The 57671-nt window shown below is 72.2% G+C and carries 46 protein-coding genes and 1 pseudogene (2 of these 47 cut by a window edge); 12 read left to right on the forward strand and 35 right to left on the reverse strand.

Annotated elements, in window-relative coordinates:
* The 3 genes in view from RCO28_RS31795 to RCO28_RS31805 are tightly spaced (each overlapping or abutting the next) and all read left to right on the forward strand, a layout consistent with a single transcriptional unit that may run on beyond the window.
* A protein-coding gene (locus RCO28_RS31795; protein ID WP_308944788.1) for an ABC transporter permease crosses the window boundary here: on the forward strand, positions 1-120 show its end. Its footprint begins 813 nt before the window's first position; the window shows 120 of its 933 coding nt (coding positions 814-933); the start codon falls outside the window, past its left edge; its stop codon occupies positions 118-120.
* Positions 117-1103, forward strand: a complete 987-nt coding sequence (locus RCO28_RS31800; RefSeq protein WP_308944789.1) for an ABC transporter ATP-binding protein — start codon at positions 117-119, stop codon at positions 1101-1103. The genes RCO28_RS31795 and RCO28_RS31800 overlap by 4 nt, the downstream gene beginning before the upstream one ends.
* Positions 1100-2110: an ABC transporter ATP-binding protein gene (locus tag RCO28_RS31805; RefSeq protein WP_308944790.1), complete on the forward strand. Its 1011-nt coding sequence runs from the start codon at positions 1100-1102 to the stop codon at positions 2108-2110. The genes RCO28_RS31800 and RCO28_RS31805 overlap by 4 nt, the downstream gene beginning before the upstream one ends.
* On the opposite strand, the gene RCO28_RS31810 is transcribed toward RCO28_RS31805, so the two are convergent.
* The 11 genes from RCO28_RS31810 to rimP form a co-directional block, all read right to left on the reverse strand.
* Entirely contained in the window at positions 2073-3692 is a 1620-nt protein-coding gene (locus tag RCO28_RS31810; protein ID WP_308944791.1) for an ABC transporter substrate-binding protein, read from the reverse strand. The genes RCO28_RS31805 and RCO28_RS31810 overlap by 38 nt on opposite strands.
* Complete coding sequence (locus RCO28_RS31815) at positions 3689-5743, reverse strand: hypothetical protein (protein ID WP_308944792.1); 2055 nt, start codon at positions 5741-5743, stop codon at positions 3689-3691. The genes RCO28_RS31810 and RCO28_RS31815 overlap by 4 nt, the downstream gene beginning before the upstream one ends.
* A gap of 149 nt (positions 5744-5892) precedes the next feature.
* Entirely contained in the window at positions 5893-6837 is a 945-nt protein-coding gene (locus RCO28_RS31820) for a bifunctional riboflavin kinase/FAD synthetase (protein WP_308944793.1), read from the reverse strand.
* Between the two features lie 211 nt (positions 6838-7048).
* Positions 7049-10363, reverse strand: coding sequence for a serine protease (locus tag RCO28_RS31825; protein WP_308944794.1), 3315 nt, complete (start codon positions 10361-10363; stop codon positions 7049-7051).
* A 211-nt stretch (positions 10364-10574) separates the two neighbouring features.
* On the reverse strand, positions 10575-11486 hold the full coding sequence (gene truB / locus RCO28_RS31830) for a tRNA pseudouridine(55) synthase TruB (RefSeq protein WP_308944795.1): 912 nt from the start codon (positions 11484-11486) through the stop codon (positions 10575-10577).
* Positions 11483-11941, reverse strand: coding sequence for a 30S ribosome-binding factor RbfA (gene rbfA, locus RCO28_RS31835; protein WP_308944796.1), 459 nt, complete (start codon positions 11939-11941; stop codon positions 11483-11485). The genes truB and rbfA overlap by 4 nt, the downstream gene beginning before the upstream one ends.
* Before the next feature lie 53 nt (positions 11942-11994).
* Entirely contained in the window at positions 11995-12288 is a 294-nt protein-coding gene (locus RCO28_RS31840) for a DUF503 domain-containing protein (RefSeq protein WP_282514792.1), read from the reverse strand.
* Between the two features lie 135 nt (positions 12289-12423).
* On the reverse strand, positions 12424-15495 hold the full coding sequence (infB, locus tag RCO28_RS31845; RefSeq protein ID WP_308944797.1) for a translation initiation factor IF-2: 3072 nt from the start codon (positions 15493-15495) through the stop codon (positions 12424-12426).
* 149 nt (positions 15496-15644) lie between these two features.
* The gene (locus RCO28_RS31850; RefSeq protein WP_308944798.1) at positions 15645-15953 is read right to left on the reverse strand and encodes a YlxR family protein; all 309 of its coding nucleotides are present in this window, start codon (positions 15951-15953) and stop codon (positions 15645-15647) included.
* A gap of 130 nt (positions 15954-16083) precedes the next feature.
* Complete coding sequence (gene nusA, locus RCO28_RS31855) at positions 16084-17079, reverse strand: transcription termination factor NusA (protein WP_308944799.1); 996 nt, start codon at positions 17077-17079, stop codon at positions 16084-16086.
* A 2-nt stretch (positions 17080-17081) separates the two neighbouring features.
* A complete protein-coding gene (gene rimP, locus RCO28_RS31860; RefSeq protein WP_308944800.1) occupies positions 17082-17588 on the reverse strand; it encodes a ribosome maturation factor RimP in 507 nt (168 codons plus the stop codon).
* A gap of 189 nt (positions 17589-17777) precedes the next feature.
* On the opposite strand from rimP, the gene RCO28_RS31865 reads away from it, so the two are divergent.
* The 3 genes from RCO28_RS31865 to RCO28_RS31875 are packed head-to-tail and all read left to right on the forward strand — an operon-like array spanning position 17778 to position 19740.
* Entirely contained in the window at positions 17778-18314 is a 537-nt protein-coding gene (locus RCO28_RS31865; protein ID WP_308944801.1) for a hypothetical protein, read from the forward strand.
* Complete coding sequence (locus tag RCO28_RS31870; protein WP_308944802.1) at positions 18311-18778, forward strand: ferritin-like domain-containing protein; 468 nt, start codon at positions 18311-18313, stop codon at positions 18776-18778. Before RCO28_RS31865 ends, RCO28_RS31870 begins: the two co-directional genes overlap by 4 nt.
* Positions 18779-18834: 56 nt before the next feature.
* Entirely contained in the window at positions 18835-19740 is a 906-nt protein-coding gene (locus tag RCO28_RS31875) for an aminoglycoside phosphotransferase family protein (protein ID WP_308944848.1), read from the forward strand.
* A gap of 193 nt (positions 19741-19933) precedes the next feature.
* Here the strand turns inward: RCO28_RS31875 and RCO28_RS31880 are convergent, their stop codons facing one another.
* The 13 genes from RCO28_RS31880 to RCO28_RS31940 form a co-directional block, all read right to left on the reverse strand.
* Positions 19934-21631 carry a proline--tRNA ligase gene (locus tag RCO28_RS31880; protein WP_308944803.1) on the reverse strand — a complete coding sequence of 566 codons (1698 nt, stop codon included), beginning with the start codon at positions 21629-21631 and terminating at the stop codon, positions 19934-19936.
* Between the two features lie 99 nt (positions 21632-21730).
* Entirely contained in the window at positions 21731-22270 is a 540-nt protein-coding gene (locus RCO28_RS31885) for a GNAT family N-acetyltransferase (RefSeq protein WP_308944804.1), read from the reverse strand.
* Between the two features lie 49 nt (positions 22271-22319).
* Positions 22320-23171 (reverse strand): GNAT family N-acetyltransferase, encoded by an 852-nt coding sequence (locus tag RCO28_RS31890; RefSeq protein WP_308944805.1) that lies wholly within the window; start codon positions 23169-23171, stop codon positions 22320-22322.
* 115 nt (positions 23172-23286) lie between these two features.
* A complete protein-coding gene (gene ispG / locus RCO28_RS31895) occupies positions 23287-24444 on the reverse strand; it encodes a flavodoxin-dependent (E)-4-hydroxy-3-methylbut-2-enyl-diphosphate synthase (RefSeq protein WP_308944806.1) in 1158 nt (385 codons plus the stop codon).
* 184 nt (positions 24445-24628) lie between these two features.
* Positions 24629-25930 (reverse strand): site-2 protease family protein, encoded by a 1302-nt coding sequence (locus tag RCO28_RS31900; RefSeq protein WP_308944807.1) that lies wholly within the window; start codon positions 25928-25930, stop codon positions 24629-24631.
* Positions 25927-27186, reverse strand: a complete 1260-nt coding sequence (gene dxr, locus RCO28_RS31905; protein ID WP_308944808.1) for a 1-deoxy-D-xylulose-5-phosphate reductoisomerase — start codon at positions 27184-27186, stop codon at positions 25927-25929. The genes RCO28_RS31900 and dxr overlap by 4 nt, the downstream gene beginning before the upstream one ends.
* 161 nt (positions 27187-27347) lie before the next feature.
* Positions 27348-29420: an iron ABC transporter permease gene (locus tag RCO28_RS31910; RefSeq protein WP_308944809.1), complete on the reverse strand. Its 2073-nt coding sequence runs from the start codon at positions 29418-29420 to the stop codon at positions 27348-27350.
* A 38-nt stretch (positions 29421-29458) separates the two neighbouring features.
* Positions 29459-30442: an iron-siderophore ABC transporter substrate-binding protein gene (locus RCO28_RS31915; protein WP_308944810.1), complete on the reverse strand. Its 984-nt coding sequence runs from the start codon at positions 30440-30442 to the stop codon at positions 29459-29461.
* On the reverse strand, positions 30439-31293 hold the full coding sequence (locus tag RCO28_RS31920; RefSeq protein ID WP_308944811.1) for an ABC transporter ATP-binding protein: 855 nt from the start codon (positions 31291-31293) through the stop codon (positions 30439-30441). Before RCO28_RS31920 ends, RCO28_RS31915 begins: the two co-directional genes overlap by 4 nt.
* Positions 31294-31523: 230 nt before the next feature.
* On the reverse strand, positions 31524-33464 hold the full coding sequence (locus RCO28_RS31925) for an acyl-CoA dehydrogenase family protein (protein WP_308944812.1): 1941 nt from the start codon (positions 33462-33464) through the stop codon (positions 31524-31526).
* Positions 33465-33666: 202 nt separating this feature from the next.
* Positions 33667-35112, reverse strand: a complete 1446-nt coding sequence (locus RCO28_RS31930) for an aldehyde dehydrogenase family protein (protein ID WP_308944813.1) — start codon at positions 35110-35112, stop codon at positions 33667-33669.
* Between the two features lie 260 nt (positions 35113-35372).
* Entirely contained in the window at positions 35373-36983 is a 1611-nt protein-coding gene (locus RCO28_RS31935; protein ID WP_308944814.1) for a PucR family transcriptional regulator, read from the reverse strand.
* Positions 36984-37191: 208 nt separating this feature from the next.
* Positions 37192-39576, reverse strand: coding sequence for an ATP/GTP-binding protein (locus tag RCO28_RS31940; RefSeq protein ID WP_308944815.1), 2385 nt, complete (start codon positions 39574-39576; stop codon positions 37192-37194).
* Between the two features lie 307 nt (positions 39577-39883).
* Between RCO28_RS31940 and gabT the strand changes: the two genes are divergently transcribed.
* Positions 39884-41218 carry a 4-aminobutyrate--2-oxoglutarate transaminase gene (gene gabT, locus RCO28_RS31945; protein WP_308944816.1) on the forward strand — a complete coding sequence of 445 codons (1335 nt, stop codon included), beginning with the start codon at positions 39884-39886 and terminating at the stop codon, positions 41216-41218.
* A gap of 360 nt (positions 41219-41578) precedes the next feature.
* The gene (locus tag RCO28_RS31950) at positions 41579-42211 is read left to right on the forward strand and encodes a phosphatase PAP2 family protein (RefSeq protein ID WP_308944817.1); all 633 of its coding nucleotides are present in this window, start codon (positions 41579-41581) and stop codon (positions 42209-42211) included.
* Here RCO28_RS31950 and RCO28_RS31955 read toward each other — a convergent pair.
* The 8 genes and pseudogenes from RCO28_RS31955 to RCO28_RS31990 form a co-directional block, all read right to left on the reverse strand.
* Positions 42199-43212: pseudogene (locus tag RCO28_RS31955) on the reverse strand (chitinase); the annotation flags it as partial. The gene RCO28_RS31950 and the pseudogene RCO28_RS31955 sit on opposite strands and share 13 nt — an antisense overlap.
* Positions 43213-43431: 219 nt before the next feature.
* On the reverse strand, positions 43432-43905 hold the full coding sequence (locus RCO28_RS31960; RefSeq protein WP_308944818.1) for a hypothetical protein: 474 nt from the start codon (positions 43903-43905) through the stop codon (positions 43432-43434).
* A 161-nt stretch (positions 43906-44066) separates the two neighbouring features.
* On the reverse strand, positions 44067-45491 hold the full coding sequence (locus RCO28_RS31965) for an FAD-dependent oxidoreductase (protein ID WP_308944819.1): 1425 nt from the start codon (positions 45489-45491) through the stop codon (positions 44067-44069).
* Between the two features lie 30 nt (positions 45492-45521).
* A complete protein-coding gene (locus RCO28_RS31970; RefSeq protein ID WP_308944820.1) occupies positions 45522-46322 on the reverse strand; it encodes an ABC transporter permease in 801 nt (266 codons plus the stop codon).
* Entirely contained in the window at positions 46322-47245 is a 924-nt protein-coding gene (locus RCO28_RS31975; protein ID WP_308944821.1) for an ABC transporter permease, read from the reverse strand. Before RCO28_RS31975 ends, RCO28_RS31970 begins: the two co-directional genes overlap by 1 nt.
* On the reverse strand, positions 47242-48396 hold the full coding sequence (locus tag RCO28_RS31980; protein WP_308944822.1) for an ABC transporter ATP-binding protein: 1155 nt from the start codon (positions 48394-48396) through the stop codon (positions 47242-47244). The genes RCO28_RS31975 and RCO28_RS31980 overlap by 4 nt, the downstream gene beginning before the upstream one ends.
* Positions 48397-48441: 45 nt before the next feature.
* Positions 48442-49692 (reverse strand): spermidine/putrescine ABC transporter substrate-binding protein, encoded by a 1251-nt coding sequence (locus RCO28_RS31985; RefSeq protein ID WP_308944823.1) that lies wholly within the window; start codon positions 49690-49692, stop codon positions 48442-48444.
* A gap of 87 nt (positions 49693-49779) precedes the next feature.
* Positions 49780-51351: a gamma-aminobutyraldehyde dehydrogenase gene (locus RCO28_RS31990; RefSeq protein WP_308944824.1), complete on the reverse strand. Its 1572-nt coding sequence runs from the start codon at positions 51349-51351 to the stop codon at positions 49780-49782.
* Positions 51352-51529: 178 nt separating this feature from the next.
* Here RCO28_RS31990 and RCO28_RS31995 point away from each other — a divergent pair, with 178 nt between their 5' ends.
* Entirely contained in the window at positions 51530-52129 is a 600-nt protein-coding gene (locus tag RCO28_RS31995) for an NADAR family protein (protein WP_308944825.1), read from the forward strand.
* Between the two features lie 159 nt (positions 52130-52288).
* On the opposite strand, the gene RCO28_RS32000 is transcribed toward RCO28_RS31995, so the two are convergent.
* Positions 52289-53122 carry a DUF4190 domain-containing protein gene (locus RCO28_RS32000; RefSeq protein ID WP_308944826.1) on the reverse strand — a complete coding sequence of 278 codons (834 nt, stop codon included), beginning with the start codon at positions 53120-53122 and terminating at the stop codon, positions 52289-52291.
* Between the two features lie 140 nt (positions 53123-53262).
* Between RCO28_RS32000 and RCO28_RS32005 the strand changes: the two genes are divergently transcribed.
* The 3 genes from RCO28_RS32005 to RCO28_RS32015 all read left to right on the forward strand — a co-directional run bounded on the left by RCO28_RS32005 (position 53263) and on the right by RCO28_RS32015 (position 56156).
* Positions 53263-54294 (forward strand): adenosine deaminase, encoded by a 1032-nt coding sequence (locus RCO28_RS32005; protein ID WP_308944827.1) that lies wholly within the window; start codon positions 53263-53265, stop codon positions 54292-54294.
* A 64-nt stretch (positions 54295-54358) separates the two neighbouring features.
* Positions 54359-55048 carry a glycerophosphodiester phosphodiesterase gene (locus RCO28_RS32010; protein ID WP_308944828.1) on the forward strand — a complete coding sequence of 230 codons (690 nt, stop codon included), beginning with the start codon at positions 54359-54361 and terminating at the stop codon, positions 55046-55048.
* Between the two features lie 208 nt (positions 55049-55256).
* Positions 55257-56156, forward strand: coding sequence for an ADP-ribosylglycohydrolase family protein (locus RCO28_RS32015; protein WP_308944829.1), 900 nt, complete (start codon positions 55257-55259; stop codon positions 56154-56156).
* Between the two features lie 7 nt (positions 56157-56163).
* Here the strand turns inward: RCO28_RS32015 and RCO28_RS32020 are convergent, their stop codons facing one another.
* A complete protein-coding gene (locus RCO28_RS32020; RefSeq protein ID WP_308944830.1) occupies positions 56164-57336 on the reverse strand; it encodes a spermidine/putrescine ABC transporter substrate-binding protein in 1173 nt (390 codons plus the stop codon).
* Positions 57337-57426: 90 nt separating this feature from the next.
* On the reverse strand, positions 57427-57671 hold the 3' portion of the coding sequence (locus RCO28_RS32025; protein ID WP_308944831.1) for a gamma-aminobutyraldehyde dehydrogenase. Its footprint extends 1192 nt past the window's final position; only the last 245 of its 1437 coding nucleotides appear in the window; the start codon falls outside the window, past its right edge — the gene reads right to left on this strand; it ends in the stop codon at positions 57427-57429.

A 57671-nucleotide genomic window follows, 5' to 3' on the forward strand; every position in this document is an offset into this window, starting at 1 on the left:
ACGAAGTGGTGGTACGTGATGCCGCCCGGTATCGCCATCGCCCTGGTGGCCCTGTCCTTCACGCTCTGCGGCCGCGCCGTCGAGTCCGTGCTCAACCCGAGGCTGGGGGCGTCCCGTTGACCACCGCACCACTGCTCGACATCAAGGACCTCACGGTCACGTACGGCACGGGCGCCGCCGCCGTGCGCGGTGTGGACCTCACATTGGAGGCCGGCCAGAAGCTCGGCATCGCGGGCGAGTCCGGCTGCGGCAAGTCGACGCTCGCCCTGGCACTGCTGCGGCTGCTGCCCACGGGCGCGAAGCTCACCGGGGAGGTGCTGCTCGACGGCGAGAACGTCCTCGCCATGAAGTGGGGCCGCCTTCGCGCGGTGCGCTGGGCGGGCGCCTCCATCGTGTTCCAGGGCGCGATGCACTCCCTGAACGCGGTGCACCGCGTCGGCGACCAGATCGCCGAGCCCATGCTGATCCATGCCACGGTGCCTGCTTCGGGCGTACGGAAGAAGGTCGCCGGGCTCCTGGAGCACGTGGGCCTGCCCGCGTCCCGCGCGGACGCGTACCCGCATGAGCTCTCCGGCGGGCAGCGGCAGCGCGTGATGATCGCGATGGCCCTGGCCTGCGACCCGAAGCTGATCGTCGCGGACGAGCCGACGACCGCGCTCGACGTGATGATCCAGGCCCAGATCCTGCGCCTGATCGAGCAGTTGGTGGCCGAGCAGGACGTCGGCCTGATCATGATCAGCCATGACCTCGCGGTCCTCGCCGACACCTGCGACCGGCTCGCGGTGATGTACGCGGGCCGCGTCGTGGAGCAGGGCCCGGCCTCCGAGGTCTACTCCGCCGCCCGCCACCCGTACGCGAAGGCGCTCTCGGCGGCGTTCCCCCGCATCGGCGACCCCTCCTCCCGGCACGCCCCCCGCGGCCTGCCCGGCGACCCCCCGGACCCCACGGACCTCCCACCGGGCTGCACGTTCCACCCCCGCTGCCCGGTGGCGATCGACGCTTGCTCGGTGGAGGACCAGGTACTGCGGGGCGAGCGGGACTGGCAGGCCGCTTGCGTTCACACCGCTGTGGGCGGCGCCGGGCAACTGAAAGGCCGACGATGACCGAGTCAACCTTGCTCGACGCAGCCGACGTGCACGTCACCTTCCCCGGTCGACGCGGCAGCGGCAGCGCCCGAGCCGTGGACGGCGTACACCTAACCCTCGGCAAGGGCGAAATCGTAGCCCTGGTAGGCGAATCCGGCTGCGGAAAGACGACCCTGGCCCGCACCCTCCTGGGCCTGGAGAAGCCGACCGCAGGTCACGTCACCTTCGACGGCGCCCCCTTGTCGTACGACAGCCGCTCCCTGAAGGCGTACCGCAACCGCGTCCAGCTGGTCCTCCAGGACCCCAGCGGCTCCCTCAACCCGAGGCACACGGTGTACGAGGCCGTCGCCGAGGGCCTGCGCGTGCACGGGTACGCGGGCGACGAGCAGGCGAAGGTCGCCGAGGCCCTGGCTCGGGCCGGGCTGCGTCCCCCGGAGCGGTTCTTCCAGCGCTACCCGCACGAGCTGTCCGGTGGCCAGCGCCAGCGCGTGGTGATCGCCGGGGCTCTCGTCCTGGACCCCGAACTGATCGTCGCGGACGAGCCGGTGGCGTCCCTGGACGCGTCGGTGCGCGGCGAGATCCTCGCGCTGCTGCTCGCGCTGCGCGAGGAGCTCGGCCTGTCGGCGCTGGTCGTGACGCACGACCTGGGCCTCGCCTGGAACATCGCGGACCGGGTGGCGGTGATGTATCTGGGCCGGGTGGTGGAGACGGGCACCGTCGAGGAGGTGCTCACCTCTCCTCAACACCCGTACACCCAGGCCCTGTTGTCGGTGCTGCCGGAGGCGCCCGGGGAGCCGGTCGTGCTGACCGGCGAGCCGCCGGACCCGACGCGCATCCCCGGCGGCTGCCGCTTCCACGCGCGCTGCCAGGTCCTCGCCTCGGGCGAGGCGGAGCGCGCGGGCGTCGCGGACGCCTGCCGTACGAAGGACCTGCCGGTGCTCTCGGCCGAGCACCGGACGCAGGCCGCGTGTCACTGGGCGGCGCGTCTCACCCCGCAGGGCCCAGGGGCTTCTCCAGCTTGTTGAAGCGGAACTCCCCGGACGGAAGGAGGTCCACGAGCGGCAGTTCCTTGCCCACCGGGTTGCCGTCCTCCCCGAACTGGATGAGCCCGCTCAGGCCGGCCACCTCCCCGCCCTTCTTGATCTGCAGCAGCATCTGGCGAACGGCGGGCGCGGGCGGCTCCTTCGGCGGCCACGGCAGGTCCGCGCCCGAGCCGCCCTTGCCCTTGGACGTGTCGTCGGACGGCTCCTGCGTCCACACCTCCCGGACGCCCCTCCCTACGACGAGCATCGCGTCGTACACGGCGATGACCTGCCCGTCGTCGAGTCTGTCCGGGTTGCGTCCGGTCAGCTTCCGGTAGCGATCGGAGAAGGCGGGGAACGGGTCGTCGCCCTGCGGATAGCCCTTGTCCTCGCCGGTCCACATGTCGGGGTGGGCGAGCGCGGTGAAGCTGACCTTGACCTTGCTCGCCTTCCACTCGTCCGTGAACGCGGCCAGCTCCTCCTGGCTCTCCATCCCGTCGGCGTAGATGCTCACCGCGTCGTCGCCGGTGAACACGGTGACGCCGCACTGCCGGCCCAAGGCGCTCATCGCGGTGATGAACCGGCGGAGTTCCCGGCCGCGCCCCGCGAAGTACAGGGCGTCCGGCCGGTGTTGGCAGACCCGTTCGGCGATCGAGCCGAACGCGTTGGCCAGGGCCGGGGCCCCCGCCTCGTAGGACAGACCGAGCGGTTCGAGGCGCAGGCCCTGCCGCTTCGCCTGCTCCTCGAAGCCCTCGCTGAGGGACCTGCTGTACGCCTCGCCGGTGTTCCGGTCCTTGACCATCGCCACCCGGTACCCGCCCGGCTTCGCCTTCTGCTGCTCGTCCTTGAGGTGCCGGACGACCGCGGAGGCCTGTTGTTCGTTGGGGTTGTTCACGCGGAAGAAGCCCGGCTTCTTCGAGGCGAGGTCGTCGGCCGTCGATGTCGCGGCGACCATCGGCAGCCCCGCCTCCCGCAGCGCGTCGACCAGCTGCCGCGTGGCCCCGTACGAAGGACCGAAGCCGGTGACCGCGACCAGCGGGTGCTCACGGTCCTCCTTCAGTTCCCTGAGCCGCTCCTCGACCGGCTTCCACTGCTTGCCGTCCGCGCCCGTGTTGGCGACGAGGAGCTTGATGCGGGGCACGATGCCCTGCCGGTTGTTGAGCTCGTCCTGCGCGGCGTAGGCGCCCTCCAGCTCCTGCAGCGCCGCGTTGTCGTCCTTCTCGTCACTGGCGCCGATGGTGAGCGGGTGGACGTACACCACGGACACCCAGCGCTTGCCGGACTTCTCGACGTCCTGGTTGGCCTTGCGGATGTCCGCGGTGATGTGGTCGAGGGAGTCGTCGAACGAGAACGTCCCGTCGGTCACCCCCACGCACTCGTCGTCGGGCCCCTCCTCCCACACGCCGTCGGCGCACCGGTCGAAGGCGTACGCGCGCGTGCCCCAGGTGTCACCGACGAAGAAGTACACGCCGTACGCGAGCAACGCCGCGGCGAGCAGGGCCCATTTGACGTACCAGCTCCTTGGCCGGGCGGCGCTTGGCGGCGTCCAGGGCGGCATCGGCGGGGAGGCCTGCGGATCGGTCACCACGGCTCCTTTCGGTAGAGGCGCATCCGGTCGTCGAGCGTCTGCCACTGCCGGAAGGCCCTCAACTGCCCGCGCAGCCGCTCCAGTTGCTCCACGATCACGCCGTGCAGCTCGGCCAGCGGATCGCCGAGCGGGTCGGACCACAGCTCTGCGTACGGGTCGGCCGTGGGGTGCAGGGTGAGCTGTCCGGCGATGAGGAGGCGGGCGACGGGGTGCTGCTCCTCGGGCAGTCCGGGCTCGACCTCGGCGCAGCGCCGCTCGTACTCGGAACCGGCGTCGGCGGCGGTGTGCAGGCCGCGGCGCGGGGCGCGCTGCACCCACGACAGGGCGCGGCACCAGTCCTCGGCCTCGCGGGTGCCGGCCCGCACCTCCTGGAACGCGTCGTGCAGGAGCCGGGTCGCGCCGGGCACGTCGTCCTCGGCGAGGCGGCAGTACGCGAGGTCGCGGAGCGCGCCCGTGCCCTCGGGCCCGGCGGCGGCCAGGCGCAGGGCCTGGTAGGTCCAGGGCCAGGTGCGGGTGCGTTCGTCGCCCTCCTCGCGGGCGAGTTCGTGCAGGAGGAGGCGGCGGACGACGCGGGGCAGGACAGCGACGTGCTCGCCGTCGACGAGGGCGGTCTCGGTGCGCAGGTCGTCCCGGGCCGCCTCGGCCACCCGCTCGCGCAGGTTGGTGCTGCTGCCCCACAGGACGTCGGCGGCGACGGCCTGGCCCGGGGACACGGAGGCGGCGGCGCGCGGCAGGGCACGCCGGTCGGCGGCGGAGGGCTCGCCGAGGAGTTGGCCGAGCACCGGTCCCGCGACGGTGTGCCGCCCGTCGGCGGCGAAGACCTGCCGGATGCGGTGGAGCACCGGCTCGTCGGGCTCGAAGGTGGTGGCGAGCGACGTCAACGCGGTGGCTGTGGCGAGGGGTTGACCGCCCGTCAGCTCGTACAGGACACGGCCGAGCCAGGCGCCGGGCCGGGAGATGCCGTGCACGGCGACCCGGGGCAGCGTCTTCACGACCCGCTGCGCGAACTCGCCGACCTCGTCCCGGTCGAGCGGCCGCAGCTGCGCGACGTCGAGCCGCCCGCCGATCCGCCGGGGCACGAACACGGCCCCCTCGGGGTCGTCGGCGCCGCGCCAGCACTCCAGGTAGGCGCCGTGCGGGACGAGGCCGGGCTCGCGGTTCTCCAGGACCTGCGGCCGGGACCGCGCGGCGGCGACGACGACCAGCGGGTCCGGGGTGCGGCGGGCCTGCCGGGCGGCGTCGAGGGCTTCGAGGAAGGTGTCGCCGAGGGTGTTGTCCGCGTCGTCGAGCAGGACGAGGCAGCGCAGGGTCCGCTCGCCGCCGTCCCCGTCTGCGTACGCCCGCTCCAGGTCGGCGAGGAAGGCCCGCATCATCACGTCCTCGGCCTCGGCGCGCTGGGCCGAAGTGCCGTGCCGGAAGCCGTGGTTGAGGCTGACGAGGAACTCCTCGGGGGAGGCGGGCGGGGCGCCGAGCCGGTTGATGGCGCGCCGCAGCCGCTGCTTGGCGCGCGTCATGCCCCACACCTTGCGCCCGCCGCGCACCAGGTGAAGCCCGGCCAGGGCGAGCGGGGGCAGCCCGGCCATGGACGCGGCCGTCTCCAGGAGCGTGGTCAGCAGCGCTCCGGACTCCTCCTCCTCGGCCCGCCCCTCGTCGAGCGCGGTACGGATCTGCTGCACGGCGCGCGCCCGGTTGCCCGGGTCGGTCTCGACGGCCAGGGCGAGCGCGAGCACTCCGGACGCGGGCAGCCGAAGGCCCGGAAAGCTGGGCGTCGCGGCGCTGAGCTGGAAGGCGACCTCGGTGAGGACGTCGGCGGTGCCGCGCTGCCCGTCGTCGAGCTGCGCCAGGTCGAGGTGCGCGGTGTGGGTGTGCTGGCCGAGCCACTTCAGGTGGGCGAGCAGAGTGCTCTTGCCGGAGCCGCGACCGCCGAGCAGCAGCAGCGGATGCCGGGCCCCGGGTGCGTCGAGGTCCTGCGCGGCGAGCCGCTCCTGCACCCACCGGGCCACCAGGACGTCCCGCTGCGACGTCCCCGCCCACGCATCCTGCGCCACAGCTCCCCCTCCCCCGCCGCTGTGCGCTTAGGATTCCTCAATTCCCGTACGGGGAAACGCAGTTCGGCCATTGCGTTCGAACCGTTCGAGCGGTTCTGCGGCAGCGCTTGCGGAGGGGGCGGGAGGGGCGGGGAGGGGCCCGTGGGGCGTCAGGAGCGCCCGAGGATCTCCTGGCAGCGCTTCACGTCGTCGGCGATGGCCACGAGCAGCCCGTCGATGGAGTCGAAGGTCTGCTGACCGCGCACGAACGCCTGGAAGTCGACGGCGACATGCTGCCCGTACAGGTCGAGGCCGACGCGGTCGATCGCGTACGCCTCGACGGTGCGGGTCGTGCCGTCGAACTGCGGGTTGGTGCCGACCGAGATCGCGGCGGGCATCTGCTCGCCGTCGGCGTGCAGCCAGCCCGCGTACACCCCGTCGGCGGGGATCGCGGTGTGCGGCAGCGTCTCCACGTTCGCCGTGGGGAAGCCCAGCTCGCGGCCGCGCTGCGCGCCGCGCACGACGACGCCCTCGACGCGGTGCGGCCGGCCCAGGATCTCCGCGGCCCCGGCGACATCGCCCTCGGCGACCAGGCGGCGGGTCAGCGTGGAGGAGAACGGCGCGCCGCCCCCGGCCTCGCCGCTGACGAACAGGTCGACGAGCTCGACCTCGTAGTCGTACGGGCCGCCGAGCTCGGCGAGGAGCGTCACATCGCCCGCGGCCTTGTGCCCGAAGCGGAAGTTGGGGCCTTCGACGACCACGCGCGCGTGCAGCTTGTCCACGAGCACCTTCACCACGAAGTCGGCGGGCGCGAGCCGGGAGAACTCGGCGGTGAACGGCAGGATGAGCAGCGCGTCCACGCCCAGCTCGGCCATCAGCTCGGCCCGGCGGTGGTGCGGGGCGAGCAGCGGCGGGTGGCTGCCGGGGCGCACGACCTCGCTGGGGTGCGGGTCGAAGGTCACGACGACGGCGGGCACGCCGAGCTCCCGGGCCCGCTCCACGGCACGCCCGATGATCAGCTGGTGACCACGGTGCACCCCGTCGTAGGAACCGATGGTGACGACGCTGCGCCCCCAGTCCTCGGGGATGTCCTCCAAGCCTCGCCAGCGCTGCACGGTGTTTGCTCCTCGCCGAACCCGATTACGTCCTGTTGATTGCGCAGGTCTAAGAGTGCCATGCCGTGCCGCGGGGGCTCGCATCGGCTGCCGTTCAGGCACGCGGCCCGGTTTTCTCCCCGCCCCGCCCCTTCCCGAAGTCCTCGCCGGACGGGCCTCCTCAAACGCCGGAGGGGCTGAATTTCAGCCCCTCCGGCGTTTGAGGAAAGGCTCAGCTGGGCGCGCCCAGCCGACGGTGCGGAACGTACTCCGGAAGCGCCGCCCGCACCTCATCCACCCCCTCCGGCCGCACCTCCAGAAACTCCCGCACAAGCTCGGCGATCCGCCCCGAGAGCCCGAGATCCGGCATCTCGGCCAGCGCCCTCAGTACATCCACGGCCACCGGCCCCGGCTCCCGCAGCCGCTCCCGGAACGCGCCGAGCACGGCCTCCGGATGCGTACCGACCGCGACGGCCAGCGCGCTCGCCGACAGCTGCGGATCCCCCGCCGCGAACCGGCGCAGCGCGAGCGGCAGATGCCGGTCGCGGGTCTCCGGGTCGCGGACCAGCAGCGCGAGAGCCGCGCCGTGCAGCGCGCAGTCGGCAGGCCGGGCGAGCAGGGCGAGGGCCGCGTACCGCAGCAGGGCGCGGTCGGCCTCGGCCCGTACGTGCGGCGCGGTCCGCAGCGCGCACGCGGCCGCCGCGACCCGCCGGTCCGCACGCGCGTCCTGCGCCCAGCGGTCCACGGCCCGGCAGACCGCCGACGGCTCCTCCTCGGCGAGCGCGGCCAGCAATTCGTCGCCGCGCCGGTGCGAGCAGTCGGCGAGGGCCTCGGTGAGCCCGTCGAGGGAGCGGTGCCGGTGGGTGTGCAGGAGCGCCTGCGCGGCGCGCGCGACGGTGGCGTCCGGCGCGGCGTGCAGCGCCCGCTCGTCCGTGAACCACCGTGTGAGCAGCGGCTGTACGGTGCCGGGCGCGTCCCGCAGCCACGCCCCGACGGCGTCCAGGAAGCGTTCGCCGCCGCCCTCGGTGCCGGACTCCGGGTCGGCTACGACGAGGCGGCGCAGCAGGTCCATCCGGTCCGCGTCGGGCAGCGCGAGCCGCCGCCAGAACGCGGGCGCGAACACCTCGAACCCGTCGCACAGCGCCTCACCCGTGGTGCCGCGCCGCGCGATCCGCTCGGCGAGCAGCCGCAGCACACCGAGGTACGGCCGGGCGTCCGGCACCCGCAGCAGTACGTCGGACAGCAGGTGCACGGCCCACCAGCCGGCGTCGGTCCGCTGCCGGCTCGTGGCCCGCGCGCCGCCCCGTCCCCCGGCCGGTGCCCGCGCCGCCGTACGGTCCGTGACCTCGTCGAGCGCCTCCGCCAACTCGACCAGACGGGCGCCGAGTTGGGCACTGCTCTGCTGGCGCCCGAGCAGCAGCAGCGCCTCCACGACGGGCCCGATCCGGTGCCGGGGCACGGGCAGCGGCCGCCCGTCCCCGCCGCCCCCTGCGCCCCGCCACCGGTGCACGAGCGAGTGCAGCGCGCCGTCGAGGTCGAGGTGCGCGCCCTGGATCCAGTCGGCCAGCTCCTCGTGCGCGAACCGGTAGCCGCCCCCGGCCGGCACGAGCAGCCCTTCGGTGAGCACGGCCGAGGCGAACCCGCTGGACCACGGGAAGACCGCCTCGAACGACGCCCGGTCCAGCTCCCCCTGCCCCGGCCCGAGACACCGCCGTGCCGCGTCGTGCACCCGCCCGGCGACCTGCGCGGCGAGCCGCCGTACGGCCGTCCCGCGTACGCGGTGGGGGGCGGCCACCCGCACGGCGACCCGGAGACACAGCAGATCGAGATACGCGCCGAGGATCTCCTCCCGTCCCGGCCGCCCCTCCGGCTCCCCCGCCACGGCCGCCCGCACCTCGGCAAGCAGCCGCAGCGCCAGCGGATGCCCGGCGTCCCCCTCCGACACGGCCCCGTCCGGAAGCCCGTACCCCTCCCGAGCCCGCGCGGCCTGCGCGGCATCGAGCGGCCCGAGCGGCACACAGGGCGGCAGCCCCGTCGCCCCCTCGCCACGGCGGGTACGCCCCTCCACCGACCCCGCGGCCCGCGCCGCCCCCGACGGGTCCACCCACACCGCCCGCTCCGCGAACGCCGACCGGCCCGAAGCCCCGGCGTGCCCCTCGGGCCCGGGCCCCGCCGCCCCCGCCCCCAACTCCCCGACCACACCCCGCCCGACAGCCGCGCCGCCCGACCCGGCCCCGTACAGCTCCCCCTCCGGAAACAGCCACCCCGCCTGCTCCCAGTACTCGCTGCGGCAGGCCACGACCAGGCGGGTGCCCGTGCTGCGCAGCCAGTCCGCGCTGCCGGTCGTCCACTCGGCGAGCCGGTGGGCGAGGACGGGCGGCATCTCCTCCGGGGAGTCGAGCAGGACGAGCAGGGGCCGTCCCGCGTCCCGTACGAGCCGGGTCACCCGGTCCGCCGAGATGTCCCCGAGCGCCCGCCCCTGCCCGGACCTGCCGCCGCCCCGCACGCCCTCCCCGGAAGCCGCCACGATCCGTCCCGCGTCCTTGAGGGCCCGCGCCACCGCGTCCGCCACCGACGCGTCGTCCGCCCACAGGCCCGCGCCGCGCAGCCACAGCGTGGGGGCGGGTTCGGCGCCCCGCGCGCGCCGCCGGGCGAGGGCGGCGAGCTCCGTCGTACGCCCGCTGCCCGGCGCCCCGACCAGCGCGAGCACGGACGGCCCCGGGCCCGCCAGGAAACGCGTGAACTCCGCCTCCGCATCGGGCCGTTCGACGATCCGCTCCTCCTCGCGCGGCCCGTCGGACCCGACCGAGGTGGCCGTCAGCTGCAGCACCCCGGCGAGATTGAGATCCGCCCCGTACGCGGGCACCGTCGCCGCGTTGCGCACGAGCAGCTCGGCGAGCGGACCGCCCGGATCCGCGGCCGCCGCCCGCCGCAGCGGCACCGCGAACCCGGGCGCCCGGAGCATCACGGCATCCCCCGTGCCCCCGAAGCCGTACTCCCCGAAGCCGTACGCCTCCGGGAGCAGCGCCGTGCCGAGCACCGCGAGCACGGCTCCCGTCTCCGCGTCGACGACGGGCCCACCGGCCGCTCCCCCGCCGGCCCGCAGCGCATCGCTGCCGTCCGTGCCGACCGCCAACTCCAGCGCGCCGGGCAGCAGATGGCGCCGGTCCCGCGTCGTGTACGTCACCCGCGCCCCGCTGCCGAGCACCCGCGCCTGCCGCCAGCCGCGCGCCGCGATCGTCACGTACGCCCCGGTCGCGACCGTCTCCCGCACGGTCACCGGCAGCGGCCGTACGTCGAGCCCCTGCGTGCGGACGAGCGCGAGACCCGCCTCGGGCAGCGGTACGACCTGCCCGGCGTCGACGACGCGGCTGTGGCCGTCGGGCGCGTAGAGGACAAGCTGGTCCTGGCCGTCGACCGCCTCGTGGCTGGTGATCACCGTCCCCAGCTCGTCCGCCGCGAACCCCGCCCCCCTGGGCCGCCCGGCCAGGTCGCAGATCCGGACCAGCCCTTGCTCACAGCCGGACCGGGAGTCCTGTGCCGCCATTGCCTCGAACCTCCCCAGAGCCGCGTTCCGACCGTAGGTCGAGCGTGATCAGCGGCGCAGGCGATCAACCGGATGCGCCCCTCACGCACCCCGTATTCACCCCGCGCGCCTACTCGTTGGAGTGATCCCCCAGGGACAACGACGGGCACAACGAAGGGCACGACGAAGGGCGGGCCCGGAAACCGGACCCGCCCCACCTGATCGCTCAGCCTCAGCCGAACACGGCCAGACTCTTCGCCTTCCCGCCCTGCCCCTCGACGAGCGCGACGAACCGCCCGTCCGGATCGAACACGGCGACCGGCGCTTGCGAGCCGTACTCGTCGGGCAGTTCGAGCCGCACCCCGTTCAGGAGCAGCCGCGCCCGCTTGGCGTCGACGTCCCAGCGCGGGAACGCGGCCGCCGCGGCCTCGGCGACCGGCATCACCGTCAACTCCTCCTGGAGCTGGTCGATGGTGCGCGCCGCCTCCAGCTTGTACGGGCCGACCCGCGTGCGCCGCAGCGCCGTCAGGTGACCGCCGACGCCCAGCTCGGCGCCGATGTCACGGGCCAGCGCGCGGATGTACGTACCCGAGGAGCACACCACGGAGACGACCAGGTCGAGCACCGCCGTACCGTCCTCGGCGACCGCGTCCCGCACGTCGTACACCGCGAACGACGAGACCTTCACCGGACGTGCCGGGATCTCGAAGTCCTCGCCCTCGCGGGCCCGCTTGTAGGACCGCTTGCCGTCGATCTTGATGGCGCTGACCTTCGACGGGACCTGCATGATGTCGCCGGTCTGCTGGGCGATCGCGGCGTCGATGGCGTCCCGCTTCACCTGGGACGCGTCGGTGGACGAGATGATCTCGCCCTCGGCGTCGTCGGTGACGGTGTTCTGGCCGAGCCGGATCGTGCCCAGGTACTCCTTCTCGGTCAGCGCGAGGTGGCCGAGGAGCTTCGTGGCCCGCTGCACGCCGAGCACGAGAACGCCCGTCGCCATCGGGTCCAGCGTGCCGGCGTGCCCGACCCGGCGGGTCCTGGCGATGCCGCGCATCTTGGCGACGACGTCGTGCGAGGTGAAACCGGACGGCTTGTCGACGACGATCAGGCCGTCCGGCGTGGTTCCGCTGTTCTGCTTGCTCATGCGGAGGCGTCGCCCGCCTCGTCCTCGTCGTCCTCGCCCGGCTTGCGGTACGGATCCGCCTCACCGGCGTACGCGGCGCCCGAGGACGCGTCACGCACCGCCTGGTCGGAGGCGCGTGCCTTGTCGAGGAGGTCCTCGATGGTCTTCGCGTTCTCCGGCAGCGCGTCCGCGACGAACGTCAGGGTCGGGGTGAACTTCACCCCGGCCGCCGCGCCCACCGCGCTGCGCAGCACGCCCTTGGCGCTGTCCAGGCCGCGGGCCGCGTTCTCCCGCTCCTCGTCGTCGCCGTAGACCGTGTAGAAGACGGTCGCCTCCCGCAGGTCACCGGTGACCCGGGTGTCGGTGATCGTCACATGCGAACCGAGGCGCGGGTCCTTGATTCCGCGCTGCAGCTTCTCGGCGACCACCTCTCGGATGAGGTCCGCCAGCTTCTTCGCCCGCGCGTTGTCGGCCACTGGTCCGTCTCCCTTTTTCCTTGCTTTTCCTACGTGCCAACGGTGCGTCTGCGTCAGTCGTCGTCGCCGTGCAGCCGCCGACGCACCGACAGCAGCTCCACTTCGGGCCGGGCGGCCATCAACCGCTCGCACCGGTCCAGTACGTCCGACAGATGCCCCGTGTCCCCCGACACCATCGCCACTCCGATCTCGGCCCTGCGGTAGAGATCCTGCTCGCCGACCTCCGCCACACTCACAGCGAATTTCCGGTGCAGCTCGGCGACGATGGGGCGGACCACGGAACGCTTCTCCTTCAGGGACCGTACGTCGCCGAGGAGCAGATCGAAGGACAGAGTCCCCACATACATGTGTTGTCCGGATGACCCGCCGGTACGGGATGGAGGGCCCTGCAACTCTTGGCAGGGACATCCAAACCGTACACGGAACGGCCGGGGCCGATCGACGGAAATTCTCCCGTCGACCGGCCCCGGCTCGTTGCTCGATCAGCCGCGCGGCTTCTCTCGCATCTCGTACGTCGCGATGACGTCGTCGATCTTGATGTCGTTGAAGTTTCCGAGGTTGATACCGCCCTCGAAGCCTTCGCGGATCTCGGTGACGTCGTCCTTGAAGCGGCGCAGACCGGAGATGTTGAGGCTCTCGGCGATGACCTTGCCGTCGCGGAGGAGGCGCGCCTTGGTGTTGCGCTTGACCTCTCCGGAGCGGACCAGGACACCGGCGATGTTGCCCAGCTTGGACGAGCGGAAGATCTCGCGGATCTCCGCCGTGCCCAGCTCGACCTCTTCGTACTCCGGCTTGAGCATGCCCTTGAGGGCCGCTTCGATCTCCTCGATCGCCTGGTAGATGACCGAGTAGTACCGGACGTCCACACCCTCGCGCTCGGCCATCTGCGCGGCACGCCCTGCGGCGCGCACGTTGAAGCCGATCACGATGGCGTCGGAGCCCATCGCCAGGTCGATGTCCGACTCGGTGACCGCACCCACACCGCGGTGCAGGATGCGGATGTCGACCTCTTCGCCGACGTCGAGCTGGAGCAGCGAGGCCTCGAGGGCCTCCACCGAACCGGACGCGTCGCCCTTGATGATGATGTTGAGGTCCTGCACCAGGCCGGCCTTGAGCACCTGGTCGAGGTCCTCGAGGGACACCCGGCGGGTGCGCTTGGCGAACGCGGCGTTGCGCTCACGGGCGGCACGCTTCTCGGCGATCTGACGGGCCGTACGGTCCTCGTCGACGACCAGGAAGTTGTCACCCGCGCCCGGGACGTTGGTGAGACCCAGGACCAGGACCGGCGTCGACGGCTCAGCGACCTCGACGTTCTCGCCCTTGTCGTCGAGCATCGCGCGGACTCGGCCGTACGCGTCACCGGCGACGAGGGTGTCGCCGACGCGCAGCGTGCCTCGCTGGACCAGGACGGTCGCGACCGCACCGCGGCCCTTGTCGAGGTGCGCCTCGATCGCGATGCCCTGCGCGTCCTGCTCCGGGTTGGCCCGCAGGTCGAGCGAGGCGTCGGCGGTGAGGACGACGGCCTCGAGCAGGGAGTCGATGTTCTCGCCCTGCTTGGCGGAGATGTCGACGAACATGGTGTCGCCGCCGTACTCCTCGGCCACGAGGCCGTACTCGGTCAGCTGACCGCGCACCTTGGTCGGGTCGGCACCCTCGACGTCGATCTTGTTGACCGCGACCACGATCGGCACGTCGGCCGCCTTGGCGTGGTTCAGGGCTTCGATCGTCTGCGGCATCACACCGTCGTTGGCCGCCACCACGAGGATCGCGATGTCGGTCGACTTGGCACCACGGGCACGCATGGCGGTGAACGCCTCGTGACCGGGGGTGTCGATGAAGGTGATGCGACGGTCGTCGCCGTTGACCTCGGTCGCGACCTGGTAGGCACCGATGTGCTGGGTGATGCCACCGGCCTCGCCCGCGACGACGTTCGTCTTGCGGATCGCGTCGAGGAGTCGGGTCTTACCGTGGTCGACGTGACCCATGACGGTCACTACCGGCGGACGCGAGACCAGGGCCTCGTCGCCACCCTCGTCCTCGCCCCACTCCAGGTCGAAGGACTCGAGCAGCTCGCGGTCCTCCTCCTCGGGGCTGACGATCTGAACCGAGTAGTTCATCTCTTCGCCGAGCATGGTCAGCGTCTCGTCGGTCACCGACTGGGTGGCCGTGACCATCTCGCCGAGGTTCATCATCACGGCTACGAGCGACGCCGGGTTGGCGTTGATCTTCTCCGCGAAGTCGGTGAGGGAGGCACCGCGCGACAGGCGAACGACTTCGCCGTTGCCGCGAGGCAGCATCACGCCGCCGACCGACGGGGCCTGCATGGCCTCGTACTCCTGGCGCCTCTGCCGCTTCGACTTGCGACCGCGACGCGCGGGACCGCCGGGACGACCGAAGGCGCCCTGCGTGCCACCACGGCCACCGGGACCACCGGGACGACCGCCGAAGCCGGGACGGCCACCGCCGCCACCGAAGCCGCCGGGACGACCGCCGCCGCCACCGCCGCCACCGGGACGACCGGCGAAACCGCCGCCACCGCCACCGGGACCGCCGGGACGACCGGCGAAACCGGGACGACCGCCGCCGCCACCGCCACCGGGACGACCGCCGCCACCGGGACCACGGCCACCGCCGGGGCCACCACCGGGACGCGGGCCGGCAGCGGGACGCTGCGGCATCATGCCCGGGTTCGGACGGTTACCGCCGCCGGGACGCGGGCCCGCGGCGCCGCCGCCCTGACCCTGCGGACGAGGCATGCCGCCCGGAGTCGGACGACCGGCGCCCTGACCCTGCGGACGGGGACCGCCCTGGCCGCCGCCGCCCTGACCCTGCGGACGCGGGCCGCCCGGGGCACCGGGGCCACCAGGACGCGGGGCGCCGCCGGGACGGGGCGCCGAGGGGCGCGCCATACCGGTGGAACCACCAGAGGTGAAGGGGTTGTTGCCCGGACGCGGACCGGCGGGACGACCACCGGGACGCGGGGCGCGCTCGCCACCGGGGCGCGGGGCACGCTCGCCACCGGGACGGGACTGACCACCCTGACCGGGGGCCGGACGGCCACCGGGCTTGGGGGCGCCGGGACGCGGAGCCTGACGCTCACCGCCGCCGGGCTTGGGGCCCTGCGCAGCGGCCGGGGGCGCGCTGAACTCGGGCTGCGCCGGGGCCGCCGGGGCGGGCTTGGGCGCCGCCGCGGGCTTCGGACCAGGCGTGGGACGCGGACCCGGACTCGGCGCTGCGGGCGCCGCGGGCTTCTCGGCCGCGGCCGGCTTGGGGGCCGGCGCGGGCTTGGGTGCGGCAGGCTTCGCGGCCTGCGCGGGGGACGGTGCCGACGGCTTCGCTGGTGCGGCCTTGCGCGGCGCGGCGGGCTTGGCGGACTTGCCGCCGCCTGCACCGGAGCCGGACTGCAGCGCGTCAGTCAGCTTTCGAACAACGGGCGCCTCGATCGTCGAAGACGCCGAACGGACGAATTCACCGAGTTCTTGGAGCTTGGCCATGACGACCTTGCTCTCTACCCCGAACTCCTTGGCGAGTTCGTATACCCGGACCTTAGCCACTTCGCTCCTTTTAGGTCCGGGTTACCGCCGGACCGTCGCTACTTCATGGGCGTACTCATCGCGTACTCATCGAGTGCTCATCGCAATCTCGACCTACTTCCAACTCGCGAGGTACCAGCACTGCACGGCGGTTCCGTGCGGTGAAGTTCTTACGGTTGCGCCTGCTCGACATACCGGCTGAGATCCGTGGTGTCGAGCGGACCACGGACGCGGTACGCCCTGAGGAACGCTCGGCGGCGGACCGCCATGTCCAGACAGACCAGGGCGGGGTGTACGTACGAACCCCGGCCGGGCAGCGTACCGCGAGGGTCGGGAACCAGGCGGACTCCTTTTCCGGAGTCCTCGGCGCCTTCGCCCGCGGCCATAACGATCCGCAACAGATCGGTCTTGGCCGCCCGCTCCCGACATCCCACACAGGTTCGCTCAGGGCATGCTCCGGCATGCGTCCGGCCAGACACGCTTAAGTCTACCTCCCCGCACCGACCTCACCCCTTTGGGGGAGAAATCGAACGGCTGTCGTCTTGATCTCGGCGAAACCCGGCGTGATCCAGCCATCACCAGGCGTACGCCACGTATTCCGGAACGGACTCAGCCCTGGTCCTGCTGCGGCTGCTCGGTGTCCGGGCGGATGTCGATGCGCCAGCCGGTGAGGCGGGCGGCGAGGCGGGCGTTCTGGCCCTCCTTGCCGATGGCGAGCGACAGCTGGTAGTCCGGCACGGTCACCCGCGCGGAGCGGGCGGCGAGGTCCACGATCTCGACCTTGCTGACCCGGGCCGGGGACAGGGCGTTGGCCACCATGTCGGCCGGGTCGTCGGACCAGTCGACGATGTCGATCTTCTCGCCGTTCAGCTCGGCCATGACATTGCGCACACGGCCGCCCATCGGGCCGATGCAGGCACCCTTGGCGTTCAGACCGGAACGCGTCGAGCGGACCGCGATCTTGGTGCGGTGGCCGGCCTCGCGCGCGATGGCCGAAATCTCCACCGAACCGTCCGCGATCTCCGGGACCTCCAGCGAGAACAGCTTCTTCACCAGGTTCGGATGCGTACGCGAAAGAGTCACCGACGGACCGCGTACGCCCTTGACGGCGCGCACCACGTACGACCGCAGGCGCATGCCGTGCTCGTACGTCTCGCCCGGGACCTGCTCCTGCACCGGCAGGATCGCCTCGAGCTTGCCGATGTCGACCAGGACGTTCTTCGGGTCGCGGCCCTGCTGGACGACGCCGGTGACGATGTCGCCCTCGCGGCCGGCGTACTCGCCCAGTGTCGCGTCGTCCTCGGCGTCCCGCAGGCGCTGCAGGATGACCTGCTTGGCGGTGGTCGCGGCGATCCGGCCGAAGTCGGACGGGGTGTCGTCGAACTCCTTGGGCTCCTGGCCCTCTTCGAGGTCCGCCGGGTCCTCCGTCGCCCACACCGTCACATGGCCGCTGTCGCGGTCCAGCTTCACGCGCGCGCGGCGGAAGCTGCCGTCGGTGCGGTGGTAGGCGATGAGGAGGGCCGACTCGATCGCCTCGACAAGCAGGTCGAAGGAGATCTCCTTCTCACGGACCAGACCCCGCAGGGCACTCATGTCGATGTCCACGGCTACGCCTCCTCTTCGTTCTTGTTCTTGCGGTTGAACTCGATCTCCACGCGCGCCTTGGCGATGTCCGCGAATTCCAGGCGCCGGGCGGTGGGCTTGCGGCCCTTCACGCCGGGCACCTCCAGGTCGAGGCCCTCGTCGTCGACCTTCAGGATGCGGGCGGTCAGCTCGCCGCCACCGGCCTCTTCGGTCAGCTGGAACTTCACCAGGCGGTCCACGGCACGGACGTAGTGGCGGTGTTGGGTAAGCGGGCGGTCGGCTCCGGGGGACGTCACCTCGAGGACGTACTCGCTGTCACCCATGGCGTCCGCGTCGTCGAGCTTCTCGGAGAGCTCCCGGCTCAGCTCGGCGCAGGTGTCGAGCGAGACACCGGAGTCCGCATCCACGACGACACGCAGCACACGGCGCTTGCCGGCCGGGGTCACGGTGATCTCTTCGAGATCCAGTTCCTTGGAGGTGACGAGCGGTTCAAGCAGGTCCCGCAGCCTCTCGCTCTGGGTGGTGCTCATCCGGGTGACTCCTCGGCCGCGTGTGCTGTTGTGGTTGCCGTTCAGGTCTGCGTGTCGGTCAAAGCGTATCCGGTCGCACAGGGTGTTGCCGTCCACCGGGTGGGTCCGACGGTACGGTGATCGCGGGCGTGCCCGCTGGACGCGGAACACCTTCTCTTCTGCCGTACGAGCCTCATGAGGACGTCTGCCGTGCCCTTCACCTTGCCGTCGCGCGCCGGGAGTGACCGGCCGATTCCGCTTGATCCGGGGCGCAGGGCCCTGCTCGTGTCGGCTGTCGGCACCGTGCTCCTGGCGGGCTGTTCGGACGGCGGTTCCGACGCGTCCGGCAAGCGGTCGGCCGCCACCGAACAGGCCCGCGCGCGGGCGGCCGAGGACAGCGCCGAGTTGCTGAATCGATACGACGCCGTGATCGCCGCCCACCCCGCGCTCGCCGACCGGCTGCGCCCGCTGCGCACCGAGGTCGCCGAGCACGCGAAGGCCTTCGGCGGCTCGGCCGAGTCGCAGTCGGCCGCGCCCTCGGGCCCGTCCTCACCGGCGAAGAAGGCACCCGAGGTGCCCGCCGACGAGAAGGGGGCGCTGGTCCAACTCGCCGACGCCGAACGGCAGTTGGCGGACGGCCGGCGAACCGCGCTGACGGGTGTTCCCGGCGAGCAGGCCAGGCTGTTCGCCTCCGTGGCGGCCGCCGGGGACGCGCACGCGTATCTGCTGAGCGAGGCGGGCCGATGAGTTCCGGGAACACCGAGCGGCGCATCGAGGCGTACCAGGCGGCCCTGCGCGCGGAGCACGCGGCGGTGTACGGCTACGGCGTGGTCGGCGGCCGCATCCGCGAGGGCCGCAGGGACGAGGCCCGCTCGGCGTACGACGGGCACCGGGCCCGCCGCGACGAACTGCAGCGCACCGTAAGGGACTTGGGCGCCGCGCCCGCGCAGGCGGAGGCGGCGTACGCCCTGCCGTTCCCGGTGCCGGACTCCCCCGCGGCGGCCCGCCTCGCGGCGCAGCTGGAGGACCGGGTGGCCGGGGTGTACGCGGACGTCGTACGGGCCACGGAGGGCGAGCGGCGCCGGGCGGCGGCGGACGCGCTGCGCGAGGCAGCGGTGCGGGCGGTGCGCTGGCGCGGCGGGAGCGTAGCCTTCCCTGGGCTCGCCGAGCGGCATGAGCCCGCCTCGGCGGCTGCGACCCCGCAGACCTGAGCCGAGCCGTACCAGCAGTCCGCAAGGCCGGAAGGATTCACGCGCGTATGTCGCCCATGGCTTTTGAACCGCCGCAGCGTCTCGTCAAGGCGCTGGGCGAGGCGACGTACGAGGAGTCGGCCGCCGCACGGGCTTGGCTGGCGGAGCTGCCCGTACTGCTCGAACAGGCCGTCCTGCGGCGGGAGTTGACCGTCGAGCGGCTGCTCGTTCCGGGTGGCCGGTCCAGTCTGGTGGCCCTGGTGCGGCAGGCCGACGGTACGCCCGCGCTGTTGAAGCTCGCCGCGCCCGGCACCCGCCCCGAGGCGGAGGCCGCGGCCCTGGCGTGCTGGGACGGCTGGGGAGCCTGCAGGTTGTTGCAGGGGCCGGTGGAGGGCGACGGCGCACTGCTCATGGAGCGGCTGCACTCCGAGGTGTCGCTGCGGTCGCTGCCGGAGGCGAAGGCGCTCCTCGAGGCGGCGGGGACGGTGCGCCGGCTGTGGGTGGAGCCGCCCGCCGAGCGGTCCTTCGAGACGGTCGCGGAGCGGTCCGCGCGGCTGGCGGCGGCTGTCCGGGCTCCGGACGAGGCGATGCGTCCGCTCGTCGATGCGGCGCTCGCCGCGCGGGAGGAGCTGGTCGCCTCGGAGGCCGAACTACTGCTCCTGCACGGGGAGTTCAGGCAGGGCAAGGTGCTGTCGGGCGAGCGCACACCGTGGCTTGCGGTGGGTCCGCATCCGGTCGTGGGCGAGCGCGCGTACGACCTTGCGGGGCTTGTGCTCGACCGGCTCGACGATCTGGTGGCGGCCAGCGCGGGGGCGTCCACGGCGCGGCGGCGGGTGACGAAGCTGGCGGATTCGCTGGAGGTGGACCGGGAGCGGGTGCGGGGCTGGACGCTGTTCCGCGCGGTCGCCTCCGGCACGGAGGCCCTCCGGGCGGGGCGGCGTGGGCAGGCGGAGGTTCTGCTGGAGTTCGCGTCCTGGTTGTAGGTCGTGTGCGGCGGGGGCGCCTGCGGCGGGCTTTCTCCCCGCCCCGCCCCTTCCCGAAACTGGGGCTCCGCCCCAGACCCCTCCCCCAAGCTCTCGGCTTCGCTCGAGCAGGGGGGACCCCCATCTCAAGCGCCGGAGGGGCTGATAAACCGGAGGGGCTGATAAATCAGCCCCTCCGGCATGTTCAGGTGTGTCAGCCGACGATCTTCGCGATCGCCTCCGCCACCGGCAGTTCCTCGCGCTCGCCCGTGCGGCGGTCCTTCAGTTCGACGACGCCTTCCGCCGTGCGGCGGCCCGCGACGAGGATCGTGGGGACGCCGAGGAGTTCCGCGTCGGTGAACTTCACGCCCGGGGAGACGCCCGCGCGGTCGTCGACCAGGACGCGTACGCCGGCCTCGGCGAGCTGCTCGGAGACCGAGAGGGCGAGTTCCGTCTGGGCGGCCTTGCCGGCGGCGACCACGTGCACGTCGGCCGGGGCGACCTCCTTCGGCCAGACCAGGCCCTTGTCGTCGGCGTGCTGCTCGGCGAGTGCGGCGACGGCGCGGGAGACGCCGACGCCGTACGAGCCCATGGTCACGCGGACGGGCTTGCCGTTCTGGCCGAGGACGTCGAGCTGGAAGGCGTCGGCGTACTTGCGGCCGAGCTGGAAGATGTGGCCGATCTCGATGGCGCGGTCCAGCTTGAGGCCGGTGCCGCAGTGGGGGCAGGGGTCGCCCTCCTGGACGACCACGACGTCGACGTACTCGTCGACCTCGAAGTCACGGCCCGCGACGACGTTCTTGGCGTGCACGCCGTCCTTGTTGGCGCCGGTGATCCAGGCCGTGCCGGGGGCGATGCGCGGGTCGGCGAGGAACGTGACCTTCTCCAGGCCCTGCGGACCGACATAGCCCTTGACCAGGTCGGCGCGCTCCTCGAAGTCCTCGGGGCCGACCAGCTCGACGGCGGCCGGGGCGAAGTGGGCCTCGACCTTGCCCATGTCGACCTCGCGGTCGCCGGGGACGCCCACGCCGATGATCTCGCCGTCGACCTTCACGAGCAGGTTCTTCAGCGTCGCGGAGGCCGGGACCTGCATGTAGGCGGCGAGCGTCTCGATGGTCGGGGTGTCCGGCGTGGGCACCTCCTCGAGAGCGGGCACGGCGGAGCCGTCGACCGGCTTCAGCTCGACGGAGACGGCCTCGGTGTTGGCCGCGTAGTCGCAGGCCGGGCAGTCGGCGAAGGTGTCCTCGCCGGCGGCGGCCGGGGCGAGGAACTCCTCGGACTTGGAGCCGCCCATGGCGCCCGCGGTGGCGGCGCAGATGCGGTAGTCGAGGCCGAGGCGCTCGAAGATCCGCTGGTAGGCGGCGCGGTGCAGCGCGTACGACTCGGCGAGGCCCTCGTCGGCGGTGTCGAAGGAGTACGAGTCCTTCATCGTGAACTCGCGGCCGCGCAGGATGCCGGCGCGGGGGCGGGCCTCGTCGCGGTACTTGGTCTGGATCTGGTAGAGGATCACCGGCAGGTCCTTGTAGGACGTGCACTGGTCCTTGACGAGGAGAGTGAAGATCTCCTCGTGGGTGGGGCCGAGGAGGTAGTCGCCGCCCTTGCGGTCGTTGAGGCGGAACAGCTCGGCGCCGTACTCCTCCCAGCGGCCGGTCGCCTCGTAGGGCTCCCTGGGCAGGAGGGCGGGGAGCAGGACCTCCTGGGCGCCGATGGCGTCCATCTCCTCGCGGACGATGCGCTCGACGTTGGCGAGGACCTTCTTGCCGAGCGGCAGCCAGGACCAGACGCCAGCGGCGGTGCGGCGCACGAAGCCGCCCCGGACGAGCAGCTTGTGGCTGAGGACCTCGGCGTCCGCCGGGTCGTCGCGCAGTGTCTTGACCATCAATCGGGACATGCGCTGGACCTGGGCTGCCATGGTGATCTCCTGCTGGGGAAAGCGTCGAATGCTCTGGAGGTTAGCCGGGGCGGGTACGGGTTCGGAAATCCGTTTCGCGCGAGGCCCCGGATTTCCGGGTCAGCGGCGGCGCAGCGGAAGGGGGGCGCCCATCACCGCGTACGGCCTGGGGGCGCTGGGGAAGACGACGTTCCGGGCGAGGTCGGTGTAGCCGAGGGAGCGGTAGAGGGCGCGGGCCGGGCTGTCCGTGTCGATCGCGGAGAGGATCGAGCGGGGCTGGGCGGCAGCGTCGGTGATCGTGGTGATGAGGGTGCGCCCGATGCCGCGGTCCTGGTGGCGCGGGTGGACGTGCAGCTCGGTGATGACGAAGGAGTCGTCGAGCCAGAAGTCGATGCTTTGGGCGCGCAGATAGGGCTCGACGACGCTGGACCACCAGTGGGCGCGGTCGTTGGGCATGCCGTAGACGAAGCCGACGAGGCGGCCCTCGGGGGTGGTGGCACCGAGGGCGAGGGCGCCGGGGTAGGTGACGTGGCGCAGGACGATCTGGCGGCGTACGGCGATCTCGTCGTCGTCGAGTCCGAAGGCGAGGGCCTGCACGGCGAGGGCATCGTCCACCTGGGCGGCGAGGTCGAGCGGCCCGATCACGACGTCGTCAGTCATGCGGGAACCCTACTTCTCCCGGCGGTGCTCCCCCAGAGGGTCGGAGGAGTCAGAAGAGCACGCTCATGAACGAGCCGACCTCGGTGAAGCCGACGTGGCGGTACGCGGCTCGGGCCGCGGTGTTGAAGTCGTTGACGTACAGGCTGACCACGGGGGCGAAGTCCGTCAGGGCGTAGCGGACGACGGCGGCCATGCCGGTCACGGAGAGGCCCTGGCCGCGGTGTTCGGGGGCCACCCAGACGCCCTGGATCTGGCAGGCCTCGGGGGTGGCGGCGCCGATCTCGGCCTTGAAGACCACCTGGCCGGTGGCGGGGTCGAGGCGGGCGAACGAGCGTCCGGCGCCGACGAGTTCGGCGACCCGGGCCTGGTAGATGAGGCCGCCGTCCCCGGCGAGCGGGGAGACGCCGACCTCCTCGGTGAACATGGCCACGCACGCCGGCATGATCACGTCCATCTCGTCCTTGCGGATGCGGCGGACGTACGGGTCGGGGGTGATGTTCTCGGGGGGCCGGTCGGTGACCATGAGGGGCTGGTGGCGGCGGATCTCGCGGGCCGGGCCCCAGTGCGGTTCGAGGAGCTGCCAGAGCCGGGCGGTGGACTCGGCGGGGCCGACGATCGAGGAGCAGCGGCGGCCGGAGCGGCGGGCGCGCTCGGAGAAGGCGCGGACGGCTTCGGGCCCGGCGCAGATCGGGACGAGGTTGGCCCCGGCGTAGCAGAGGGAGCGGAGCCTGCCGTCGGCGTACCAGCCCCACATCTCGCCGCCGAGGCGCCAGGGGTCGAGGCCGGCGACGTGGACGCGGGAGGTGACGAAGGCGTTGTTGACCGGCTCGCGCCCGAGGACGGCCAGGGCGGCGTCCAGGTCTGCGGGGTCGAGCACCCTGGTGGTGGTCTGGGTCAACACGTGTGCGAGGGCCTCACCGTAAAGCCGTACAGTCTGCCGATCCCCGCACTGTACCCGGCATGCCTGAGCCCCGTCCCGGTGAGCGATCGGGACAGGGCTCGGGTGCGAATGCCGGTCAGCCCGCGACCGAGATCTGGGGCTCGCCGGACAGCACGCCGTCCTTCTCCATCTGTTCGGCGATCTTCATCGCCTCTTCGATGAGGGTCTCGACGATCTTCGACTCGGGGACGGTCTTGATGACCTCGCCCTTGACGAAGATCTGGCCCTTGCCGTTGCCGGAGGCGACGCCGAGGTCGGCCTCGCGGGCCTCGCCCGGGCCGTTGACGACGCAGCCCATGACGGCGACGCGCAGCGGGACCTCCATGCCGTCGAGGCCGGCGGTGACCTCTTCGGCGAGCTTGTAGACGTCGACCTGGGCGCGGCCGCAGGAGGGGCAGGAGACGATCTCCAGGCGGCGCGGCTTGAGGTTGAGGGACTCCAGGATCTGGTTGCCGACCTTGATCTCCTCGACCGGCGGGGCCGACAGGGAGACGCGGATGGTGTCGCCGATGCCCTCGGAGAGCAGCGCGCCGAACGCGACGGCCGACTTGATGGTGCCCTGGAAGGCGGGTCCTGCCTCGGTGACGCCGAGGTGCAGCGGGTAGTCGCACTGGGCGGCGAGCTGGCGGTAGGCGTTGACCATCACGACCGGGTCGTTGTGCTTGACCGAGATCTTGATGTCGCGGAAGCCGTGCTCCTCGAAGAGCGAGGCCTCCCAGAGGGCGGACTCGACGAGCGCCTCGGGGGTGGCCTTGCCGTACTTGGCGAGGAGCCGGGCGTCGAGGGAGCCCGCGTTGACGCCGATGCGGATCGGGGTGCCCGCGTCGTTCGCGGCGCGGGCGATCTCCTTGACCTTGTCGTCGAACTGCTTGATGTTGCCCGGGTTGACGCGGACCGCGGCGCAGCCGGCGTCGATGGCGGCGAAGACGTACTTCGGCTGGAAGTGGATGTCCGCGATGACCGGGATCTGCGACTTCTTCGCGATCACGGACAGGGCGTCGGCGTCGTCCTGCGTGGGGCAGGCCACACGGACGATCTGGCAGCCGGAAGCGGTCAGTTCGGCGATCTGCTGGAGGGTGGCGCCGATGTCCGACGTGCGGGTGGTGGTCATCGACTGGACCGACACCGGGGCGTCGCCGCCGACCGCGACCGTTCCGACCTGGATCTGCCGGGACTTGCGCCGCTCGGCGAGCTTGGTCGGTACGGACGGCATTCCCAGAGAAATAGCAGTCATCTGCTGTGCAACCCCAAGGTGTGGATCAGGTGGGCCGAGGCGGAGCGTCTGTGCCCCGGGCTCGGCGGGCTCCAGCTGTCGAGATTACGCCAAACCGTGCGCCGTAAGCACATCGCACCGGGGCTCCGAACCGGTGACGGCGGCCGCCCACGCAGTGTGGACGGCCGCCGTGAACCGGGTGTGGTCAGGAGATTCTGACCGGGTTAACGACGTCGGCGATCAGCACCAGGATGGTGAAGCAGACGAAGATCCCGGCCACCACATAGGCGACGGGCATCAGCTTCGCGACGTCGAACGGGCCCGGGTCGGGCCGCCTGAGCACCTTGGCGAAGCCGCGCCGCACGGACTCCCACACGGCGCCCGCGATGTGGCCGCCGTCCAGGGGCAGCAGCGGGAGCATGTTGAACAGGAACAGGGAGAGGTTGAAGCCCGCGACGAGGAACAGCATCATCGCGATCTGGTTCTCCGGCGGGATGTCCAGGGTGAACACCTCGCCGCCGACGCGGGCCGCGCCGACCACGCCCATCGGGGAGTCCTGCTTGCGCTCGCCGTCGCCGAAGGCCGCGTCCCACAGGTCGGGGACCTTGGAGGGCAGGGCGATCAGGGACTCGACGCCGTTCTCCATCATGTCGCCCATACGGACCACGGACTCGCCGAAGGACTGCTCGACGATGCCGGAGGCCGGGGTGAAGCCGAGGAAGCCGGCGGTGACGTACTCGCCCTCGACGTAGCCGCCCTCGCCGTCGGTCTTGCTGACCTTGTTCTCGATCAGGTCGGCCTTGAGGTGCTTGCGTACGCCGTCGCGCTCGACGGTGATCGTGGCGGGGCCCGTGGTGTCCCGGATCGTGGTCTGCAGCGTGGACCAGTCGGAGATCGGCCTGCCGTTGACCGCCACGATGGTGTCGCCGGGTTCGAGGCCTGCGGCCTTGGCGGGGGCGGGCTGGTCGCCCTTCTCACAGGTCGAGCGGTTCTCGGTCTGGGCGATGACGCAGTCGGAGACCTTGCTGACCGTGGTGGTCTGCTCGTTCCAGCCGAAGGTCATCAGGACGCCGAGGAAGATCGCGACGGCCAGGATCAGGTTCATGAACGGACCGGCGAACATCACGATGACGCGCTTCCACGGCTTGCGCGTGTAGAAGAGCCGCTTCTCGTCGCCGGGCTGGAGCTCCTCGAAGGCGGCCGAGCGGGCGTCCTCGATCATGCCGCGCCAGGGCGAGGTGGAGCGGGCCTCCATGCGGCCGTCCGGGCCCGGCGGGAACATCCCGATCATGCGGATGTAGCCGCCGAGCGGGATGGCCTTGATGCCGTATTCGGTCTCGCCCTTCTTGCGCGAGAAGATCGTCGGGCCGAAGCCGACCATGTACTGCGGCACGCGGATGCCGAAGAGCTTGGCCGTCGACAGATGTCCCAGCTCGTGCCAGGCGATCGAGAAGAGCAGCCCGATCACGAAGACCACTATGCCGAGGATCATCATCAGGGTCGTCATGCACGAGCCTCCGCGGTCGCCTTGGCGGACAGTTCACGGGCCCGGGTGCGCGCCCAGGCATCCGCTTCGAGGACGTCGGCGACGGTGAGCGAGGTTCCCGTACGCGGGGTGCCGTGCTCGGCGACGACCTGGGTGACGGTCTCCATGATGCCGAGGTAGGGCAGCTTCCCGTTCAGGAACGCGTCCACGCACTCCTCGTTGGCGGCGTTGAACACGGCGGGCGCGGTGCCGCCGAGCTCGCCGACGTGCCGGGCAAGCCGCACGGCCGGGAAGGCCTCGTCGTCAAGGGGGAAGAACTCCCAGCTGGAGGCCTTGGTCCAGTCGAAGGCGGGGGCCGCGTCCGGGACCCGCTCGGGCCAGCCGATGCCGATGGCGATGGGGCCGCGCATGTCCGGCGGGGTGGCCTGGGCGAGCGTGGAGCCGTCGGTGAACTCGACCATCGAGTGGACGTAGGACTGCGGATGCACGACGACTTCGATGCGGTCGAAGGGGATGTCGTACAGGAGGTGGGCCTCGATGACCTCCAGGCCCTTGTTGACCAGCGTCGAGCTGTTGACGGTGATCACCGGGCCCATCGCCCAGGTCGGGTGGGCGAGCGCGTCCTCGGGGGTGACGTCGGCGAGCTGGTCCTTCGTACGGCCGCGGAAGGGGCCGCCGGAGGCGGTGACGACGAGCTTGCGGACGTCGGCGCGGGTGCCGGAGGCCAGGGCCTGGAAGAGCGCGGCGTGCTCGGAGTCGACGGGGATGATCTGGCCGGGCTTGGCGATGGCCTTGACCAGCGGGCCGCCGACGATCAGCGACTCCTTGTTGGCCAGGGCGAGGGTGCGGCCCGCTTCCAGGGCGGCCAGGGTGGGCGCGAGGCCGATGGAGCCGGTGATGCCGTTGAGGACGGTGTGGCAGTCCGATGCGGCGACCTGGGTGGCGGCGTCCGGTCCGGCGAGGATCTCGGGGAGCGGTTCGCCGGTGCCGTACTGGTCGGCGAGCGCCTCGCGCAGCGCGGGCAGCACGTCCTCGCGGGCGACCGCGACGGTGCGCACGCGCAGCCGTCTGGCCTGCTCGGCGAGCAGCCCGACCCGGCCGCCGGCGGCGGACAGTGCGGTCACGCGGAAGCGGTCGGGATGGCGCAGGACCAGGTCGACGGCCTGGGTGCCGATGGATCCCGTCGAGCCCAGGACGACGATGTCCCGGGGGCCGTCATCCGTCACCGGGTCGAAGACCAGATGCGGATCGGCGAGAGGCGTTGGACTGTCGCTCATACCCCCATTGTTGCCTGGCTTCTTGTGGATCCGGACAGGGCGCCCCTGGAGTCGTCAGCTGCGTGGGGTCGTACGTCGTGATCTGTCCCGTCGTACGGCGGCTCCGTGCTCTCGTACGGCGTGCTCGTGCTGTCGTACGGCGTGCTCCGTGCTGTCGTACGTCACTGGCGGCGGCCCCGCATCAGCAGGTGCAGGAAGTACGGCGTGCCGATCACGGCGGTCATCAGGCCCGCGCCGAGCTGGGCGGGGGCGATCACGGTGCGGCCGACCAGGTCCGCGGTGCAGACGAGGGCGGACCCGAGGAGGACCGCGGCGGGCAGGACGCGGTGGTGCCGGCGGCCGACGAGGGCGCGGGCGGCGTGCGGGGCGACGAGGCCGACGAAGCCGACGGTGCCCGCGGCGGCCACGGCGGTGGCGGTGAGCAGGACGCTCAGGGCGAGGAAGCCGAGCCGGGCGCGGGGCAGGCCGAGGCCGAGGAGGCGGGGGGTGTCCTCGTCGAGGGAGAGCAGGTCGAGTTCGGTGCGGCGCAGGGTGGTGACGAGGAGGCCTGCGGCGAGTACGGCGGCGAGGGGGACGACGTCGGGCAGGGTCCGGCCGTAGGTGGAGCCGGAGAGCCAGGTGAGGGCCTTGGTCGCGTTGAACGGGTCGGTGAGCACGATCAGGAGGCTGACCAGGGCAGCGGTGCCGGTGGCGACGCCGAGTCCGACGAGGACGAGCCGGTTCTGCCCGAACCCGCCGCGGGCGGCGAGGCCGAAGACGACGACGGAGCTGAGGGCGGCGCCCGCGAAGGCGGCTCCGGCCACGCTCCAGGTCGCGGCGGCCGGCACGGTCGTCACGAGGAGCACGGCGCCGAGGGAGGCGCCGCCGGAGACGCCGAGGGTGCTGGGTTCGGCGAGCGGGTTGCGGGTGACGGCCTGGGCGAGCGTGCCGGCCAGGGCGAGGGCGGCGCCGGCCAGGAGTGCGGCGAGGACGCGGGGCACGCGGGTGTCGAGGACGAAGTCGATGCTCTGCGGCGCCCTGCCCTGGGCCCAGTTGAGGACGTCGCCGAGGAGCAGCTTGGCGTCGCCGAGGAGGACGGAGGCGATACCGAGGCCGACGACGAGGGCGACGAGGACGGCCGTGCCGGTGAGGAAGACGGCGCGGCTGCGCAGGCGCAGCTGCTCGGGTGCGGCGGGCCCCGCGGTGTCCCGCAGCCGGGTGGCGGCGACGATCAGGAAGGCGGCGCCGAGGAGGCTGGTGGCGACGCCGGTCGGCACGGCGACGGCGACGTCGGCGGGGACGAGGGCGCGCAGCGCCACGTCGGAGCCGAGCACGAGGGCCGCGCCGGCGAGCCCGGCGAAGGGGATGCGGGCCCGCGCCCGGGCGAGGGGCCGGATGCGGCGGGCGAGGGGTCGTACGAGCGCGGGGGCGCAGAGGCCGACGAAGCCGATCGGGCCCGCGAGCGTGACGGCGGCGGCGGAGAGCAGGGCGGCGAGCACGACGCCGGTGACGCGGGTGGCGCGGACGGGAACGCCGAGCCCGCGGGCGGCGTCGTCGCCGAGGGCCAGGGCGTCGACGCGGCGGGCGACGAGGAGCAGTCCGAGGAGTCCGGCGAGGGCGAGGGGCGCGACCTGGAGGACACCGTCGAAGCCGTTCTGCGCGATGCTGCCCTGGTTCCAGGCGTAGAGGCCCTCGGTCTGCTGCGGGAAGAGCAGGAGCAGTCCTTCGGTGACGGCGGTGAGGCCGAGGGTGAGGGCGCTGCCGGCGAGGACGAGCTTGACGGTGCCGGTGCCGAGGCCGGAAAGCCCGAGGACGACGGCCGCCGCGGCGAGGCCGCCGGCGAACGCGATGCCGGAGGAAGCGAGCAGCGGCAGCGAGACCCCGGTGACGGCGGCGAGGCCGAGGGCGAGGTACGAGCCGGCGTTGACGGCGAGGGTGTCGGGCGAGGCGAGGACGTTGCGGCTGACGGACTGCAGGGCGGCGCCGGCCATGCCGAGGACGGCGCCGACGAGCAGTCCGGCGGCGGCGCGGGGCAGCCGGGAGGCGACGACCACGGAGGCGTCGGAGGGGTCGGCCCGGCCGGTGAGCGCCTTGAGGACCTCGGGGGCGCCGACGGCGGCGGTGCCCTGGGTGAGGTCGACGACGGCGAGGGCGGCGACGAGGAGGACCAGGCCGGCCGTCACCGCGGCCGCGCCCGCCCGGGACGCGGCCGCCGAGGGGTGTACGGCGGGGGTGGTGGTTGCGGTGACGGCCATGGTCTGGGTCGTTCGTTCCTTCGGTCAGGCCGGACGGGCTACTTGGTCAGCGCCTTCACGACGGAGTCGACGTACTCGCTCATCGACGTGGTGCCGCCGAACATCCAGATGCCGTCGGGGAGTCGGTGGACGTTGTCCTTCTTCACGAAGGGCAGGGAGGTCCACACCTTGTCCTTGGTGAGGACGCCGGCGAACGGGTTGCTGTTCTTGTCGCCGTCGCTGCCGATGTAGGCGAACTCGACGTCGCCGAGCTTGGTCAGGCCCTCGACGTCGGTGGCGCCGAGGCCGTAGCTCTTGTCGCCCTTGACCTTCCAGGCGTTCTTCAGGCCGAGCTCCTCGTTGACGGCGCCGATGAGGGAGCCGCTGGTGTAGGGCCGGATGGAGACCTGGTTACCGGTGACGTAGCCGTCGGCGAAGGCGTACTCGGTGCCGTCGAGGCCGTCGTCCTTCAGTGCCTTGCGGCCTTCGGCGAGCTTCGCGTCGAAGTCCTTCTTGAGCTTCTCGGCGCGCTCGGTGGTGCCGGTGGCCTTCGCGATGAGGTCGAGGTTGCCGGTCATCCGGTCGAGCGGGGCGGAGGCGTCGGCGGGGCGCAGTTCCAGGACGGGGGCGACCTTGCGGAGCTGCTTCACGGCGGCGGGCGGGAGGTCGCTGGTGGCGACGATCAGGTCCGGGTTCAGGGCGGCGATGGTGTCGGTGCTGGGCTCGCCGCGGGTGCCGATGTCCTTGGGGCTGTTCTTCAGCGGGGCCGCGGTGTTCCAGGTCTTGTAACCCTTGACGTCGGCAACGCCGACCGGGTCGACGCCGAGCGAGACGAGGTCCTCGACGACGTTCCACTCGGTGCCGACGACCTTCTTGGCGGGACCGTCGAGCTTCACCTTCTCGCCGCTCGCGTCGGTGAGGGTGATGGGCTGGTCCGACGTGCCTTCGGCCTTGTCGTCGGTCGCGGGCTGAGTCGTGCCGCAGGCGGTCAGGGCGAGGGCCGCGGCGGTGGCGGCCGCCGCGGTGCACAGGAGGCGTCTCATGGGGAGGTGCTGAGCCTTTCGCTTCGCGTGTGGTGACGGCCGATGGCGCGGGTGCGCAGCCGGCCGGTGAGCGGGTCGGTGTCGACCTCGATGCGGATGCCGTACGTGTCGGTCAGCCGCTGGGGGGTGAGGACGTCCTCGGGAAGGCCGTCGGCGACGATCCGGCCGTCGTGCAGGAGCACGATGCGGTCGGCGACGGTCGCGGCCTGGTCGAGGTCGTGCAGGACGACGCCGACGGCGATGCCGTGTTCGTCGGCCAAGTCCCGTACGAGGTCCAGGAGTTCGACCTGGTAGCGCAGGTCGAGGTAGGTGGTGGGCTCGTCGAGGAGCAGGACGCCGGTCTCCTGGGCGAGGCAGCCGGCGAGCCAGACGCGCTGCAGCTGTCCGCCGGAGAGGTGTTCGGCGCCGCGCTCGGCGAGTCCGGTGAGGCCGGTGAGGGCGAGCGCGCGGTCCACGGCGGTCCGGCCGCGCGGATCGGCCTTGCCCCAGCGGCCGCGGTACGGGTAGCGACCGAACTCGACGACGTCGCGCACGGTCAGTCCGCCGGGGGTGGGGCGGGACTGGGTGAGCAGGGCGACGTGCCGGGAGAAGGCGCGCGGGGACAGGGCGAGGCCGTCGGTGTCGGCGTCGATGACGAGGGTGGCGCTGCGGGGGTGCTGCAGCCGGGCGACGGTGCGCAGCAGGGTCGACTTGCCGCTGCCGTTCGGGCCCACGAGGGCGGTGACCTCGCCGGGCCGCAGCGTGAGGGACGCGTCGTGCACGACGTCCACGCCGTCGTACGCCACGGTCACGCCGGTGGCGGACAGGGCGTGACCACGGGGGTGCGGCGCCGCGAGGGTCTCTTCGTTCACGCCGCGAAGGTTAGCCTAACCTAAGCGACTCTCGTAAGGCACCCCCGCGGTCCGCGCACAAGCTGCTTTCGCGCCAGCCTCACCGGCCTGTTCACGCCACACCCGTACGCGCGGGACGCGGGCGCCTCAGCGGATCGGCCGGTGCACGTGCCTCAGCGGATCGGCCGGTGCACGTGCCTCAGCGGATCGGCCGGTGCACGTGCCTCAGCGGATCGGCCGGTGCACGTGCCTCAGCGGATCGGCCGGTGCACGTTCTCCTTCTCCGTCCGGCCGGGGGTGGCGTCGGCGATCCACGGGCCCTCGCCGCTCGGGTCGACGACGCCCTCCTCCAGCCAGGTGTACGTGCCGGAGAGCACGCCGCGTACGACCTTGCGGTCCAAGTCGTCGGTGTTGGCCCAGAGGCGGCCGAACAGCTCCTCGACGCGCAGCCGGGACTGGCGGCAGAAGGCGTCCGCGAGCTGGTACGCCTCGCGGCCGTGGTCCTCGGTGGTGCGCAGGAGTTCGGCGCGTACGCAGGCGGCGCTCATCGCGAAGAGCTCCGCGCCGATGTCGACGATCCGGCCGAGGAAGCCCTGCTTGGTCTCCATCCGGCCCTGCCAGCGGGACATGGCGTAGAAGGTGGAGCGGGCGAGCTTGCGGGACGTGCGCTCCACGTACCGCAGATGCGCCGCGAGGTCCGGGTGGCCCGAGGGGTTGAAGTCCCCGTACGCGCCCGGGAGTTGGCCGGGTCCGGCGACGAGCTTGGGCAGCCAGCGGGCGTAGAAGCCGCCGGCGCGGGCGCCCGCCTTGGCCTTGTCGCCGAGGGACTTGTCGGGGTCGATGAGGTCGCCCGCGGCCTTGAGGTGGGCGTCGACGGCCTCGCGGGCGATCAGCAGATGCATGATCTCGGTGGAGCCCTCGAAGATCCGGTTGATGCGCAGATCGCGGAGCAACTGCTCGGCGGGGACGGCGCGTTCACCGCGGGCGGCGAGCGAGTCCGCGGTCTCGAAGCCGCGGCCGCCGCGGATCTGCACCAGCTCGTCGGCCATCAGGCAGGCCATCTCGGAGCCGTACAGCTTGGCGAGGGCGGCCTCGATACGGATGTCGTTGCGGTCCTCGTCGGCCATCTGCGAGGAGAGGTCGAGCACCGCCTCCAGGGCGAAGGTGGTGGCCGCGATGAAGGAGATCTTGCTGCCGACGGCCTCGTGCAGGGCGATCGGCCGGCCCCACTGCTCACGCTCGGCGGACCACTCGCGGGCGATCTTCAGGCACCACTTGCCGGCGCCGACGCACATCGCGGGCAGCGAGAGGCGGCCGGTGTTGAGGGTGGTGAGGGCGATCTTCAGGCCGGCGCCCTCGGGGCCGATGCGGCGCGCGGCGGAGACGCGGACGCGGTGGAAGCGGGTGACGCCGTTCTCCAGGCCGCGCAGGCCCATGAAGGCGTTGCGGTGCTCGACGGTGACACCCTCGTCGGCGGCCTCGACGAGGAACGCGGTGATGCCGCCGGGGTGGCCCTCGGACTTCGGCACGCGGGCCATGACGACGAGCAGGTCGGCGACGACACCGTTGGTGGTCCACAGCTTCACGCCGTCCAGGACGTAGCTGTCCCCGTCCGGCACGGCGGTGGTGGCGAGGCGGGCCGGGTCGGAGCCGACGTCCGGCTCGGTAAGCAGGAACGCGGAGATGTCGGTGGAGGCGAGGCGCGGCAGGAACTCGTCCTTCTGCTCCTGGCTGCCGAAGAGCTTCAGCGGCTGGGGCGCGCCGATCGACTGGTGGGCGGAGAGCAGCGCGCCGATGGAGGGGTTGGCGGAGCCGACGAGGGCGAGCGCCTTGTTGTAGTAGACCTGCGTGAGGCCGAGCCCGCCGTACTTCGTGTCGATCTTCATGCCGAGGGCGCCGAGCTCCCTGAGCCCGTTGATCACCGCGTCCGGGATGCGCGCCTCGCGCTCGATCAGGGCGCCGTCGACCTCGCGCTCGCAGAACGTCCGCAGCCGGGCGAGGAACGCCTCACCGCGCCGCGTGTCCTCGTCGGCCGGCATCGGATGCGGGTGGATCAGATCGAGCCGGAAGCGGCCGAGGAACAGCTCCTTGGCGAAGCTCGGCTTGCGCCACTCCTGCTCCCTGGCCGCCTCGGCCACCTGCCGTGCCTCCTGCTCGGAGACCTTCGGCTTCCTGGACGTCGGTGCCGACATGGGGGAACTCACCTCGCCGCGGATCGGGGTCCTCACCGGCGGAAACCACTACCGACCGGCGCTACTCGGTCGTATGTACCCGGATACGAAGATCCCCACCAGGCGTGCACCCGGACGGTCCCCGGAACACGCGGACGGCCGGGACCCCCGCACAGGGTCCCGGCCGCCTCTTCGCAGACGTACGAACGTGTGTCGTCCGGGCTTACAGCTCCAGGCCGGTCAGGACCAGGACCCGCTCGTACGTGTAGTCCGCCATGGCGTGGGCGACGCCCTCGCGGCCGACGCCGGACTGCTTGACGCCGCCGTACGGCATCTGGTCGGCGCGGTAGGACGGCACGTCGCCGACGATCACGCCGCCGACCTCCAGGGCGCGGTGGGCGCGGAAGGCGCGCTGCACGTCGTGCGTGAACACGCCCGCCTGCAGGCCGTACTTGGAGTCGTTGACGGCGTCGAACGCGGCCTGCTCGCCGTCCACCTTCGTGACGGTGAGGACCGGGCCGAAGACCTCCTCGCAGGCGAGGGTGGTGTCGGCGGGCACGTCGGCGAGCACGGTCGGCGCGTACGAGGCGCCCTCGCGCTTGCCGCCGGCCAGGAGCTGCGCACCCGCGGCGACGGCCTCGTCCACCCAGGACTCGACGCGCTTCGCGGCGTTCTCGTCCACGAGCGGGCCGACCTCGGTGGCCGGGTCCGACGGGTCACCGGTGACCTGCGCCTCGACGGCGGCGACGATGCGGGGCAGCAGCCGGTCGTAGACGGAGGCGTCGGCGATCACGCGCTGCACGGAGATGCAGGACTGGCCGCCCTGGTAGTTCGAGAAGGTCGCGATGCGGCTCGCGGCCCAGTCGAGGTCGGCGTCGGAGGAGAAGTCGTCGAGGATGACGGCCGCGCCGTTGCCGCCCAGTTCGAGGGTGATGTGCTTGCGCGGCACCGAGTCCATGATCGCGTAGCCGACCTTCTCGGAGCCCGTGAAGGAGATGACGGGCAGGCGCTCGTCCTGGACCAGGGCGGGCATCTTCTCGTTGGCGACCGGGAGCACCGACCAGGAGCCCTCGGGCAGGTCCGTCTCGGCGAGCAGTTCACCGAGGATCAGGCCGGACAGCGGGGTGGCCGGGGCGGGCTTGAGGATGATCGGGACGCCGGCGGCGATGGCCGGGGCGACCTTGTGGGCGCACAGGTTCAGCGGGAAGTTGAACGGCGCGATACCGAGGACCACGCCGCGCGAGAAGCGGCGCGTCAGGGCGAGCCGGCCCTGGCCGCCCGCGTCGGTGTCCAGGCGCTGGGCGTCGCCGCCGTTGAAGCGCCGGGCCTCCTCGGCCGCGAAGCGGAACACGGACACGGCCCGGCCGACCTCGCCACGGGCCCACTTGATCGGCTTGCCGTTCTCGGCGGAGATCAGCTGGGCGATCTCCTCGGTGCGCTCGGCCAGGCGCTTGGTGACATGGTCGAGCGCGGCGGCCCGGGCGTGGGCGGGGGTCACGGAGAGCGCCTCGCGCGAGGCGTACGCGGCGGCGACGGCCTCCTCGACCTGGGCGTCCGTCGGGACGCTCACGCGGCCGACGGTGCGGCCGTCCCAGGGCGAGGTGACGTCGAAGGTGGAGTCGCCGGTGGCCTGGCGGCCGGCGAGCCAGAAGGCAGTGGTGTCGGTCATGGTGCCCGGCCCTTCCGCGGTGGGTGCTGTCTGGGGTTCGCCCCAACGGTAGGGCCGCCCGCCCGGAGCGCCTCTTGTACGGGGTGGAGGGGTTGGGGTGGGAGGGGTGCCGGAGTGGCAGGTACGGCCCCGGGGGGCGGGTTCTTAAGGGGCGCGGGGAACTGCGCGACCAGCCACAGCGGCGCGGCAGCCGAAGGACGCCAGAGATCAGCCCCTCCGGCGCTTGAGGAACGGGGGCCGGGGGCGGAGCCCCGGTGGGGTCAGGTGGTCGACGTCGACGTCGCCTTGAGGGCCAGCCACAGCTCCATCCGCGCATCCGGATCGTCCAGGGACCGCCCCAGGATCTCCTCCACCCGCCGCATCCGGTAACGCAACGTGTGCCGATGGACGCCCAGGTCGGCGGCGGCCGCGTCCCACTGGCCGTGCCGCGAGAGCCAGGCCCGCAGGGACGCGACCAGGTCACCGCGGCCCGTCGCGTCGTGCTCGCGCAGCGCCCGCAGCATCCCGTCGGCGAAGGCCCGTACCGCGTCGTCGGCGAGCAGCGGCAGGACCGAGCCTGCGGCCAGCTCCTCGTGCTCGACCAGGGTGCGGCCGCGGCGCCGGGCGACGGAGAGGGCCTGCTCGGCCTGCTTGTACCCGGTGGCGGCGGCGATGGGTCCGGCCGGCGCGGACAGGCCGACGACCAACTGCTCGCCGTCGGCGGCCTGTTGCTCGCGGCCCTCGGCGCGGGCGGCGTCGGTGACGGCGGCCAGCTGGAGGCAGGCGGTGGCGGCGGCGCCGCCGTCGGCGAAGAGCAGCACGAGCCGGTCGCCGCCGTCGGGGACGACGAGGACGGCCTCGCCGGCGCGGGCGGCAGCGGCCTCGACCACGTCGGCGAGGTCGGCCAGCGGGTCGTGCCCGGCGACCGCGGGGGCGCCGCCGCCGCGCGGGGCCGGAGCGGTCTCGGCGATCAGGAGCCGGAACGGGGCGTCGAGCAGCTCGCCGTACAGCTCGCCCGCGACCGTGCGGGCGTGGTCGGGCTCCCCGGCGAGCAGCATGCGCAGGACGGCGGCGCCGAGGCGCTGTTCGGCGGCGTGCAGGGAGCGGGAGCGCTCGGTGGTGAGGGTGAGCAGCGCGATCGCGGAGTGCACCGCGTACCGCTCGGTCGTGCCGAGCGCCGCCGCCGTGCCGACGGCGAGCGCGGTGCGGGGGCGGCGGCCCGCGCCCAGGGAGTGCAGTTCGATGCGGTCGTCGGCGCCGCCGACGACCGCGCTCGCGGGGGCCGGGCGATCGCGCAGGCGCTCCACCTCGGAGGTGATCCGGGCGGCGCGGCGCGCGGCCCACTCGGGTGCGGTGGCGACGACGGAGCCGGAGGCGTCGTAGAGCGCGGCCCAGCCGTCGACCTGGGAGGCGAGCGCGCTGAGCACGCCCTCGGGGCCGCCGCTGAGCGCCTGCCGGGTGAGTTCGCGCTGCGCGGCGAAGCCGTCGGTGACGGAGCGGTACTGTTCGGCGGCGATGGCCGCCGAGACCTCCTTGATGATGGCCAGGAACGGGGTGCGGCGCGGCACTTCGAGCAGCGGCAGGTCCTCGGCGCGGGCGGCGTCGACGAGGGCCTCGGGAATCTCGTCGTAGTGCACGCCGACCGCGAAGCCGAGGCCGATGACGCCCGCGCCGACGAGCCGCTGGACGTAGCGGCGCATGGCCTGCGGGTCCTCGGCGTCCAGCTTGAGGGCGGTGATCAGCAGGAGCTCGCCGCCCTCCATGTAGGGCACGGGGTCGGTGAGTTCGCTGGCGTGCGCCCAGCGGACGGGGGTGTCGAGATGGTCCTCGCCGGCGCGCACGGTGAGCTTGAGCTTGGAGTGCTGGACGAGCGAGGCGAGCGTGGGCGGCATGGGACCTTCACGGCTTCCGGGTCGGTGAGGCTCAGTAAGGCACCGCTCGGGAACGAACGGGATCATTTGGCCGCCCCGTATGAACGGCTCGTATCAATTCTGCCTCACCGTATGGAAGGCCCGTGGTGATTTGGTGAGTGGCCTTGCCTGTGGCGTTACGGAGTACTAGCGCGCCCGGGGCCCGTCAGCCCCGAAGGTCCGGGGTCCTTCAGCCCCGCAGGTCCACGAGGAGCGGCGGGGCGGCCTCACCACGGACCGAGGTCAGGGAGAGGACGGCGTGGCCGGGTGGGACGGCGTGGGCGAGGTCGGAGGCGGACCAGCGTTCGCGTTCGACCTCGCGGACGGTGACCGCGTCCGTGGTGACGGCCTTGCCGGTGACGAGCCTGCGCAGGGAGTGCAGCGCCCGCGTCATCGGCTGGTCCGCGTAGACCGTGTGCTGGGCGACCTCCCTGGTCTCCACCCGTTCGGTGCCCCACGACTCGGCGAACCAGCGGCCGTCCCAGGTGGTCACCCCGGAGAACGCCATCCGGCAGCCGACCGCCGCGTACAACGGCCCTTGGAGCGGCTCGGGGATCTCGCCGACGGTGCGCAGCCCGAGGACGACGCCCGCCTTGGCGGTGCGCAGCCGCTGGACCGTGCGGACGCTGTCGGCGGTGAGGGTGCGCGCGGCGTCGTCGAGGACCAGGCAGGCGAAGTGCGGGCGGTCGGGCCTGGTCCGTACGGCGTGGCCGAACTGGGCGAGCAGCAGCCTGGCCAGGAGCCGTGCGGCCTCCTCGTGGCCGTGCTCCGGCAGGTCGACGCGGACGCGCAGCGGGTGGTGGGCGACGGCGTGCAGGGAGAAGGCCCGCCCGGCGGCCTCCCCGTCGACGGCCCCACCGTCGAACGCCCCACCGTCGAACGCCCCGGCGAACGCGGGCCGGTCGAGGAGCGCGAGCCGGTCGGCCAGGGCGGGGCACGGGTCGCCGGGGGTGCCCGACTGCCGTACCCGGGCGTCGAGTTCACGGCGCATCGCCTCGTGGTCCGGCGCCGCGTCGAGCCCGGCCCTGAGGTCGGCGAGGGCGCCCGGCTCCCCTTCGAGGAGCGCACGCAGCACGCGTACGGAAGGGAAGCGGCCGTGCACGGCGCGGTGGGGGCCGAGCAGCTGGGCGAGCGCGGTGGCGGCCCGCCGGGTGTCGACGGATTCGAGGTCGCCGACCAGCCCCTCGGCGAGGAACGCGGCGGCCTCGTCCGGGTCGGCGCAGTCGGCGTACAGGTCGAGGCCGTGCGTGGACGCAGGGTCGCCGGGCCGGACCACGACGTCGTACGCGTCGTCGGGGCCGAGCCCCGTGCCCGCGGCGCAGACGGCCACGACCGCGGTGCGGCCGGTGAGCGCCTGGAGCGCGAGCGCCTCGGTGACCGGCCGCATCAGGCGGGCGGTCTTGCCCGCGCCGGACGGGCCGACGGCGAGCAGCGAGGTGCCGAGCACTCCCGGTTCGAGGGCGGCGTGGACACCGCGGCGGGCGTACGGATTGCGCTGGTCCTCGGCGAAGCGGCCGATCCTGACCTGGTCGGCGAGCAGATCGTGGGTGGCGCTGCGGGCGGGCAGGTCGCGGCTGCCGGACGGGTGCGCCCAGGCGGATGCGCCGTGCCGGGCGACAGTGTCCGCGAACGCGGCCCGCGCGCCGGGATCGCCGCCGGCCGTGTCCCAGGCGCGGGTGATGCGGGCGCAGTCGACGTCGTTCATCCGGCCGCCGAAGAGTTCGGCGGCGAGCAGATCGGCGGCCTTCTCGTGACCGGCGGCGCGCAGCTGGGGCCAGTGCGCCGGGGCCGGGGCGGCGGTCGGGCGGGGCGGCGGCGGTGCGGTCGACGGCTTCCGCAGAGCCTGCCGCCAGCCGCCGATCCGCGCGAACGGCCAGAGCACGGCGAGCGTGATCAGCGCGTACACGGCGTACGTGACCGCGGGGCTGGACATGAACACCGAGTAGCCGCCCGCGATCAGGGCGACCAGGGAGAGGACGGGCGTGACGACGGGCAGGGGTTCCAGGCCGAGTCCGAAGGCGCCCGGCCAGACGAGCGCGAGGCTCCCGACGGCGGCCACGGCGGCGATCAGGGCGCGCGAGGGCTGCGGCCGGCGCATCACGAAGTACCGGACGGCCTCACTCCAGGTGCTGAGCCGGACCACCGCGCAGAAGAGCAGGCCGAACACGACACCGCCATAGACGATCAGCGCGTTCTGCCCCTGCCACCCCTGCGGGGAGATGGTCCCCTCGTGCCACCACTCCGCCGGAGTGAACACCTTCACCGGCATCCACAGGTACGGAAAGCTGCCGTTCTGCAGCATCGACCAGAGCACCAGGCCGAGCACCGTGGGGATCACCATGCCCCGGACGAGGCGCCGCCTGAGCGCGCCGTCGTCCTGCTCGGGCCCCCGCGGCCGGTACCCGAACCGCCAGACCCCCGGCTCCGCCTGAGGCCGGGGCGTCGCGAGCCACTCGGCGACCGGGGACTCGCCCGCACCGGGCGGCCGACGCGGCATCGGCGGGGCGGCGGGCGGGCTCACCGGCGCAGCCGGCCGCCCTGAGTCGTGTGCCTCGTACGTGCCCTCGCGGTCCATGACCCGTGCCCCCTGCTGCTTCCGCCCTGCCCGACCGGCCGACCCGCCTGACCTGCCGGTCGGCGTGCCCGTGCGCGCTCAATCTAGTAGGCGCGGGCGGCCCGTTCAGCGTTCCCCGGCCATCCCTCGGACCGGACGCGAGGATCAGACGCGGGATCGTACGCGGGCGGCTGCGCCATATCCGTCGCGGACAAGCCCGTCCGCGTACTTCTCCCGAACGGAACATGCCCGCTCCCCGCGACCGCGCCTAGCCTGCGCAGAAAGAGCAAGCGTCCGCACACCCCCACATTCGCCCCGGGAGCCCCTTATGACCGCCATTCCGCAGGAGCGCCGCCTCGTCACCGCGATCCCCGGCCCCAAGTCGCAGGAGCTGCAGGCCCGCCGTACGTCCGTGGTGGCCGGTGGCGTGGGCTCCGTGCTGCCGGTGTTCACGGCGCGCGCGGGTGGCGGCGTCATCGAGGACGTCGACGGCAACCGCCTGATCGACTTCGGCTCCGGCATCGCCGTGACCTCCGTCGGCGCCTCCGCCGAGGCCGTCGTGCGCCGCGCCTCCGCGCAGCTCGCCGACTTCACCCACACCTGCTTCATGGTCACGCCGTACGAGGGGTACGTCGAGGTCTGCGAGGCGCTCGCCGAGCTGACGCCGGGCGACCACGCCAAGAAGTCGGCCCTGTTCAACTCCGGCGCCGAGGCCGTCGAGAACGCCGTGAAGATCGCCCGTGCGCACACCAAGCGCCAGGCCGTCGTCGTCTTCGACCACGGCTACCACGGCCGCACCAACCTGACCATGGCGCTGACCAGCAAGAACATGCCGTACAAGCACGGCTTCGGCCCGTTCGCGCCCGAGGTGTACCGCGTGCCGGTGGCGTACGGCTACCGCTGGCCGACCGGCCCGGAGAACTGCGGCCCCGAGGCCGCCGCGCAGGCCATCGACCAGATCACCAAGCAGATCGGCGCCGAGAACGTCGCCGCGATCATCATCGAGCCGGTGCTCGGCGAGGGCGGCTTCATCGAGCCGGCCAAGGGCTTCCTGCCCGAGATCGTGAAGTTCGCCAACGACAACGGCATCGTCTTCGTCGCGGACGAGATCCAGTCCGGCTTCTGCCGTACCGGCCAGTGGTTCGCCTGTGAGGACGAGGGCATCGTCCCGGACCTCATCACCACCGCCAAGGGCATCGCCGGCGGTCTCCCGCTGGCCGCCGTCACGGGCCGCGCCGAGATCATGGACTCCGCGCACGCGGGCGGCCTCGGCGGCACCTACGGCGGCAACCCGGTGGCCTGCGCCGGTGCCCTCGGCTCCATCGAGACGATGAAGGAGCAGGACCTCAACGGCAAGGCCAAGCGCATCGAGGAGGTCATGAAGGGCCGCCTCGCCGCGATGCAGGAGAAGTTCCAGATCATCGGCGACATCCGTGGCCGCGGCGCCATGATCGCCGTCGAGCTGGTGAAGGACCAGGCGACGAAGGAGCCGAACCCCGAGGCCGCCGGCGCGCTCGCCAAGGCCTGCCACGCGGAGGGCCTGCTCGTCCTGACCTGCGGCACCTACGGCAACGTGCTGCGTTTCCTGCCGCCGCTGGTCATCGGCGAGGACCTGCTGAACGAGGGCCTCGACATCATCGAGCAGGCCTTCGCGCAGGTCTGAGAGGACCGGCCGCACGGGCCACGGCAGAGGCTGTGAAGAAGGTGTGGGAGGCGGGTGGCGGGATGCTCCGCCACCTGTCGGAGCCACTCCCCTCTGCCGTACGTTCTAGGCAGATGAGAGAAACACCCCGCTCGCAGGAGACTGCGGGCGACACCGGGTCGGAGCGTCCCCAGCGCCGCCCCGGTCGTGCCCTGGCGCACACCGCCGGAGGTTCTGACTCCGGATCTCCTCACCGATCGGACAGCCGCCCGCCCCAAACCCCCCGGGGCGTGCGGCACCGGTCCCCTCGGCCGCCCCGGAACCACCCCCCCTGTTCCGGGGCGGCCGACCCCTTGGCCGCAACTCCTCGCTGTCCTGGCCGTGTTGGGCCTCGGCTTCGCCCTGATCAGCTGGCAGGTCGCCGCGTACGGGCCGCTGCGCGAGGCCGACGAACGGCTCGGGCGCCTCCTGCGGCACAGCGGGTTCCCCCACGGCGCGGCCGAACTCCTCGCCGATCTCGGCAACTTGACGGTCGCGCCCGTGATCCTCGCCGTGGCCGTGGTCTACGCGGCCGTACGCGCCCGGCGTGCTGCCGAGCCCCGCTGGTGGCTCGCCCCCCTGTGCGCCGCGCTCGCCCTGGCCGCCGTCCCCCTCCTCGTCGCGCCCTTCAAGGCGCTCTTCGAACGTCCTGGCCCGCCCGGCATGACCGGCTCGGACTCCGCGGGCTTCTACCCCTCGGGGCACGCGGCCACCGCGATCGTCGCGTACGGGGCCGCCACCCTGCTCGTACTGCCCTGGCTGCGCTCGCCCCTGCCGCGCCGCGGACTCGCCGTCGGCACCTGCCTGTTGGTGGCCGCGTGCAGCTTCGGCCTGGTGCGGCGCGGCTACCACTGGCCGCTCGACACCCTCGCGAGCTGGCTCCTCGGCGGCATGCTCCTCGTCGCCATGACGCTCGCGGCGCGGTGGGGCGCTCGGCGCCGGCCGAAGCAGAGGGCCCGGCGTCAGCCGAAGTAGGCGTCGAAGTTCTTCGAGAACTCCTCGCCGTTGTGCCGGTCCCAGTTGATCGACCACGTCATCAGGCCGCGCAGCTTCGGCCACGTGCCGTGGGTCTCGTACGAGCCGCAGTCGCTGCCCTTCGTCAGGCAGTCCAGGGCCTTGTTCACCTCGGCCGTGGAGACATGGCCGTTGCCCGCGTTCACGGAGGCCGGCATGCCGATGGCGACCTTCTCGGGCGGGAGGGCCGGGAAGACGTTGTCCGCGTCGCCCGCGACCGGGAAGCCGGTGAGCAGCATGTCGGTCATGGCGATGTGGAAGTCGGCGCCGCCCATGGTGTGGTACTGCCCGTCCAGCCCCATGATCGGGCCGGAGTTGTAGTCCTGGACGTGCAGCAGCGTCAGCTCGTCGCGCAGGGCGTGGATGACGGGCAGGTAGGCGCCTGCCCGCGGGTCCTGGCCGCCCCACTCGCCGGTGCCGTAGTACTGGTGGCCGAGCTGGACGAAGAAGGTCTCCGGGGCCATCGTGAGCGTGAAGCCCTCGCCGTACTTGGCCTTGAGGGTCTTCACGGCGGAGATCAGGTTGACGATCACCGCGGACTTCGGGTTCTTGAAGTCGGTGTCGTCGGCGTCGAGGGAGAGGGAGTGGCCCTCGAAGTCGATGTCGAGGCCGTCGAGTCCGTACTCGTCGATGATCGCGGAGACCGAGGAGACGAAGGCGTCCCGGGCCGCGGTCGTGGTCAGCTGGACCTGGCCGTTCTGGCCGCCGATGGAGATCAGGACCTTCTTGCCGGCCGCCTGCTTGGCCTTGATCGCGGCCTTGAACTCGTCCTTGGTCTCGACGTTCGGGCACTCGCTCTGCGGGCACAGCTCGAAGCGGATGTCGCCGGACGTGGGCGAGGTGGGTTCGCCGAAGGCGAGGTCGATGACGTCCCAGCTGTCGGGTACGTCGGCGAGCCTGGTGTAGCCGGAGCCGTTGGCGAAACTGGCGTGCAGATAGCCGACGAGGGCGTGCTCGGGCAGCGCCTGCGCGGAGCTCGTACGCGCGGCTTCGGGCGCCGCGTCGGCCGCGCCGGCGGCCGGAGTCGTCGTCAGTCCTGCCGCGGCCAGGGCGGCCGCCGTCGCGAGGGCGGTGAGCAGTCTCGGTCGTGCGCGAAGTGCGGTGCGGTCCACAACTGCCTCCGTCTATGGGGGATTTGGAGTGGTGGAGCGCCGCCAATTTGGTCCAGACCAATCAACTTGTCAAGGCCTCTGCCCGTCATCGCCGCCCTTCCTGGCCAGCCGCGCGGCCGCCTCGTGCATGGCGAGTTCGAGCAGGGCCGGGTCGTTGAGCGTGCCCGAGCCGTCCGGTGGGACCAGCCAGCGCACGCCGCCGGTGGCCCGGCCCGGGTACGGCACGACGATCCAGGTGCCGTGCCCCGCGCCCCGTACGCCCGTGCCGATCCAGCGGCTCACCGTGCCCGCGGGCACGAAGAAACCCGTCCGGGCGTCGCCGAAGTCGGCGAGCACGGGGCCGGGGCAGTCGATGCAGCGGTTCAGCACGTCGAGGGTCGGATACCCGAGCTCCCCCGGCAGGATCAGCACGTCCCAGAGCCTGCCCGCCGGGAGCAGCGCCACCCCGAGGGGGTTGCGCTCCCACTCCCAGCGGCAGGCCTCGGGGTTCGGTGCCACCGACACCAGCCACTCCACTGCCGACTTCGCCCCCGGTCCGGTCATGGCAGGGCCTCCCTTTCGTTTCCGCACGATGCGTGTCACGAGAGAGAGGCCGCTGCGCCGCCGTCATTACGCGGGATGACGCGGGTTTTTCGAAAAGTTGTCGACAGTGGTCGCGAACAGTTGTCGACAGCGGTCGCGAAAGGTGTCGACAGCGGTCGCGATCAGCTGTCGAAGCCGAGCCCGAGCCGGTCGAGCGTGCGCAGCCAGACGTTGCGCCGGCCGCCGTGGGAGTCGGCCCGGGCGAGCGACCACTTGGTGAGGCCGATCCCGGCCCAGGCGAACGGCTCGGGCGGGAACGGCAGCGGTTTCGTCCGCACCATCTCCAGGGACGTGCGCTCCGTGCGTTCGCCCGCGAGCAGGTCGAGCATCACGTCCGCGCCGAACCGCGAGGCGCCCACGCCGAGCCCGGTGTAGCCCGCCGCGTACGCCACCCGCCCCTGGTGCGCCGTGCCGAAGAACGCCGAGAAGCGGGAACACGTGTCAATGGCGCCGCCCCAGGCGTGGCTGAAGCGCGCCCCCGCCAACTGCGGGAAGCAGTCGAAGAAGTGGCCCGCGAGCCGGGCGTACGTCTCGGGCCTGTGGTCGAGTCCGGCGTCGAGCTTCCCGCCGTACGGGTAGATCGCGTCGTAGCCGCCCCACAGGATGCGGTGGTCGGCGGTGAGCCGGAAGTAGTGGAACTGGTTGGCCGCGTCGCCGAGGCCCTGGCGGTTCCTCCAGCCGATCGCGTCGAGCTGGTCCTCGGTGAGCGGTTCGGTGGTCAGGGCGTAGTCGTAGACCGGGACCGTGAGCGGGCGGACGCGCCTGACCAGGGACGGGAAGACGTTCGTGGCGAGCGCGACCCGGCGGGCCAGGACCCGGCCGTACGGGGTGCGCACGGCCATGCCCGCGCCGTGCCGGACGAGGTCGGTGGCCGGGGTGTTCTCGTGGACGCGGACGCCGAGGCCGAGGCAGGCGCGCTTGAGGCCCCAGGCCAGCTTGGCCGGGTTCAGGAGCGCGACGCCCGCGCGGTCGTACAGGCCGCTGAGGAAGGTCGGCGAGTCGACCTGCTCGCGGACGGCCGCCTCGTCGAGGAGTTCGACGCCGTCCGCGAGGCCGAGGCTGCTCATCTCGCCGTACAGCTGGTTGAGTTCCTCGGCCTGGTGCGGTGCGGTGGCGACGTCGATCTCGCCCGTGCGCTCGAAGTCGCAGTCGATGCCGTGGCGGGTGAGCGCCGCCTCGATCTCGTCCAGGTTGCGGGCGCCGAGCGCCTCCAGCTTCGCCAGCTCGCCGGGCCAGCGGGCCAGGCCGTTGCCGAAGCCGTGGGTGAGGGAGGCGGCGCAGAAACCGCCGTTGCGGCCGGAGGCCGCCCAGCCGGCCTCGCGGGCCTCGATCAGGACCACCTCCCGGTCGGGGTCTCGCTCCTTGGCGACCAACGCGGTCCACAGTCCGCTGTAGCCGCCGCCGACGACGAGCAGGTCGCACCGCTCGCCGCCGGTGAGGGCCGGCTCGGCGGCCGGCCTCGCGGGGTCGTCCAGCCAGTACGGGACCGGCTTGACGCCCGCGAGGGTGTCCAGAACCTCTGCACTGCTCATGGCACCTGGGGCCATGGCTTCCAACTCCCTTGAGAATTACATGGGTTACGCGGTTTGTTTCTTGCGCCGGTTGCCGATGAGCATTCCGGCCAGGACGCAGATCACGGCCACGGCGAACATCGCCGTACCGATGACGTTGATCTGCACGGGGGTGCCGCGCTGCGCCGAGCCCCAGACGAACATCGGGAAGGTCACGGTCGAGCCGGCGTTGAAGTTGGTGATGATGAAGTCGTCGAAGGAGAGCGCGAAGGCGAGCAGCGCGCCCGCCGCGATCCCGGGCGCCGCGATCGGCAGCGTCACCCGTACGAAGGTCTGCACGGGCCCCGCGTACAGGTCGCGCGCGGCCTCCTCCAGGCGCGGGTCCATCGACATCACGCGGGCCTTGACCGCCGTCACGACGAAGCTCAGGCAGAACATGATGTGCGCGATGAGGATGGTCCAGAAGCCGAGCTGCGCGCCCATGTTGAGGAAGAGCGTGAGCAGCGAGGCGGCCATGACGACCTCGGGCATCGCCATCGGCAGGAAGATCAGCGAGTTGATCGCGCCGCGCGCCCGGAAGCGGTAGCGGACCAGGGCGAAGGCGATCATCGTGCCGAGCGCGGTCGCGCCGACCGTCGCCCAGAGCGCGATCTGCAGCGAGAGCGCGAGCGAACCGCACAGGTCGGCGACGCCGCAGGGGTCCTGCCAGGCGTGGGTGTCGAACTCCTGCCAGGCGTAGTTGAAGCGGCCCTTGGGCTTGTTGAAGGAGAAGACCAGGACGACGAGGTTCGGCAGGATCAGGAAGAGAAGCGTCAACAGGCCCGCGAGGACGACGAGATGGCGCCGTATCCAGTTCAGCACCAGCATCAGACGAGGTCCTCCGTCCCGGACTTGCGGATGTAGAAGGTGACCATCAGGAGGATCGCCGCCATGAGGATGAAGGAGAGCGCGGCCGCCGTCGGGTAGTCGAGGACGGTGAGGAACTGCGACTGGATGACGTTGCCGATCATCTTCTCGCTGGTGGAGCCGAGGAGTTGGGCGTTGACGTAGTCGCCGCTGGCCGGGATGAAGGTGAGCAGCGTGCCCGAGACCACACCCGGCATGGACAGCGGGAACGTGACCCGCCGGAAGGTGGTGACGGGCCTGGCGTACAGGTCGCCGGCCGCCTCGTGCAGGCGTGGGTCGATCCGTTCGAGCGAGGTGTAGAGCGGCAGGACCATGAACGGCAGGAAGTTGTACGTGAGTCCGCAGACCACGGCGAGCGGGGTGGCGAGCACCCGGTCGCCCTCGGTCATGCCGAGCCAGCTGGTGACGTCCAGGATGTGCAGCGAGTTGAGGACGCCGACGACCGGCCCGCCGTCGGCGAGGATCGTCTTCCAGGCGAGCGTACGGATCAGGAAGCTGGTGAAGAACGGCGCGATCACCAGGATCAGTACGAGGTTCCGCCAGCGTCCCGCCCGGAACGCGATCAGATACGCGAGCGGATAGCCGAGCAGCAGGCAGAAGACGGTGGCGAGGCCCGCGTACAGGATCGACGTGAGGAACTGCGGCCAGTACTCGGTGAGCGCGTTCCAGTACGTCGCGAAGTGCCAGGTGACCTTGTACCCGGCCTCCAGGGACCCGGTCTGCACGGAGGTCGAGGCCTGGTAGACCATCGGCAGCGCGAAGAAGACGAGCAGCCAGAGGATGCCGGGGAGCAGCAGCCAGTACGGGGTGAGCTTGCGGCGCTTGCGGGGTGCTCCGGTCTGCGGTTCGGGGGCGGCCGGCGGCGCCTCGGTGAGCGTCGTCATACGGCGGCCTCTTCCACTGTCTCCACGCCCGCGTCGATGGCCTGTGCGGCGTCCAGGCCGAAGGTGTGCTCGGGGTTCCAGTGCAGGACGACCTCGGCGCCGGGGGCGAGCCGGCCGTCGCGCTCGACGTTCTGCACGTACACCTCCAGGCCCTCGCAGACCGGGGAGTCGATGACGTACTGCGTGGAGACGCCGATGAAACTGGTGGCGGTCACGCGGCCGGTGAGGCGGTTGCGGCCGTCCGGGATCTCGCCCGCGTCGTCGGCGTGCGCGAGCGAGATCTTCTCCGGGCGGATGCCGACGAGCACCTTGCCGCCGGTGGAGGTCGGGGCGGAGCAGCGCGGCGCGGGCAAGGACAGCTTGTCGCCCCCGGCCCTGAGGGCGAGCGTGTCGCCGCTCGAAGCGGCGATCTCCGCCTCGATCAGGTTGGAGCTGCCGAGGAAGTTCGCGACGAACGTGGTCTGCGGGTTCTCGTACAGGTCGGCGGGGGCGCCCAGTTGCTCGACCCGGCCCGCGTTCATCACGGCGACCTGGTCGGCCATCGTCATGGCCTCCTCCTGGTCGTGGGTGACGTGCACGAACGTGATGCCGACCTCGGTCTGGATGCGCTTCAGCTCCAGCTGCATCTGGCGGCGCAGCTTGAGGTCGAGGGCGCCGAGCGGCTCGTCGAGGAGCAGCACGCGCGGGTGGTTGATCAGGGCGCGGGCCACGGCGACGCGCTGCTGCTGGCCGCCGGAGAGCTGGTGCGGCTTGTGCTTCGCCTTGTCGCCGAGCTGGACCAGGTCGAGCATCTCGCCGACCTGCTTCTTCACCGACTTGATGCCGCGCCGGCGCAGACCGAAGGCGACGTTCTCGTAGATGTCGAGGTGCGGGAAGAGCGCGTACGACTGGAAGACGGTGTTCACCGGGCGCTTGTACGGGGGCAGCGCGGTGACGTCCTGCTCGCCGAGGTGGACCGTGCCGGACGTCGGCTCCTCAAGTCCCGCGATCATGCGCAGAGTGGTGGTCTTGCCGCAGCCGGAGGCGCCGAGGAGCGCGAAGAACGAGCCCTCGGGGATCGTCAGGTCGAGCGGGTGCACGGCGGTGAAGGCGCCGTAGGTCTTGCCGATACCGGAGAGGCGGACGTCGCCGCGCGTCGTGTCGTCAGTCATGGTTCCTACCGGAGAAGTCGGAGAGTTGCAGGGCCTCAGGTACGGTCACGCGCCGGTGAGCTTGGCGAACTTGGCCTCGTACGCGGTCTCTTCCTTGGGGCTGAGCGCGCGGAAGTAGTTCGACTTCTCGGACATCTCCTTGTCCGGGATGATCAGCGGGTCGTTCGCCGCCTCCTCGGAGATCTTGGCCAGCTCTTCCTTCACTCCGTCGACCGGGCACACGTAGTTGATCCACGCGGCGAGCTCCGCGGCGATCGCGGGCTGGTAGTAGTGGTCGATCAGCCGTTCCGCGTTCTTCTTGTGCCGCGCCTTGTTGGGGACGAGGAGGACGTCGGTGCCGGTGATGTAGCCGCTGTCCGGGATGTGGAACCTGACGTCCGGGTTGTCGGCCTGGAGCTGGACGACGTCTCCGGCCCAGGCGAGGCAGGCGGCGAGGTCGCCCTTGGTGAGGTCGGAGGTGTAGTCGTTGCCGGTGAAGCGGCGGATCTGGCGCTTGTCCACGGCCTTCTGCAGCCGGGCGGCGGCGGCGTCGAAGTCGTCCGTGGTGAACTTCGCCGGGTCCTTGCCCATGTCGAGCATGGTCATGCCCATGGTGTCGCGCATCTCGGACAGTACGCCGACCTTCCCCTTGAGCTTGGGGTCGTCGAGCAGCTGCGAGACCGAGGTGACCTCCCGGCCTCCGGTGGCCTTGACGTTGTACGCGACGACCACGGCGATGCCGGCCCACGGGTAGCTGTAGGCCCGGCCCGGGTCCCACTCCACGTCCCGGAACTGCGGGGCCAGATTGGCGTACGCGTGCGGCAGGTTGGCCGGGTCGAGCTTCTGCACCCAGCCGAAGCGGATCAGCCGGGCGGCGAGCCAGTCGGTGACGCAGATCAGGTCGCGCCCGGTGTCCTGGCCGGCCGCGAGCTGCGGCTTGATCTTGCCGAAGAACTCGTTGTTGTCGTTGACGTCCTCGGCGTACTCGACCTCGATGCCGGTCCGCTTGGTGAACGCCTCCAGGGTGGGACGGCGGTTCTTGTCGTTCTCGGCGACGTCCATGTACTCGGTCCAGTTGGAGAACGCGACCCGCTTCTCCTTGTCCGAGAAGTCCTCGGCGCCGCTGCCGCCCTGGCTCTGCGCGGCGGGCGGGATGCCGCAGCCGGAGAGGGTGCCGAGGCCGCCGAGGGCGAGCGCACCGCCGCCGCCGGCGCGCAGCAGTCCGCGCCGACTGAGGGCGGCTCTGCCGTTCGCCATACTGCGCCGCAGCGCCGCCCGCTGCACCGGGGAGAGGCTGTCGGGCTCGTACTGCTCCATACGCTTGGTGCCCTTTCGCTGGCCTGAGGGGAGGGCGCGGCGGCCGGAGGGGGATGCCGGCCGCCGCGCGGGAAGGGGAGGCGGTGGTCAGGCGCGGTCCCCGAAGACCGTCCGGTGCCAGTCCTTCCTGGCGACCGCGGTGTTGTCGTACATCACGTGCTTGATCTGCGTGTACTCCTCGAAGGAGTACGCGGACATGTCCTTGCCGAAGCCGGAGGCCTTGTAGCCGCCGTGCGGCATCTCGCTGAGGATCGGGATGTGGTCGTTGATCCACACGCAGCCCGCCTTGATGGCGCGGGTCGCGAGGCCCGCCCGGAACACGTCCCGGGTCCAGGCGGAGGCGGCAAGGCCGTACGGGGTGTCGTTGGCCAGCCGGATGCCCTCCTCGTCGGAGTCGAAGGGCAGCACGACGAGGACGGGCCCGAAGATCTCGGACTGCACGGCCTCACTGTCCTGCGCGGCGTCGGCGATGAGGGTGGGCCGGTAGTACGCGCCGTCGCCCAGGCCGTCGCCCTTGGGTGCCTCGCCGCCGGTGACGATGCGGGCGTAGCCGCGGGCCCGGTCGACGAAGGCGGCGACGCGGTCGCGCTGGGCGTGCGAGATCAGCGGGCCGAGGTCGGTGGACGCGTCGAACGGGTCGCCGAGCCGTACCGTCTCCATCAGGTCGGCGACACCGCTCACGAAGGCGTCGTACAGCGGCCGTTGGACGTACGCGCGGGTCGCGGCGGTGCAGTCCTGGCCGGTGTTGATCAGGGCCCCGGCGACCGCGCCGTGCACGGCGGCCTCCAGGTCGGCGTCGTCGAACACCACGAACGGGGCCTTGCCGCCGAGTTCGAGGTGCAGCCGCTTGACGGTGCTCGTGGCGATCTCGGCGACGCGCTTGCCGATGGCGGTCGACCCGGTGAAGGAGGTCATCGCGACGTCCGGGTGCCCGACGAGGTGCTCACCGGCGTCCCGCCCGGCCCCGCTGACGACGTTCACGACGCCATCCGGAATGCCCGCCGCGGTCGCCGCCTCGGCGAACAACAGCGAGGTGAACGGGGTGAGTTCGGCGGGCTTCAGGACGATCGTGTTACCCGCCGCGATCGCCGGGAGCACCTTCCACGCGGCCATCTGGAGCGGGTAGTTCCAGGGCGCGATGGACCCGACGACGCCGATCGGTTCCCTGCGTACGTACGAGGTGTGGTCGGCGGAGTACTCCCCCGCGGACTGCCCCTGCAGATGCCGGGCCGCGCCCGCGAAGAACGCGGCGTTGTCCACGGTGCCGGGGACGTCGAACTCGCGGCTGAGCTTGATCGGCTTGCCGCACTGCAGCGACTCGGCCCGCGCGAACTCCTCGGCCCGCTCGGCCAGGACGCCCGCGAAGCGGTGCAGGGCGTCGGAGCGCTCGCCGGGGGTGGCGCCGGACCAGCCGGGGAAGGCCGCGGCGGCCGAGGCGACGGCGGCGTCCACGTCGGCGGTGCCGGCGAGCTCGTAGTCGTACACCGCCTTGCCGGTGGCCGGGTCGACCACGGCGTGCCGGTGGCCCGAGGTGCCGGGGGTGAGCCGCCCGTCGATGTACTGGGCGCCTGCCGCGAGGCGCTCCTGTGCGGGGAAGGGGGTTTCGTTCTGGCGGGTGTTGCTGATGTCGCTGTTGATGTCGCTGCTGCTGTTGCCCATCACGCGCTCTTCCGTAGCTCCAGCTCGAATTGACTGCCGATCCTGACAGAGAGGCCTCTCGTGGCCAAGGGATTCCGTTGTTTCCTTTTGATTACGCGACGGAATCGGTCGACCGAGTGTCGAGCCGCCCCGAAAATCCAAGGACGGATTGTCAGTGGCGCCTGACAGACTCGCATGCATGAACGAGGGGAACAGGCAGGCGGCGAACGCACAGGCAGACCCGCTGCAGGCGCTTACGGAGCTGACGGAGCTGACGGAGCGGATCGCGCGCGGGGAGCGGGTGAAGTTCCTGCCCTTCTGGGGTCATGCACCGCGCAAGGACGGCCGCATAGGGGCGAGTTGCCTCAGCCAGTGGTGGCCCGCGCCCTTCGAGGTGGACGGCGTGCGGTACGCGACGGCGGAGCACTGGATGATGGCCGCGAAGGCCCGCCTCTTCGACGACGCGGAGGCCGAGCGGAAGGCGATCACGGCGACCTCGCCCGCCGCGGCCAAGAAGGCGGGCCGCCTGGTCCGCGGTTTCGACGAACAGCTGTGGCAGCGCGAGCGGTTCAGCATCGTCGTCGAGGGCAGCGTCCACAAGTTCGCGGCCCACGAGGACCTGCGGGAGTTCCTGCTCGGCACGGGCAAGCGAGTCCTGGTCGAGGCCAGCCCGGTGGACCGTATTTGGGGCATAGGCCTGGCCGCGGACGACCCCCGAGCCGAGGACCCGGCCCGCTGGCGCGGCACGAACCTACTGGGCTTCGCACTGATGGAGGCGCGGGGGCGGTTGCGGGGGTGAGGTGGGCCCCGACAGAGGCGCGGGGCTGTGACACTTGCGGCTCCGCCGCGGGGCGCGACCGGCCACGACGGCGCGGCAGAAGAACGATGGAGCGGGGCCCCGGGGGCGGAGCCCCCGAAGCCGCTGCAAGCTGTCGGGAAGGGGCGGGGCGGGGAGAACTCAGCCGACCCGCACGTCCTGAAGCTGCCCCTGGGACGCGGAGACCCCGTCGTACGGGTAGCGGTCGGAAGAGTCGTTCGCGGCACTCACAATCCACAGCACCAAAACCACCACCCCCAACACCAACCCGACGATCCCGCAGATCAACCCGGCCAACGCCTGCCCCGCGTTGTCCGCCTCCCCTCGAGCGGCCTTGGCCCGGCCGATCGCCCCGAAGATGACCGCGAGGATGCCGAGAACGATCGCCACCGGCCCGAAACAGAAGATCGCCGCGGCAATGATGCCCAGCACCAGCGACGTCACGCCCATGCCGTTGCTCGGCTGCACCGGCATCTGCGACCAGCCGTACCCGGCGGAGCCGGAGAATCCCGGATAGCCCGGGTAGCCGGGCTGACCGGCCCCGGGCGCCGCGTACGGCGACGCGGCCCGGGCCGGTCCGTCGGGCGAGACCGGCGGCGGAGGCACCGCGTCACCGCCCGCCGGGTAGCCGTACCCGGGCGCGGTCGGCTGAGCCGCGGGACTCTGCCACGGGTCGGCGGGCGGCGCCGCCGGGGTGCCGTCCTGGCTGGCGCCCGGCATCGACGCCACCGTGTTCTGGTCGTGCACCGAGCCCCCGCGCCCGGCGCCGTCCGCGGGCGGCGCCCACGGGTCCCGAGCCTCTGCTTCGGGCGCGGGTTCCTTCTTGCCGAGCGACACTTCCGGCGCGGCATCCGCAGGCTGTGCGGGCTGCGCGGGCTGCGCGGCATCCGCAGGCTGCGCCCCCTCGGCGGCCGGCGGCGCCCACGGGTCGCGCGACACGGGCTCGCCCGGGGTCTGCCGTGCTTCGTCGGACATGGGCGATCCCCTCATTCGTACGTTCGGTCATGCTAAGGCCCAGGACCCGCCGAGCGGGCGGCCTCTTACGATGATCCCCGACCCACCGATCAGCCGATCACCCGCGCCCCTGAGAGGGCGCCACTCCGGGGAGGAACCCGATGTCCGATCTGCCCGCCTTCATCGCCGGTCTGCCCAAGGCCGAACTGCACGTCCACCACGTCGGCTCCGCCTCCCCGCGCATCGTCGCCGAACTCGCCGCCCGGCACCCCGACTCCAAGGTCCCCACCGACCCGGAGGCGCTCGCCGACTACTTCACGTTCACGGACTTCGCGCACTTCATCACCGTGTACCTGTCGGTGGTCGACCTGATCCGCACCCCCGAGGACGTCCGGCTGCTCACGTACGAGGTGGCCCGTGACATGGCGCGCCAGCAGATCCGGTACGCCGAGCTGACCATCACGCCGTTCAGCTCCACCCGGCGCGGCATCGACGAACGGGCCTTCATGGAGGCGATCGAGGACGCCCGCAAGGCCGCCGAGACCGAGTTCGGGACCGTCCTGCGCTGGTGCTTCGACATCCCCGGCGAGGCCGGACTCGAAGCCGCAGAGGAGACCACCCGGCTCGCCACCGACGACCGGCTGCGGCCCGAGGGCCTGGTGTCGTTCGGCCTCGGCGGCCCCGAGGTCGGCGTACCGCGCCCGCAGTTCAAGCCGTTCTTCGACCGCGCGATCGCCGCGGGCCTGCGCAGCGTGCCGCACGCGGGCGAGACCACCGGGCCGCAGACCGTCTGGGACGCGCTGGTCGAACTGCGCGCCGAGCGCATCGGGCACGGTACGAGCTCCGCCCAGGACCCGGCCCTGCTCCGCCACCTCGCCGAGCACCGCATCCCGCTGGAGGTCTGCCCCACGTCGAACATCGCGACCCGCGCGGTCCTCGACCTGGACGAGCACCCGGTGAAGCAGATGGTCGCGGCCGGTGTGCCCGTCACCATCAACTCCGACGACCCGCCGATGTTCGGCACGGACCTGAACAGCGAGTACGGCGTCGCCGCCCGCCTCCTCGACCTGGACGAGCGGGGCCTCGCGGAGCTCGCCAAGAACGCCGTCACCGCGTCCTTCCTGGACGAGAGCGGCAAGGCGAAGCTCGCCGCGGAGATCGACACGTACACCGCGAACTGGCTCACGCCGTAAGGCCCGCGGGCGCCTGGGCGTCTCCCGGCTAGCCCCGGTGATCACGGGTGGTGACAATGGGCGCATGCAGACCCTCACCGTCGTGGCCCACCGGGGCGACCCGTACCGGGCCCGGGAGAACACCCTGCCCTCACTGCGCTGCGCCTTCGCCGCCGGCGCGGACGCCGTGGAGATCGATGTACGGCTGACGCGCGACGACGTGCCCGTACTGCTGCACGACGAGACGCTGAGCCGCCTCTGGGGACACGACCGTCCGCTCGCGCAGCTCTCCGCGGCGGAGCTGCGCGGACTCACCGGCGGCGGGGTGCCCACGCTCGCCGAGGCCCTCGCCGCCACGCCCGACGGGCGCCTGATGCTCGACCTGCCGGGCGCCTCGCCGAAGGCGGTCCGCACGGTCGTCGGCACTGTCCACGACTGCGGCGCGGCCGAGCGCGTCTACTACTGCGCGGGCGCGAGCACGATGGCGCGCGTACGCGAGGCCGACCCGGCGGCGGAGATCGCGCTGACCTGGACCACCCTCGCCCCGGTCCGCCCGGCGGTCATCGAGGAGCTGCGGCCGCGCTGGCTCAACTACCGCTTCGGGCTGCTGAGTCGGGACCTGGTCGCCCGCATCCACAAGGACGGCCTGCTCGTCTCCGCCTGGACCCCCGACACCCGCCGCTCGATGCGCCGCCTGCGCGACCTCGGCGTGGACGCGATCACCACGAACCGGGTGGACGTCCTGAACACCCTGCGAAACCCGTCCCGCACGTGATCCCCTAAGTGGCCTCCCCGGACAACCCCTGGACAAGTCAAGGGAGTTGAGCCCGGGAGGTTCCAGGTCCGGCCTCTCCCTGACGGCGATCAACCCTTCGCGTTTCCGGCGTTCAACCGTTGATCCGCGCGGCACGGGGGGCTGGTGAGCGGGCTGGTGGGCCGAAATTCCCGTGCCGAGGGCGCCACCGCCTGGTGATACTGCTCCGATGGTCAACTCGCCCACCCCCGCGCTCGATTCGCTCTCCGGTCTCGCCCACGGCGACGCCTTCGGTGACCGCTGGTTCGGGATCCTGCGACGCGAGGGCCCGGCAGCTCTTGAGGCGCGGATCCCGCCCCCGGAGCCACTGTGGCGGTGGAGCGACGACACCGCCCAGGCACTCGTCCTCGTCCAGGAACTCTCCGAGGGCCGCGGCACCATCGACCAGGACCGCCTCGCCCCGCGCCTCGCCGAGGCCTACGCCGACGACCCGCACCGCGGGTACGGGGCCTCGATGCACGACGTGCTCCGCCGGATCGGTGCGGGCGAACCCTGGCGCGACGTGGTCGCGGGGCAGTTCGGTGGCCAGGGTTCCTGGGGCAACGGCGCGGCCATGCGCGTGGCCCCGCTCGGTGCCTGGCTCGCCGACGACCTCGACTCCGTCGCCGAGCAGGCCGCGCGGCAGAGCGCGGTCTCGCACCACCACCCGGAAGCGGTCGCCGGGGCGGTGGCGGTCGCCGTGGCCGCGGCGCTCGCCGCCCGCAGCCGTGGCGGAACGGCCCCGGCACGGCCCGACTTTCTCAGGGCCGTCGCAGAACGGCTGCCCGTAGGCGATGTCAGGTCAGGGGTGCGGATCGCGGCCGGGATGCCGCAGCACACCTCGGTCCGCCACGCAGCGGAGGTGCTGGGCTCCGGCTACCGGATGTCGGGGCCCGACACCGTCCCGTACGCCCTGTGGTGTGCGGCCACGCACCTCGACGATCTGCACGAGGGCCTGTGGTGCACCGTCAGCGGGCGCGGCGACATCGACACCACTTGCGCCATCGCGGGCGGGGTCATCGCCGCCCGCACCGGCGTCGCCGCCCTCCCGCCCACCTGGCACGCGGCCCGCGAACCGCTGCCCCGGTGAGACGGGCTCACAACCCCGCCACCCCGTTCCACCGCTTCGCCAGTTCCGGGCGTTCCCTGGACGTGATGTCGCGGGCGATCGCGAGGCGGGTGCGCATGGCGTCGTCCGGGAAGATCAGGGGGTCCTCGGCGAGTGCGGCGGTCTCCTCGTCCTTCGCGGAGGCGAGGACGTCGCGGGCGGCGGGGACCGGGCAGACGTAGTTGACCCAGGCGGCGAGTTCGGCGGCGACCTCGGGCTCGTAGTAGTAGTCGACCAGCTTCTCGGCGTTGGCCTTGTGCCGGGCGAGGTTGGGGATCATCAGGGACTCGGACCAGAGCTCGGCGCCCTCCTCGGGTACGACGAACTCGATCTCCGGCTTGTCGGCCTGGAGTTGGATGACGTCTCCGGAGTAGGCCTGGCAGGCGAGGACGTCGCCGCTCTCCAGGTCCTTGATGTAGTCGTTGCCGGTGAAGCGGCGGATGTGCCGGCTGTTCACGAGCTTCTCCACGCGGTCGCAGACCCGGTGGAAGTCGTCGTTCGTCCAGCGCGTGATGTCGACGCCGTCGCCCTGCATCAGGAGCGCGAACGCCTCGTCGAGCCCGGAGAGCAGGGTGACCCGCCCCTTGAGGTCGTCCGCCCACAGATCGCTCACCTGCCGTATCTCACGGCCGAGTTGCCTGCGGTTGTACGCGATGCCGGTGATCCCGGACTGCCAGGGCACGGTGGAACGGCGGCCCTCGTCGAAGTGCGGGTTGCGCAGCAGCGGGTCCAGGTACCGGTCGACGTTCGGCTGGCGCGAGCGGTCCATCTCCTGCACCCAGCCGAGCCGTACGAAGCGGGCGCACATCCAGTCGCTGATGACGACGAGGTCGCGGCCGGTGTCCTGGTGGTTCATCAGGGAGGGGCTGATCTTCCCGAAGAACTCGTCGTTGTCGTTGATCTCCTCGGTGTACGTGACGGAGATCCCGGTGCGCTCCCGGAACGCGTCCAGGGTGGGCCGGCGCGAGGCGTTGTCGTCGTCGGTGTCGATGTAGAGGGGCCAGTTGGCGAAGGTCAGCGCCTTGTCGCGGGCGGAGCGGTCGGGCGCGGCCCGCCGGTCGGCGGAGATCCGGGCGGAGGGCACCCCACATCCGCTGAGCGCGGCGAGAGCTGCGGCGCCGCCGAGCCCCTTGAGCAACGTACGACGCGAGTGAACAGCCATGCGGACAGCTTCACTTGACGCAAGCGGGGCGGGCAATGGACAACCTGTCCAGTACCCGCCCCGCTTTTCAGCCTGCCCGTGGGCCGATCCCTAGCCGAGCGACGTCATCACGTGCTTGACGCGCGTGTAGTCGTCGAAGCCGTACGCCGACAGGTCCTTGCCGTAGCCGGACTTCTTGAAGCCGCCGTGCGGCATCTCCGCGACCAGCGGGATGTGGGTGTTGATCCAGACGCAGCCGAAGTCGAGGACCTTGGACATGCGCATGGCGCGCGCGTGGTCCTTGGTCCACACCGAGGAGGCGAGGGCGTACTCCACGCCGTTCGCGTAGTCCACGG

The organism is Streptomyces sp. LHD-70 (assembly GCF_031157275.1).
Taxonomy (GTDB): Bacteria; Actinomycetota; Actinomycetes; order Streptomycetales; family Streptomycetaceae; genus Streptomyces.

Excerpts from the sequence above, each read along its gene's own strand:
- RCO28_RS31825 (WP_308944794.1), bottom strand. The coding sequence starts at position 10,363 with ATGGCGGCACAGGACTCCCGGTCCGGCTGTGAGCAAGGGCTGGTCCGG.
- RCO28_RS32020 (WP_308944830.1), bottom strand. The coding sequence starts at position 57,336 with ATGGCTGTTCACTCGCGTCGTACGTTGCTCAAGGGGCTCGGCGGCGCC.
- RCO28_RS31990 (WP_308944824.1), bottom strand. The coding sequence starts at position 51,351 with ATGGGCAACAGCAGCAGCGACATCAACAGCGACATCAGCAACACCCGC.
- RCO28_RS31915 (WP_308944810.1), bottom strand. The coding sequence starts at position 30,442 with ATGAGACGCCTCCTGTGCACCGCGGCGGCCGCCACCGCCGCGGCCCTC.
- RCO28_RS31840 (WP_282514792.1), bottom strand. The coding sequence starts at position 12,288 with ATGTATGTGGGGACTCTGTCCTTCGATCTGCTCCTCGGCGACGTACGG.
- RCO28_RS31980 (WP_308944822.1), bottom strand. The coding sequence starts at position 48,396 with ATGACTGACGACACGACGCGCGGCGACGTCCGCCTCTCCGGTATCGGC.
- RCO28_RS31970 (WP_308944820.1), bottom strand. The coding sequence starts at position 46,322 with ATGCTGGTGCTGAACTGGATACGGCGCCATCTCGTCGTCCTCGCGGGC.
- RCO28_RS32015 (WP_308944829.1), top strand. The coding sequence starts at position 55,257 with ATGGTCAACTCGCCCACCCCCGCGCTCGATTCGCTCTCCGGTCTCGCC.
- RCO28_RS31965 (WP_308944819.1), bottom strand. The coding sequence starts at position 45,491 with ATGGCCCCAGGTGCCATGAGCAGTGCAGAGGTTCTGGACACCCTCGCG.
- truB (WP_308944795.1), bottom strand. The coding sequence starts at position 11,486 with ATGAGCAAGCAGAACAGCGGAACCACGCCGGACGGCCTGATCGTCGTC.
- RCO28_RS31930 (WP_308944813.1), bottom strand. The coding sequence starts at position 35,112 with ATGACCGACACCACTGCCTTCTGGCTCGCCGGCCGCCAGGCCACCGGC.
- RCO28_RS31940 (WP_308944815.1), bottom strand. The coding sequence starts at position 39,576 with ATGGACCGCGAGGGCACGTACGAGGCACACGACTCAGGGCGGCCGGCT.
- RCO28_RS31975 (WP_308944821.1), bottom strand. The coding sequence starts at position 47,245 with ATGACGACGCTCACCGAGGCGCCGCCGGCCGCCCCCGAACCGCAGACC.
- RCO28_RS31805 (WP_308944790.1), top strand. The coding sequence starts at position 1,100 with ATGACCGAGTCAACCTTGCTCGACGCAGCCGACGTGCACGTCACCTTC.
- ispG (WP_308944806.1), bottom strand. The coding sequence starts at position 24,444 with ATGACTGCTATTTCTCTGGGAATGCCGTCCGTACCGACCAAGCTCGCC.
- RCO28_RS31875 (WP_308944848.1), top strand. The coding sequence starts at position 18,835 with ATGGCTTTTGAACCGCCGCAGCGTCTCGTCAAGGCGCTGGGCGAGGCG.
- RCO28_RS31935 (WP_308944814.1), bottom strand. The coding sequence starts at position 36,983 with ATGCCGCCCACGCTCGCCTCGCTCGTCCAGCACTCCAAGCTCAAGCTC.
- RCO28_RS31995 (WP_308944825.1), top strand. The coding sequence starts at position 51,530 with ATGAACGAGGGGAACAGGCAGGCGGCGAACGCACAGGCAGACCCGCTG.
- RCO28_RS32005 (WP_308944827.1), top strand. The coding sequence starts at position 53,263 with ATGTCCGATCTGCCCGCCTTCATCGCCGGTCTGCCCAAGGCCGAACTG.
- RCO28_RS31900 (WP_308944807.1), bottom strand. The coding sequence starts at position 25,930 with ATGACGACCCTGATGATGATCCTCGGCATAGTGGTCTTCGTGATCGGG.
- gabT (WP_308944816.1), top strand. The coding sequence starts at position 39,884 with ATGACCGCCATTCCGCAGGAGCGCCGCCTCGTCACCGCGATCCCCGGC.
- dxr (WP_308944808.1), bottom strand. The coding sequence starts at position 27,186 with ATGAGCGACAGTCCAACGCCTCTCGCCGATCCGCATCTGGTCTTCGAC.
- rimP (WP_308944800.1), bottom strand. The coding sequence starts at position 17,588 with ATGAGCACCACCCAGAGCGAGAGGCTGCGGGACCTGCTTGAACCGCTC.
- RCO28_RS31885 (WP_308944804.1), bottom strand. The coding sequence starts at position 22,270 with ATGACTGACGACGTCGTGATCGGGCCGCTCGACCTCGCCGCCCAGGTG.
- RCO28_RS32010 (WP_308944828.1), top strand. The coding sequence starts at position 54,359 with ATGCAGACCCTCACCGTCGTGGCCCACCGGGGCGACCCGTACCGGGCC.
- RCO28_RS31910 (WP_308944809.1), bottom strand. The coding sequence starts at position 29,420 with ATGGCCGTCACCGCAACCACCACCCCCGCCGTACACCCCTCGGCGGCC.
- RCO28_RS31880 (WP_308944803.1), bottom strand. The coding sequence starts at position 21,631 with ATGGCAGCCCAGGTCCAGCGCATGTCCCGATTGATGGTCAAGACACTG.
- RCO28_RS31925 (WP_308944812.1), bottom strand. The coding sequence starts at position 33,464 with ATGTCGGCACCGACGTCCAGGAAGCCGAAGGTCTCCGAGCAGGAGGCA.
- RCO28_RS31985 (WP_308944823.1), bottom strand. The coding sequence starts at position 49,692 with ATGGAGCAGTACGAGCCCGACAGCCTCTCCCCGGTGCAGCGGGCGGCG.
- RCO28_RS31870 (WP_308944802.1), top strand. The coding sequence starts at position 18,311 with ATGAGTTCCGGGAACACCGAGCGGCGCATCGAGGCGTACCAGGCGGCC.
- RCO28_RS32000 (WP_308944826.1), bottom strand. The coding sequence starts at position 53,122 with ATGTCCGACGAAGCACGGCAGACCCCGGGCGAGCCCGTGTCGCGCGAC.
- RCO28_RS31960 (WP_308944818.1), bottom strand. The coding sequence starts at position 43,905 with ATGACCGGACCGGGGGCGAAGTCGGCAGTGGAGTGGCTGGTGTCGGTG.